We start from the raw sequence: 55341 nt of genomic DNA, 5'->3' as shown, positions 1-55341 counted from the left end.
CGATGCCGCGCCCGCTGCCGAAGCCGAAGCCCCGGCCTCGCGATTCACCGACAAGGCCTCGCAGGATGCCGAAGGCGCGCTGCGCGAGCTTGAGGTAGTGGCCAGGCTGACCGAACAGCAGCGCATCGAGCGCCGCCTTGCCGCCGCCGCCGAAGTCGGCGAACTGAGCGCGGCGGAAAACGCACAGTGGTCCACCCAGTCCACCCTGGTGATCCGGATGAACCGGGCCGACGGCATCGACACCGGCCTGGTCAACGAGGCTTGCGCCGTGCTCCTGCAGTACGAAGAGCTGCGCTACAGCCGCCTGCAGCTCGAGCCCCCGGCCGGTACGACCGGCCAGGTCCGCTGGCGGCAGTGCCAGTAGGCGCTACCAGTGCACGCCGCGCATCAGCGCGGCGAAGGCCACCTGCTCGTTGGTCGGTTTCTCGTCCCTGAGCGTCTTGCGGTCGCCCTTGGCCGCGGCCGAGTCCGGGAACATCTCGAACGCCGTGTTCATGATCACCTCGTAGGCCTTCGGCGCCACGGCGTTGAGCGTGGCGGCGAAGATGCCCATTCGGGTGGCGACGCGGCTGGGCCGCTCGATGATCGCCTTGACCACCAGGTCGGCGGCCTCCTCGGGGGTAAGCGTCGGCACCGACTCGTACATCTTGGTCGGGGCGATCATCGGCGTTTTCACCAGCGGCATGTTGACCGTGGTGAAGGCGATGTTCTTGCCGCTGAACTCGGCCTGGGCGCAGCGGCTGAAGGCGTCAAGCGCGGCCTTGGAGGCCACGTAGGCCGAAAAGCGCGGTGAACTGGCCAGCACGCCGATCGAACTGATGTTGATCACCTGGCCCCTGCGGCGCTGGGTCATGGCGGGCAGGAAACCCATGATCAGGCGCAGGCAGCCGAAGTAGTTCAGCTGCATCGTGCGCTCGTAGTCATGGAAACGGTCGTAGCTGAGCTCGACCGAACGGCGGATGGACCGTCCGGCGTTGTTGACCAGGATGTCCACCGCCTTGTGTTCGGCCAGCACCGTGGCCACCAGCTTGTCGCAGCTGCCCAGGTCGGTCAGGTCGCAGGTGTAGGCCCAGCACTTGCCGCCGCCGGCGAGGATTTCGTCGCGGGTACTGAACAGCTCCTCTTCGCCGCGCGCGACGATGATGACCTTCGCGCCAGCTTCGGCGACCTTGATCGCCGTGGCCTTGCCGATGCCCGAGGAACCGCCGGTGATCAGCACCACCTTGCCCGAGACGTGGCCACGAAGGGTGCGGTCGACGAACAGGTCGGGGTCGAGGTGGCGCTCCCAGTAGTCCCAGATGCGCCAGGCGTACGAATCGAGGTCCGGCACCGTGATCTTGCTGCCCTTGAGGGCGCGCTCGACGACACGGGTGTCGAACTTGGTCGGATAGGTGATGAAGGACAGGGTCGCCGGCGGCAGCTTCAGGTCGCGCAGCAGCATGGCCGTGAAGCGCTTGACCGGCGGCAGGTTGGTGACCGCGTTGCGCACCGCGCCCGGCACCACGGCCAGCATGCGGGCGTCCAGGCGCATGGTCATCTCCGGCGCGTGCGCGGCGCGGCAGAAGGTGTTCATCAGCTCGCCGAACCGCTTGGGCTCGGGGTCCACGAGGTGGAAGCACTGGCCGTCCAGCCCGCGCTTGTGGGCGATGTGGTCCATGGCGTCGGCGACGAAGTCCACCGGCACCACGTTGATGCGACCACCCTCGATGCCCAGGGTCGGCACCCACTGCGGCAGCGCCTGGCGCATCTTCTTGACCAGCGTGAACAGGTAGTAGGGGCCGTCGATCTTGTCCATCTCGCCGGTCTTCGAATGGCCGATGACCATCGAGGGACGGTAGATGCGGAACGGCACCTTGCATTCCTTGCGCACGATGCCTTCGGACTCGTGCTTGGTGCGCAGGTAGGGATCGCGAAGACCCTCGGCCTCTTCGAACATGTCCTCGCGGAAAACGCCCGGGTACAGGCCGGCGGCCGCGATCGAACTGGTGTGGTGGAAGCAGCCGGCCTTGATGGCCGCCGCCAGTTCGATGGCATGGCGGGTGCCGTCGATGTTGGCCACCTGCTGGGAGGCTGCGTCGGCGGACAGGTCGTAGATGGCGGCCAGGTGGAAGAAGTGCTTCACCTTGCCCGACAGCGCCTTCACCTTGGCCGGCGCCAGGCCCAGCCTGGGCTTGGACAGGTCGCCGGTGACCATGACGATGCGCTTGCGGTCCCAGCCCATCGAGGTAGCGATCGCCTCGAGCTTCTTCTCCGAACCCTTGCGGACCAGCACGTGGATCGTGCCCTTGCGCTTGAGCAGGTTGCTGACCAGGTAGCGCCCGATGAAACCGGTGGCGCCCGTTACGAAATAAGACATGTCCTCTCCCCTGCCCTTGACCCCGGGACCGGCCCGAAGCGGCCGGCGATAGGGCTAAGTTGCCAGAGCCCGGCGCGGGCGGCAAACCCCGCGTTGAACTTCCTCGGGGGCCGTGTTATCACCGGGGCTTCGATCGTGGGGATCCAAGACGATGGCCGACCTGAAATCCGACTTCCAAAAAGCCGCCAAGGACGTGATGGACCTGGCCGAAAGGCCCGACAACGACACCATGCTGCGCCTCTACGGGCTGTACAAGCAGGGGTCGGAGGGCGACGTCAGCGGGCCCAAGCCCGGTTTCTTCGATTTTGTCGGCACCGCCAAGTACGAGGCCTGGGAAAAGCTGGCCGGCATGAACCAGGAGGAAGCCATGAAGAAGTACGTGGCCCTCGTGAAGACGCTCCGCGGCTGACGCCGCCCGATGGCCAGGCAGACCCGCCAGCGCATCCTCGATGCCTCGCTCGCCATGTTCAACGAACAGGGCGAGCCCAACGTCACGACCAACCACATCGCCGACGAGCTGGAAATCAGCCCGGGCAACCTCTACTACCACTTCCGCAACAAGGACGACATCATCGAGCAGCTGTTCGCGCGCTATGAAGAGCGCATGGACACGGCCCTGGTGGCGCCCGAGGGCCGGCTGCGGGACCTGGAGGACATCTGGCTGCAGCTGCACCTGGTGTTCGAGGCGATCTGGGACTACCGCTTCCTCTACCGCGACCTGGTCGACATCCTCAGCCGCAACCGGCGCCTGCGCCTGCGCTTCGCCCGCATCCTCAAGCGGGCGGCCGACAACGCCACGTCGGGCATGCGCGGCCTGGTCCAGGCCGGGGTGATGCGGGCCTCGGCAGCCGAAGTCGAGGCCACGGCCACCAATATCCTGGTGCTGGCCACGTTCTGGCTCAACTACGCCTCGGTCCGCGGGGACAAGGACGAAAACGAGGCCATCCGGCGCGGCATCGTCCAGGTGATGATGCTGCTCTCGCCCCTGCTGCGCGACGCCGAGCGCCTGCACCTGAACACCCTGACCCAGGCCTACCTGCGCTGATCCGGGTCGGGATTCGCCCCCAAACGCTTGTATTGCAAGCCGTTTTGGACTGGGCTATACTCCCGCTTCTTTATCGCCCCAACCCCTTTAAGGAACTGCCATGAAAGTGCTCTCGTCCCTGAAGTCGGCGAAGACCCGCCATCGCGACTGCAAGGTCGTGCGCCGTCGCGGCAAGGTCTTTGTCATCTGCAAGTCCAACCCGCGTTTCAAGGCCCGCCAGCGCTAAGCGCGGCCGCCAGGTTGGAAACGAAGACGCCGGCGAAAGCCGGCGTTTTTGTTTCCCGGCCCGGCCCCTGGGGGGGCGGATGGCGCGTTCAGGCCGGTTTTGCGATGATCCCGACCCTACCCGTCATCCCGACGAACCCGCGGAGGTGCTCCATGAAGGTCCATCCCCTGTCCCTGGCCTTTGCCCTGGCCACCGGCCTGCTGCTGCAGGCGTCCCCGGCGTCCGCCGACACCCTGCTGGTCGATCGCATCCAGGCCGAGTCCGCCGCCCTGCCCGCCCGCGGCCAGTCCATGTCTCAGGTCGAGGCGGCCTACGGCGCCCCGCAGCGCAAGCATGCCCCGGTCGCCGGCCCGAATTCGCGCAAGCACAACCCGCCGATCACCCGCTGGGACTACGCCGGTTTTTCGGTCTACTTCGAGTACAACCACGTCGTCGACGCGGTGGCCGCCAAGAGCCGGCCCGAAGAGATCGGTCCCAAGCCCATCCAGTAAAGCCGAATGTCACAACTCCTTCGCTTCCCGGCGGAATGGGAACCCCAGTCCGCCGTCCTTCTTGCGTGGCCGCACGAAGGCACCGACTGGGCCGAGCGCCTGGCCCAGGTCGAACAGACCTACGTCGGCCTCGTGGCCGCCATCACGCGCTTCCAGCCGGCGCTGGTCTGCGTGGCCGGCCCGGCCCTGCGCGAGCGCGCTGCCGCCCAGCTGGGCTCCGCCGGCGTCGATCTGAACCAGGTGCGTTTTTTCGAGGTCGACTACGACGACACCTGGCTGCGTGATTCCGGCCCGATCACTCTTCGCGAAGGGCCGGGGTTCCGGCTGCTCGACTTCCACTTCACCGCCTGGGGCGGCAAGTTCGAAGCCGGCCGCGACGACCAGCTGGTGGCCAGGCTGCACGCCGCGGGCCTGTTCCGCGACGCCAGCCACCGCCGCGTGGATTTCGCCCTGGAGGGCGGTGGCATCGAAACCGACGGCCGCGGCAGCCTGCTCAGCACCTGGCGCTGCCTGCACGAGCGCCACCCAGGCAAGTCGCGCGCGGAGATCACCGCACTGCTTGAGGGCGAGCTGGTGCAGTCGCGCACGCTCTGGCTGGACCATGGCTACCTCGAGGGCGACGACACCGACGCCCACATCGACACCCTGGCGCGTTTCGCGGCGCCTGATGCCATCGTCTACCAGGCCTGCGACGACGCCGACGACAGCCACTACGCCGAACTGCAGGCCATGGCCGCGGAGCTGGCCGACCTGCGCACCGCCGACGGCCAGCCCTACCGCCTGTTCCCGCTGCCCTGGGCCCGGCCGGTGCTCGACGATGGTCGCCGCCTGGCGGCTTCCTACGCCAATTTCCTGATCATCAACGACGCCGTGCTGATGCCGGCCTACGGCGACAGCGCCGACGAAGCCGCTGCCAAGGTCCTGGCCGAAGCCTTCCCGGGCCGCGAGATCGTGCCGGTGAACTGCCGGCCGCTGATCTGGCAGAACGGCAGCCTGCACTGCGTCACCATGCAACTTCCCGAAGGCCTGCTGGCATGAAAAACAATTCCCTGCGTGTTGCCCTGGTCCAGGACCGCGACCACGGCAGCGTCGAGGCCAACCTGGCCAACATCGAGGCCCGCGTCGCCGAGGCCGCGGCCGCCGGCGCGAAGCTGGTGCTGTTGCAGGAACTGCACAACGGTGCCTACTTCTGCCAGCACGAAGCCACGTCCGAATTCGACCGCGCCGAAGCGATTCCCGGCCCCAGCACCGACCGCCTGGGCGCGCTGGCGAAAAAGCACGCCGTGGTGCTGGTGTCCTCGCTGTTCGAGCGGCGGGCCGCCGGCCTGTACCACAACACCGCGGTGGTCTTCGAGACCGACGGCTCGATCGCCGGCAAGTACCGCAAGATGCACATCCCCGACGACCCGGGTTTTTACGAGAAGTTCTATTTCACGCCGGGCGACCTGGGCTTCGAACCTATCAACACCTCGGTCGGCCGCCTGGGCGTGCTGGTGTGCTGGGACCAGTGGTACCCGGAGGCGGCGCGCCTGATGGCGCTGGCCGGCGCCGACCTGCTGCTCTACCCCACCGCCATCGGCTGGGACCCGGACGACGAGCCGGGCGAGAAGGACCGCCAGCGCGGCGCCTGGATCCTGAGCCACCGCGGCCACGCGGTGGCCAACGGCCTGCCGGTGCTCAGCTGCAACCGCGTCGGCCACGAGCCTTCGCCGATCGGCACTTCCGGCATCCGCTTCTGGGGCTCGAGCCACGTGCTGGGCCCGCAGGGTGAATACCTGGCCGAAGCCGGCACCGACGCCCCGGAAGTGCTGGTGACCGATGTCGACCTGGCCCGCAGCGAGGACGTGCGTCGCATCTGGCCCTTCCTGCGCGACCGCCGCATCGACGCCTACGGCGACCTGCTCAAGCGGTACCGGGATTGAACGCCGCCAACGGCACCGTCCCGGACGGCCTGCAGGACCAGCCCCATGCCATCGTCGAGCGCGACGGCGTGCGCTACACGCTGCTGGGCACCGCGCACGTGTCGCAGGCCAGCATCGACGCGGTGGAAGCCGCGCTTGCCAGCGGCCGCTACGACACCATCGCGGTTGAACTCGACGCCCAGCGCCACCGCGCCCTGACCGATCCCGACGCGCTGTCGAAGCTCGACCTTTTCCAGATACTGCGCGAGGGCAAGACCGGCCTGGTCGCCGCCAACCTGGCCCTGGCCGCCTACCAGCGGCGCCTGGCCGAACAACTCAATGTCGAACCGGGCGCCGAGCTCAAGGCCGCCGCCGTCGGCGCGCAGGCACGCGGCCTGCGCCTGGCCCTGGTCGACCGCGACGTCGGCATCACCCTGCGCCGCGCCTTCGGCGCGCTGGGCTTCTGGGGCCGGACCAAGCTCATTGCCGGCCTGGGCGCGAGCCTGCTGGCCGACGAGTCGGTGGAAGAGGATGAAATCGAACGCCTGAAGAAGGGCGACTTCCTGGAAGCAAGCTTCGGCGAGTTCGCCGCCGGCAGCCCGCCGCTGTACCGGGCCATCATCGCCGAGCGCGACCAGTTCATGGCCAACCGCCTGCGCCAGGTCGGCGACGAAGGTGGCCGCGAGGTGCTGGCGGTGGTCGGCGCCGGCCACCTCAAGGGCCTGGCCGAACACCTGCGTGGCAACAACGATGCGCCGCAGCCGGCGCTGGACGCATTGAACGAACTGCCGAGCCGCAGCGACATCCCGTGGTTCACGATCGTGCTGGCGGTGTTCCTGCTGGGCGGCTTCGCCTGGGGCTTCTGGCAGGGCGGCGCCGAGCTGGGCGGTGAACTGGTGCTGCAGTGGGCCCTGATCACCGCCGCCGGCGGTGCGCTCGGCTGCCTGGCGGCCGGCGGGCATCCGCTGAGCATCCTGGCCGCGGCCGTTTCATCGCCGTTGACGCCGCTGCACCCGGCCCTGGCCTCGGGCACGGTCAGCGCCCTCGTGGAAGCCTGGGTGCGCAAGCCGACCTATGCCGACTTCCTGCGCCTGCGCGACGACACCGGCCACATCAGCGGCTGGTGGAAGAACCGCGTCGCCCGCGTGCTGGTCAACTTCTTCCTGACCAGCCTGGGCACCGCCGTCGCCGTGTGGATAGGCGGTGCCACCCTGCTCAGCCAGCTGGCCTGAGTCCGGTCAGCCGCTGACCACCGCCCCGCCCAGCGGCGCCTTGGCGCGGGCCTGGGCGATGCGGCGGGAGACGGCCAGGCTCATGTCGTCCAGGATCGCGTAGATGGTCGGCAGGAACAGCAGGCTCACCAGCGTGGAGAAGGCCAGGCCACCGGCGATCGCGCGCGCCATCGGGTAATACGGCGGGCCGCTGCCGGCCATCTGGGTGGTGCTCAGCGCGATCGGCACCATACCCAGGATCGCCGTGCCCATGGTCATCAGGATCGGCCGCAGGCGGTCTCGACTGCCCTGCACCAGGGCCGTAGTCCGGTCCATGCCCTTCCGGCGCAGCGTATTGATGTGCTCGACCATCACGATGCCGTTGTTCACCACCACGCCCATCAGCACCAATATGCCGATCGAGGCCATGATCGTGAACACCGTGCCGGTGATCCAGAACAGCCAGAACACCCCGAAGATCGAGAACACGATGCTGCTCATGATCGCCGCCGGGAACAGCAGCGACTCGAACACCGCCGCCATCACCACATAGATCATCAGCAGGGCGATGAGGGTGTTGAAGGCCATCTGCGCACCGGCTTCGTCGTTCTGCCGGAAGATGCCGTCGAAGCTCCAGTGGTAGCCCGGCGGCAGGCTCAGCCCGCCCAGCACCTCTTCCATGGCCTTGCGGGCATCGGGCGCGGTCACGCCCTCGCCCAGGTTGGACTGGATGTTGAGCGTGGTGCGGCGGTTCTGCCGGAAGACCTGGGTCGCGGCTTCCTGGGTGTCGACCCGCACCAGGGCCAGCAGCGGGATCGCCGTGCCATCGGGGGCGCGCAGCGTGAAGCCGGCCAGGTCCTGGACGCCGAACTGTTCGGAGCCGTCGAAACGCACCCACACGGGAACCTCGGACTCGCCGCGCCGGAACTCGCGCAGCGGCGTTCCGCGCAGCGCGGTGCCGACGTAGCGGGCAACTTCCTCGGCGCTGAAACCATAGGTGAGGGCCTTGTCGCGGTCGACGCTGATCGCCAGCTCCGAGTTTTCGTCGCCGGTATCCACGCGCACGTCGCGCAGTTCGGTGCGCCGGTCGAGCAGGGGCACGATTTCCTCGGCCAGCCGCTTGAGCTGTTCGGACGAGTCACCGATCAGCGACACCTGCACCGTGTCGCTGTTGCCACCCCCGCCCTGCCGTCCGCCCTGTTCGAAGCCGACGGTGGCGCGAGCCGACTTGGGCATGTCCTTGCGGATCTGATCCATGATCTCGAGCGGGTCGCGCAGGCCGCCGCCTTCGTTGCGCAGCGTGACCTTGGTGCCGGCCCAGCCCTGTTCGCTGTACCAGGAGTAGATCTGCTCGATCTGCAGTTCCTCACGGTTCTGGTCGAGGAAACGTTCGACCCGCAGCACTTCCTCGGAAATCTGCGGCAGCGAGTAGGCGCCGTTCCAGCGGTAGAACATGTCCAGCTCGCGGCCCGGCTCCTGGTAGAAGAAGTCGGTCTTGGTCTGGGTCATCGGCACCACGCTGACGGCCACGATGAGCAGGATGCCGCCGACGCTGGTCCAGCGATGGCGCAGCGTCCAGTCCAGGAAATCGGCATAGCGGTCCTGCATGCGCGCAATCAGGCCAGTGCGGGCCGTGGCCGCGGGCGGCGTCTTCATGCGCGCCGACAGCATCGGGATCAGGCTGATCGCCACCAGCCACGAGGCCAGCAGCGACACCGTGATCGTGACCGCGATCTGCACCATGAAGATGCTGATCTGGTTGGTTTCGCCAAACAGGTTGGGCACGAACACGATGCAGTGGCACAGGGTGCCGGCCGACAGTGCGATGGCCACGTGCTTGGTGCCGATGATCGAGGCGTAGCGCGGGTTGCCCGGGTGCTTTTCGCGCTCTTGGTAGATGCTCTCCACCACCACCACGGCGTTGTCCACCAGCATGCCGACCGCCAGCAGCAGGCCCATCATCGTCAGCACGTTCAGGGTCACGCCCAGGAAGTGCATGAAACCCAGGGTCATGATGAAGCAGATCGGGATCGCCAGGCTGACCATCAGCGTCGACGGCCAGTGCCGCAGGAAGAAGAACAGCACCGCCACCGACAGCACCAGGCCGATGATGCCGGCCTCGGTGAGTTCGAGCAGCGAACCGGTGACGTTGTCGCCCTGGTTGTCGATCAGGATCATGCGCACGCCCTTGAAATCGGACTCCCGGCCGATCTGCTCGATCTCGGCCATGACCGTGCGCGAAACCTCCACCAGGTTGGCGTTGCGTTCCTTGAAGACGTCGATGCCGACCGCCGGGCGCCCCTCAAGGCGGCGGCCGTAATTCATGCGCTGGGGCTTGAGCCGCACGTCGGCGACCTGTTCCAGGCGCAGGCCGTTGGCGCCGACCACCAGTTCGCGCAGCTCCTGGATGTCGCGAAGCTCGCCCACCGGTTGCACGCGCAGGCGGCGAGCGCCGTCCTCGATGGTGCCGGCCGAGACCGAGAAGTTCACGCCCTGCAGGGTCATGGCCAGTTCGTTGAGGCTCAGGCCATGCGCCGCCAGGCGGTCGGGGTCGATCGCCACCTCGACTTCGCTGGGCGTGGCACCGGAGATATCGACGCGGGCGACGCCCGGCATGCGCTCGAGCCGGCGCTTGAGCTTGAGGTCGATCAGGTCGTATTCGTTGGTGAGGTCGCGTTCGCTGGCCAGGCGCACCCGCAGCACGGGTTCGTCGCTGGTCGAGAACTTCATCACCCGGTAGCGCTGGAAGTCGTCCGGCAGTTCGTCGCGGATGGCGTCAATGCGCTCGCGCGCCTCCGAGGCCAGCACTTCGACGTCGCGGTCCCAGTCGGAGAACTCGATCCAGACGCTGCCGCCATCGGCCCGGCTCATCGAGTTGAGGTTCTTGATGCCCTGCAGGGTGGACAGGGCCTCTTCGACCGGGCGCACCAGGCTCTGCTCGACCTCGTCAGGGGTCGAGCCCGGGTACGGCAGCTCGACCGCGATGAAGGGCGCATTGAGATCGGGGAACTGTTCCAGCGGCAGGCGGAAGGCGGCGATCAGGCCGATGACCACCATGGACACGAAGAACATGATCGCCGACACCGGCCGGCGCAGGCTGAGTTCGGCGATGGTCATGCGCGCGCACCTTCCGGTTCGCCGCCATCTTCCTCGATGACGATGGGCTTGGCGCGGGCGACGTAACTTTCGTCGCTGCGGCGGTCAAGCAGGTTGTAGACCACCGGAATCACCACCAGGGTCAGCAGCGTCGACACCGCCAGGCCACCGATGACCGTCATGGCCATCGGCGCGCGCACCTCGGCGCCCTCACCGGTGGCCAGGGCCATCGGCAGGAAGCCCAGCAGGGCCGTCAGCGACGTCATCGCGATCGGGCGCAGGCGCGAGGAGGCGCCCTGCAGGATGGCGTCGTGCTTGGGCACGCCGGCGATGCGCAGCTGGTTGACCTTGTCGATCAGGATGATGGCGTTCTTCACCACGATACCCACCAGCAGGATCAGGCCGATGAAGACCACCACCGACAGCGTCGCGCCGGTGATGAACAGCGCCAGCACCGCGCCCACCATGGCCAGCGGGATGGTGAACATGATCACGAAGGGATGCAGCAGCGACTCGAACTGCGACGCCATGACCAGGTAGACTAGGAAGATCGCCAGGCCGAAGGCAAAGACCAGCGAGGCCACCGACGCGGCGAGCTCTTCACCCTGGCCACCGATGCGCATGCCGACGCCGGTGCCCAGCGGGTTTTCCGCCACCAGGCGTTCGACTTCGGCCACGGCGGAGCCCAGGTCGCCGTAGGCCAGGCCCGAGGACACCACGGCGACGCGGCCCTGGTTGGCATGGCGGATCTCGCCGGGACCCGTGGTCTGGATGACCTCGGCCACGGCGTCCAGGGTCACCGGCACGGTGGCCTCCGGATTGACGATCAGCTTGCGGATGTCGTCCACCGAGGCGCGGTCGTCCTCGCGGGAACGCACCAGCACGTCGATCTTGCGGTCGTTGAAGCTGTAGCGGGTCGCCACTTCACCGCGCACCTTGCGCACGACCTGGTCGGCGACCTGGCGCGTGGTCAGGCCCAGCGCCGCGGCCCGCTGCTGGTCGAAGCGGATCTGGATCTCGGGATAGCCCTCGGCCACCGACGACTTGATGTCCACGAAGCGGTCGGAGCCTTCCATCAGCGCCACCAGGCGCTGGCCGGCCTGCTCCAGGTCGCCCAGGTCGGCGCCGTGCAGCTCGATTTCCAGCGGCGTGGAGAAGCTGAAGATCTCCGGCCGGCCGAAGCTGACTTCGGCGCCCGGGAATCGCTGCTCCATCGTCCGGCGCAGGCTGTCGGTCGCCGCCGCTTCGGTGGCTTCGTCGTAACCCTCGCCCAGCACCACGGTCAGGGTGCCGATGTTTTCACCCGATTCGGTGGGGCTGGCATCGAGTCGCGTGCCGCTGCCGCTGACGCCGTAGAGCGCGCGCACGCCAGGCTCGCCGGCATGCTGCTGCTGCACCGTGCGCATCAGCGCATCGGTGTCGCGCAGCTGCGTGCCGGCGGGCAGCTTGACGGTCATCTCGAAGCGGTCCTGCGCCAGCTGCGGGATCATGTCCAGGCCCAGGGTCGGCACCAGGGCCAGGGCCAGCACGAAGGCCAGCGCGGCGGAGGCAAGCACCCGGCCCGGGCGGGCCAGGGCCGCCGGCAGCAGCCGCGCGTAACGACGTTCGGCCCAGTCGTAGGGCTTCATCACGTAGCCGCCGACCCACGACAGCACGCGACCCAGGGGCACGATGACGGCGCGGAACAGCGTCGTCACCAGCCAGGAGATGGCGAACACCAGGATCCCGATCAGGGACCCCAGGCCATAGCGAACCCGGTGGCCCATGCGCAGCAACGCGCTGTTGGGCTCGGCCTGGGACACCGGCGCCTCGTCCGGGAAACCCAGCGGCGCCTTCGCCTTGAGCGAGGACAGCATCGGGATCAGGGTCAGCGAAACGACCAGCGACATCAGGATGGCGATCGAGATGGTCAGCGCCTGGTCCTTGAACAACTGCCCAGCCACGCCTTCGACGAATACCAGCGGCAGGAACACCGCGACGTTGGTCAGCGTCGACGCCACGACGGCCATGCTGACTTCCTTGGTGCCGGCCACCGCCGCCTCGACGATTCCCAGCCCGCGCTCGCGGGCCTTGGCGATGGATTCGAGCACCACGATCGAGTCATCCACCACCAGGCCAGTGGCCAGGGCGAGACCACCCAGGGACATCACGTTCAGGCTGAGGCTGAACTGGTCCATGAAAAAGAACGTGGCGATCAGGGAAATCGGCAGCGACAGCGAAATGACGAAGGTGCTCCAGCCATCGCGCAGGAAGAAGAAGATCAGAAGGATTGCCAAACCGCCGCCGAACAGGGCGTCGAAGCGCACGTCGGCAAGGGCCTGGCGGATGAAGACGGCCTGGTCGTCGACCACCGTCAGCTCGATGCCGGCCGGCAGCTCGCGGCGCAGCCGCTCGAGGTTGGCGTGCACCGCGTCCGCGACGCTGACGGTGTTGGCGTCACCTTCCTTGTAGATCGCCAGCTCGACGGCTTCGTTGCCCGCCAGCCGGATGATCGATTCGCGTTCCTTGAACCCCTGGGTCACCGTGGCGACGTCGCCAAGGCGGATCGCCTGGCCGCCACCGGCGACGTTGGCGCCGCCGGTGGCGGCGCTCTGTGCCGACGCGGACGCGGCCAGGGCCTCGGCCGAACCGGTCATTGCGGCAACACGCGCCGCGGCCGCGGCGGCTTCCTGGGCCGCGGAATTGCCGCCGCCGGCGGTGCGCGCCGTGACCAGCATGTCGCGGATCTGTTCGATGTCGGCGAACTGGTTGACCGTGCGCACCAGGTAGCGCTGGGTGCCGTCCTCGATGCGGCCGCCGGAAATATTGACGTTCTCGGCGCCGAGGCGGTCGATGATGGTGCCGATGCCCAGGTTGAGCTGCGCCAGCTTCTGCTGGTCGATCTCGACTTGGACTTCGTCCTCCAGGCCACCGCCGGCCTTGACCGCGGCCACGCCTTCAACGGGCTCGAGCTGTTTCTTGAGTTCTTCGTCGGCATAGCGGCGCAGCCGCACCAGCGAGGCATCGCTGGTCTGCTGGGCGGCGTCGGACAGCACCAGGCGCATCACCGGCTCGGTGGACGGGTTGAATCGCAGCAGCACCGGCTGCTCGGCCTCAAGCGGCAGGTTGAGCGTTTCGAGCTTGTCGCGCACCTCCAGGCCGGCGCGATCCATGTCGGTACCCCAGGCGAACTCGAGCACCACGTCACTCTGGCCGGTGCGCGACACCGACTTGAGCTTGCGCAGGCCCTTGACCACGCCCACGGCCTCTTCGACCGGTTCGCTGATCAGGGTTTCGATCTCGGCCGGTGCCGCACCCGTGTATTCGGTGCGCACGGTCAGGGTGGGATAGCTCAGGTCCGGCAGCAGGTTGACCGGCAGCGCGCCGAGGCCAATCAGGCCGAACAGGACGAAGGTCAGCGTCACCATGAACACGGTGACGCGACGGCGGACGGAGAACTCGGCGAGGCTCATGTCAGCGGCCGGCCTTGGCCGCGTCGGCGACCTGGGCCGCGTCGAGGCTGGCGGCGGTCGGCGGATTCAGCACTTCGACGGCGGCGCCGTCGCGCAGGGCGACCTTGCCGGCGGTGACCACCTGGTCGCCTTCGACCAGGCCCTTGCGAACCTCGGCCAGTTCGCCGCTCAGGTGGCCGAGCTCGATCGGCACGCGCACGGCCTTGCTGTCACGCACGGCGAACACCGCGGTCTCACCGGCATCCTGCAGCAGCGCCGAGCGCGGCACGGTCAGCGCGTCGCTGCGCTGGTCGTACACGACCTCGATGCGGCCGAACATGCCCGGGCGCAGGCCTTCGCCGCCCGGGAAGGCGGTGACCACGCGGAAGGTGCCGCTGCCGGCGTCCACCACCGGGCTGACGCGGTCGATCACGCCTTCGAAGACGTCGCCGGGCATGGCGTCGGCGGTCATGCGCACCGTCAGGCCTTCCTGCATCGTCGCCAGGTCACGCTCGGGCACGTTGAGCACCGCTTCCAGGCGCGAGGTGTCGACGATCCGGAACAGGCTGGAATTGAGCTGGATCAGGTTGCCGGGCTTGACCGCGCGGGCGGCGATGACGCCGTCGATGGGCGCGACGATATTGGTGTACGACAGCTCCAGCTGGGCCAGCTGGTAGGCCGCGCGCGCGGCCTCGAGGTCGTAGCGGATCTGGTCGCTGGCTTCGGCGCTGACGAGCTTGGATTCAAGCAGTTCCTGCGAGCGGCGGTAGTTGTTCTCGAGCTTGCGCACGGTGGCGCGGGCGCGCTCCATTTCCAGGCGCGGGCGCTCGGGGTCGATGCGGGCCAGCACCTGGCCGGCCTTCACCTGGTCGCCCTCTTCGGCCAGCAGCTGCAGCAGCACGCCCGAGGTCTTGGCGACGACCTGGGCCTCGCCCGGCGCTTCCAGGTTGGCGGTGCCGGTGAAGCTGGCTGCTATCGGGCGCTTGGCGACCGCCGCCACTTCGACCGGCACGGCATCGACCTTCTTTTCGTCGGTCTTGCCCTTTTCGGCTTGGGCGGTGGTTTCGGCCTCGCTGGCCTCGCCTTCGGCCGGCGGTTCGGCCCCGCCACAGCCCGCAAGCACCAGGGAGATCGCCAGGGCCAGCGCGGCGAGGGAATGGGTCGGCGTCACGGTACGGGAAGTCTTCATGGGGGCGGCTTCTGGCTGGGGTGTTGTAGTTGAATAGAACAGTACAGGACGGGCCCGGAGACCCGCACATGCCGGAAGTCAGGATGCCGACCGGTGAAGAAGGGTTGCGGCGGCGTCGGCCCTACCCCTCGTCTCGGGAAGGATGCTCCGGCTATACTTTCGGTTTACGCCGCACCATCCGACCCTTCAGAGCCGGAACAAACACTGATGAAGCGAATCCTGTTGCCCGCCGCCAGCCTGGCGCTTGCCCTCGCCGCCCTGCCCGCCGCCGCCAGCGGCGATGCCGAGAACGGCAAGTCGCTGTTCTATACCTGCACCGGCTGCCACGGCATCGAAGACTACAAAAACGCCTACCCGACCTACCGCGTCCCGAAGGTCGGCGGCCAGAACGAGGCCTACCTCGTCGCCGCCCTCGCCGCGTACAAGAAGGGCGAGCGCAAGCACCCGACCATGCGGGCCCAGGCCGAGTCCTTCTCCGACCAGGAGATCGCGGACATCGCTGCCTACCTGTCCAGTGTGAAGACCGAGAAGTGAGGGCCTCGCATATGAATTCCATCCGTACCCTCGCCGCCCTGTCCCTGCTGGCCCTGGCATGCCCGGCCGTCGCCGCCGGCCCGACCGGCAACGTCGCCGCCGGCCAGGAAAAGTCCAAGACCTGCGCCGCCTGCCACGGCCCGACCGGCAACGAGTCGCTGGACCCGACCTACCCGAAGCTGGCCGGCCAGTACCCCGAGTACCTGGCCAAGGCGCTGCACGACTATCGTTCGGGCGATCGCCAGAACGCGATCATGGCCGGCATGGCCGCCGCCCTCACCGACGAGGACATCGACGACCTGTCGGCGTTCTACGCGGCGCAGGAAGGCGACCTGCAGGACCTGAGCGACGTCGACCAGCGCTAGACGCGAGGCTGTCGCCGCAAACCGGAAGGCCCCGCAACGCGGGGCCTTTTGTTTGGGGGCCCTAGCCGGGGGGCATGGTGTCCCTGGCCGGCGGCTTGCGGCACTCGATGTCATAGAGGGCGCGCGTACGCCGCCACGCGGCATGGCTTTGCGGGTCGACGATCTGCTCCCACCACAGGGCACACTGGCGCTGTTCTTCCGGGCTGAGCGTCGCGGGGTCGTCTCCGGGGTTGATCACGGCGTCGTTGTCGTTGGCATTGACGATGCCACAGCTGCCGCCGGCGGCGAGCAGGACCACCACGCAGCGCACCTTGGATCCGGGACTGCCCGGGATCGGGATGTCCACCTGCATCGCGGAAGCCTCGACCGCCTTTTCCAGCAATTCGGTGAGCAGGTCGTTGCTGGGACGCCAGGCGGCGTCGAAGCGAGTGGGTTCGTATTCGAGCACCTTGCGACGCTTCATGAACTTCTCGGCCTCCTCCAGGCCCGGCTGGCGGAAGCCGAAGCGGCGGTCGTCACCGCCCGACTCGGCGACCTGTTCGCGCACCTCATCGGGCAAGGCCAGGGAGCCGTCCGGGTTGTACAGCGACAGCGAGCCGCGACTTGGCGTGGGTTCGACCGCCTGGAGCGCCGGAGAGCCCGAGCGTGTCTGCGGCGCCCACACGTCCGCCGCCTGCTGCGCGGGGGATGGCGGCGGCGGCGGGGACTCGCCGGCAGCCGTCGCTTCGTCGATCTCGATCGGTTCGAGCGTGATCGGGTCGATGACGATCCGGGTCTTCTTTTTCTTGTCGGGATCCAGCGGCTCGAAATCCACCGTCGGCCGGGTGCGCTCGATGTCGGTGGTGTCGAGCACCGGCGCCAACGCGACGCCGGGCGTCGGCCTGGGCAGGTCGGTGCGTGGCGTGGGTTCGATGCTCGGCGCCTGGGCCTGGACGCGCGCCAGCTCGGGCGGCGGCGGCGCGTCCTCGATCGCGATGTCCACGGTGACCGGCGATGGCCGCGGCACCGGCGAATCAAAGACCGGCTCGGGCACCTCCACGGCATCGAGCACCGGGCGGTCGAGGGCTGGCAGTTCCACTTCGATTTCGGGCTCGGGCTCCGGCTCGGGTTCCGGGACAGGCTCGGGTTCCGGCTCGGGTTCCGGCTCCGGCTCCGGCTCCGGCTCCGGCTCCGGCTCAGGTTCTGGCTCAGGTTCTGGAACAGGCTCGGGCTCGGGCTCCGGCTCGGGCTCCGGTTCGGGCTCCGGCTCCGGCTCGGGCTCCGGCTTGGGTTCGGGTTCGGGTTCCGGCTCGGGTTCCGGCTCTGGTTCCGGAACAGGCTCAGGCACGGGTTCCGGTTCCGGTTCCGGTTCCGGCAAGGGCTCGGGCTCCGGCTCGGAAATGGGCTCCAGGAACACCAGCGTGGTTTCACGCGGCGGCGGCGGCAGCGGATCCACCCATCGGCCCGAGTCCAGGACCCAGAACGCCAGCAGGTGGCCACCGGTGATGATCAGCCACAGGCCGATGCGCAGGCGCATCGGTATCGGATCGGCGTCGGGGATCGGACGCCAGGGGTGGTCGGCATCGACCAGGACCTGCGCGGGATCGGGAGTCTCGATGTCTTCGGTCACGGTCCACGCGCAGGGAAAAGGCCCGGAGAGACTAACGACCTACCATGAGAAAAAACGGTTAAGCCGGAAGACGGTCCGACCCCGCGTTCAGCCCCGGGCTATGTAGGGCGCGCTGCCGGTGCTGTGATCGGTGGCGTCGCGCACGGCGGTGACTTCGGGGAACCGGGCCACCATCTGTTTCTCGATGCCCTGCTTGAGCGTCACGTCGGCCATGCCGCAACCATGGCAGCCGCCGCCGAACCTGAGGTAAACCACGCCATCGGCGTCGATCGAATCCAGCGCCACCCGGCCCTTGTGCGAAGCCAGCTGCGGATTGATCTCGGACTCGATCAGCCAGCGCACGCGTTCGACCAGGCTGGCGTCGGTGCCCGGGGTTTCACCCTTGATGCGCGGCGCGCGGATGTTGAGCTGGCCGCCGGTGGCCGTGCTGGCGTAATCGATTTCCGCCGAGTCCAGGTAGGGCACGCTGGCGCCGTCGACGAACAGGGTGAAACCCTCGCACTCGATCGCCCACTCGTCGCCGAGCAGGTCGCCGTTGTCGCAGAACTCCAGGCGCGCATCGGCACGCGGCGTTCCCGGCTCGACCGCGGACAGGCGGATGCCGACGGCATCCCCTCCCTGGGTTTCGAGCAGGCGGCGGAAATAGGTCTGGGCGTTGTCGGACAGGTTGATCATGCCGTGCATTCTAGCCCCGGGGCCTATACTTGGCTGCTCCCGCACCGGAACGCTGTCATGACCACGATCAATGAACTCGCCGATCGCCGCTGCCAGCCGCTCAAAGGCCCGCAGCACCTGCTCGACGCCCCGTCCGTGTCCGCGCGCCTGTCCGCCCTGCCCGGCTGGACCCTGGCCGACGAGGGCCAGGCCATCACCCGGACCTTCAAGTTCCCCGACTATTACCGGACCATGGCCTTCGTGAACGCCCTGGCCTACGTCGCCCACGCTGAAGACCACCATCCGGACCTGGGCGTTCATTACGACCGTGCCGTGGTGCGTTATTCCACCCACGACGTCGGTGGGCTGAGCGAAAACGACTTCACCTGCGCCGCCAAGGCCGAGCTGCTGGCCGGCGAATAAACGGCGAATAAACGACGGCAGCCTGCTCAGGCCAGGCGGTCGAGCACCGCCACCAGGTCGTCCGAGAGAGGCGCGTTCAGCAGGTAGGGCTTGGCACCCTTCTCCAGCGCGAATTCGATCGATGCCGCGTGGAGGAACAGCCGGCGCAGGCCGGCCTGTTCGGCCAGGCGCTTGTTGGCCTCGCGGTCGCCGTATTTTTCGTCGCCCGCCACCGGGTGGCCCAGGTGGGCGGCGTGAACGCGGATCTGGTGGGTGCGGCCGGTCTCGATGCGCACCTCGCAGAAGCTGTGGCCGCCACGGCGCTCGAGCACCTTCACGTGGCTGACCGACGGTTTGCCGGACGGATCGACCCGCACCATGCGTTCGCCGCCCTGCAGCACCGACTTCTGCAGCGGGGCATCCACGGTCAGGGTACCGTTGGGCACGCGGCCGACCAGCAGCGCCAGGTAGCGCTTGGACGGGCCCTCGTCGTCCTCGCCGGCACGCATCAGTGCCTGCAGTTCCAGCAGGGCCGAACGCTTCTTGGCCAGCACCAGCACGCCGGAGGTGTCGCGGTCGAGCCGGTGCACCAGTTCCAGGGGCTCACCCGGGCGCATGGCCCGCAGCGCCTCGATGACACCGAAGCTGATGCCGCTGCCGCCGTGCGTGGCGATGCCGCTGGGCTTGTTGATGGCCAGCAGGGCCTTGTCCTCGAAGACGATGCTGGCCGCCAGGCGCTCGAGCATGCCCTTGGGTGGTACCCGGACCTCGCCCGGCTCGGCCAGGCGCACGGGCGGGATGCGCACTTCATCGCCCCCTGACAGGCGGCTGTCGGCCTTGGCCCGCTTGCCGTTGATCCGCACCTGGCCGCTGCGCACGAGCTTGTAGACCAGGCTCCGGGGCGCGCCCTTGAGCTGCAGCAGCAGGAAATTGTCCAGCCGCTGGCCGTCCCGGTCTTCCGGGACCCGGACCAGTCTCACGCCGGTCGAGACGTCTTGGTTTGCCGCCATGGGGGTTGCACCTATACAATCACTGGGCGAGATAACGTCCTGATTTCGCAGGGGCTCCCCGGCCAAAAGCCGACCCCTGAGAATCCCGAGGAACCGCTACCACACCCCACGGGGGTGACCATGTTAGCCGGTGCCGAAGGCGGACGGATATTGCCGCAGGCTCGCGAGCCTGCGAACACCGGACACCGCGAGGCGGGGTCCGGGCCCTAAGACCGAACAAACAAAACAAGCGCTCCCGTGGGTACGCCCAAGGTTTGTAGCGCTGGAAGTTCCTGCCAGGCCCGGGTGCGCAATGCGCCCCAGGCCCGAAACATCGGGCGCGGACCCCGGCGTTCCTCGCGGTACGAGCGCGTGAGGAATCCACCATGAAGCGTATGCTGATCAATGCCACGCAGGCCGAAGAACTGCGCGTGGCGATCGTCGATGGCCAGAACCTGTACGACATCGACATCGAGCAGCCCTCGAAGGAACAAAAGAAGTCCAACATCTACAAGGGCCGCATCGTCCGGCTCGAACCCTCGCTTGAAGCCGCCTTCGTCGAATACGGCGGCGAGCGCCACGGCTTCCTGCCGCTCAAGGAAATCTCCCGCGACTACTTCGTCCCCGGCGTCGACCCGAACAAGGCCGGCCTGAAGGAATTCCTGCGCGAAGGCCAGGAAGTCGTGGTGCAGGTCGAGAAGGAAGAACGCGGCAACAAGGGCGCCGCCCTGACCACGTTCATCTCCCTGGCCGGCCGCTACATGGTGCTGATGCCCAACTCGCCCACCGCCGGCGGCGTCTCGCGCCGGGTCGAGGGCGACGACCGCGCCGCCCTGAAGGAAGCGATGGACGCGCTGACCATTCCCGAGGAAATGGGCGTGATCATCCGCACCGCCGGCGTCGGCCGCGCCGCCGACGAGCTGCAGTGGGACCTCGATTACCTGCTGCAGGTATGGAAGTCGATCACCGACGCCGCGCTGTCCAAGCCGGCCCCGTTCCTGATCTACCAGGAATCGCGCCTGATCATCCGGGCCCTGCGCGACTACCTGCGCGCCGACGTCGGCGAGATCCTGGTCGATACCCAGGAGATGTTCGACGAGGCCCGCGACTTCATGCAGTCGGTGATGCCGCAGAACCTGCGCAAGCTCAAGTTCTACGAAGACCCCACCCCGCTGTTCAACCGCTACCAGATCGAGTCGCAGATCGAAGGCGCCTACGAGCGCCAGGTGCGCCTGCCCTCGGGCGGTTCCATCGTGGTCGACCAGACCGAAGCCCTGACCGCGATCGACGTCAACTCGGCGCGCGCCACCAAGGGCGGCGACATCGAGGAGACCGCGTTCAACACCAACCTCGAGGCCGCCGACGAAGTGGCCCGCCAGATGCGCCTGCGCGACCTGGGCGGCCTGGTGGTGATCGACTTCATCGACATGGCGTCGGGCAAACACCAGCGCCAGGTCGAAGAGCGCCTGCAGGTGGCCCTGAAGCAGGACCGCGCCCGCGTCCAGATCGGCCGCATCTCGCGCTTTGGCCTGCTTGAAATGAGCCGCCAGCGCCTGCGCCCGAGCCTGGGCGAGTCGAGCCAGGTGGTCTGCCCGCGCTGCGAAGGCCATGGCCGCATGCGCAGCGTCGAATCGCTGTCGCTGTCGATCCTGCGCCTGGCCGAAGAACACGCCATGAAGGAAAACACCGGGCAGGTGCTGGTGCAGGCTCCGCCGGAAATCGCCAACTACCTGCTCAACGAAAAGCGCCGCGCCCTGGTCGAGATCGAGACCCGGCACGACGCGCCCGTGGTGGTGGTGGCCGACGACCAGCTCGAGACCCCGCATTTCAACATCAGCCGCCTGCGCGACAACGAGCTTGGCGAGGACAGCGCCCGTCCCAGCTACCACCGCACCACGCCGCGCAAGCTGGCGGTGCATGCGCTGACCAAGTCGCACATCAACGTTCCCGACATGCCGGCCGTGACCGCCGTGCGCCCGCCGAACCCGGCGCCGGTGCGCGAGGAAGCGCCGGAGCCCGTGGCGGTGGCGCTGCCGGCGGCCATTCAGGCCCCGGTGGCCAAGCGCGGCTTCTTCGCGCGCCTGGCGGCGCTGTTCACCGGTGACGAATCCCCGGCGACCGAAGAAAACAAGAAGCCCCGCCGCAATGATCGCGGTGATCGTGGTGAGCGCAGCGATCGTCCCGACCGCAGTGAGCGTGGTGAGCGTGGTGGCCGCCGCGAACGCGGCGGTCGTCGTGACCGCATCGAGCGCGACCGCGGTGGCAAGACCGCGCAGCAGCCGGCCAAGACCAGGACGCCCAAGGCCGAGCGCAGCGAAGACCAGAAGCGCCAGGACGAAGCAAAACGCGCCGAGGCCCAGCAGCGTCGGGAAGAGAACCAGAAGCGGGAAGCCGAGCGTCGCGAACAGCAGCGCCTGGAAAACCTCAAGCGCGAAGAAGAGCGCCGCGAAGCGCGCCAGGCCGCCATCGCCGCTGGTGGCGTGGCCGCCGGTCTGGATGACGGCGACGATGCCGATGCCGCCAAGGCCGAAGCGCTGTTGAACCAGGACGACGGCAAGGAAGGCAACGGCGAAGACGCTGCGAATGCCAGCGAGGGCAGCAGCCGCCGCCGCCGCGGCCGTCGTGGTGGCCGTCGCCGTCGTCGTGCGGATACCGGTACCGAAGCCAATGGCAACGAAGAGTCGGGCAACGACGATGAAGAGTCCGGCGAATCCGGCGGCCAGCCCCAATCGGGCAAGCCGTCCGAAGCTTCGGCCCCGGCGGTTACCGCCGCGGAGTCCGATTTCGACGACATCGCCCCGCCCGCCCCGGCCGTCGTGCCGGTGGTAGCCGCCTCCGCGGCCGCCGTGGTGTCGGTGGACATGCCGGCGCCGGGTGAGGCGGTTCCGCCGCCGGCCAGCGAAGCGCCCAAGCCGGACACCACGAACGCCGAGCCGGTGGCCAGGCCGACCGCGGAAACCCCGCCGGCCCCGCAGCCGGCCGTGCAGGCGGTTGCCATCGAGACCAAGCCCGAGCCGGTAGCGGTCGAACCCGTCGCCTCCGAGCCGGCCGCCGTGGAAGCCAAGCCCGAGGTCGCGGAAGCCGCCGCGCCCGCGCCGGTCGCCGAAGCGCCGCGGGCGGCGCCGCCGCCGGTGCAGCAGAGCCTGATCCCGGATCCCGAGCCGGTGAATCCCTACCTGCGCACGCAGCCGGCGCAGTTCGACGCGCCGCCGGCGCCACAGGAAAAGAAGCCGGCCGAAGAACCGGCGCCGGTGACCAAGCCTCTGGCCGAAGCCACGGCCGAACCTGAGGTGGACGCCGAGGTCACGCCGGAAGCCGAGCCGGAGCTGGCGCAGGCTCCGTCGGCCCCGGACTGGTCGCTGGCCGACCCGGACGCGTCCAGGTCCTCGCCGAGCGACAAGACCGGCTGAGCCCAGGCTCAACCCGGCATGCAAACAAGAAGGGCGCCCCAGGGCGCCCTTCTTGTTGCTGGCCCCGGCCTCAGGCCGTCAGCGCGGACGCCGGGTCGGAAATGCCGTGCTGCCCGGCCAGCCGGGCAAGCGATATCGCATCGCGGATGCCCAGCTTTTCGAACAAGCGGTACTTGTGCGTGGCCACGGTCTTGCCGCTGAGGCTGAGGCGGCGGCCGATCTCTTCCATGCGCAGGCCCTGGCAAAGCAGGCGCGCGACCTGCAGTTCGCGCGGCGACAACTGGTCGAAGGGCGATGACTGCCCGCCGAATCCGTCGAGCGCCATGCGCTGGGCGACGTCGCTGGCCAGGTAGCGCCGGCCGCGGAAGACGTCGCCGACGGCCCGCACCAGTTCCTGCGGGTCGCAGCCCTTGCCCAGGTAACCCGAGGCACCGGCCTCGATGAGGCGGCGCGGCATCGGCCCGTCCTCCTGGATCGAGACGATGATCACGCGCGTGCCGATGTCGGCGCGCACGATGCGTTCGGTGACGTCCAGGCCACTGATGCCCGGCAGGTGCAGGTCGCACAGCACCACGTCGGGCTGCAGCCGGCGGACCTGCGGCAGCGCCTCTTCGCCGGTGGCGGCTTCGCCGATGATCTCGGCCGCGCCGCTCTGCTCGAGGATGAGTCGGTAGCCCGTGCGCACCAGCGCGTGGTCGTCGACGATGAAGACTCGGATCATGGTTGCTCCCTCCCCAGGGTTCGATGCCCACGCTAGGCGAGGCGGCGCGGGCACCGCTAGGGCAACTTGCCGCCTGTTCGCTAGGTTATTTCCTACGCGGCGACAAAGGCGCGAACCTGGTTATCGCTGCCTGACAAGTTGCGCCCCGGATCACCGCCCGGCCGGCACGGCGCCGAAAATACCTACCCCCGCCCACGTCACGTGCCGACAGACCACGCGCGCCACGGCGGGGACACTGGCCTTCCTTCCGCACGACCCACCGGCATGATCCCTTCGCGCCTCGTCCATCGCCTCGGCCTGCTGGCCCTTTCCCTGCTGCTCCCGGCCTTGCTGGTGGGCCTGATGGCCGCCTGGTTCCTGGCGCTCACCACGCTCAGCCACCACGACCGCAGCCTGGTCTGGGTGCAAGGTGCGCCGGCGCAGCTGGCCGCACTCCGCGAGGCGGTGCTGGAACACCCTGTTTTTCCGGAAGGCGACTTCGCCCCGGGAGGTTACGCGGACCACCGCCCCGCCGATTGCGCGGCCTACGACGTGGCCGTCGGCTTCTCGCGGCTACGCGAGTACGAACTCTCCGCCGCCAAGGCCACGCTGGACCAGCTCGTACGTAGCGCGGGCGTGCGGGTCTGCGAAGCCCACGTCTACCTCTTCAATGACCTGCCCAGTCCGCTCGACCCCACGGCCTGGAACGACTCCCTGGTGACCCTGCTGCTGGCCCTGCTCCTGCCCACCGGCAGCCTGCTCATCGCCTACTGGGGCTTTGGCCTGGCCCTCGCCCTGCCCTCGCCCTGGCACCTGCCCCGACCCTTGCTGCGAACCCTGGGCGTCGGCGTCGCCGGCGCTATCGGCGGTCTGGCAGCCATTGAAGTTTTCGGACGCCTGCTGCACCTGGCCTGGCCGGGCACGTCAGTCGGCAACGACGCGATTTCGGGCCTGGGGCCGGATCCGCTCTCGCTGACGGTCATCCTGCTCGTCGGTGTGTACACGCCCTTCCTCGAGGAAATGGCCTTCCGCGCCTGGCTGATCCCGGTCGCCGAGCGCGCCATCGGCCTGTGGCCGGCCTGCGCCCTGTCGATGTTCGCCTTCGCCGCCATCCACCTGCCCTCAGCCGGGCCGGAGCTGCTCGGCACGCTAATGCTGGGCGCGGTCTTCGCCGCCGTCTATGCGCTTACCCGCTCCCTGCCCGCCTGCCTGATCGCCCACGGCGGCTACAACGTGCTGGCGCTGGGCCTGCACGTCGCTACGGTGGGTTGATGGGGCGTATCGCCTTCAGCGAAATGGCGGAAGAGGTGGGATTCGAACCCACGGACGGTTTGACCCGTCGCCGGTTTTCAAGAGCGAAATATCTCAACAATCAACAACTTGCGACAACCCTCGCCCGCTGAGAAATCAAGGACTTCCGCAATAGACAACATTGGCCGTTAATGTGGGTTTGGGGCGGCGTTGTCCCAGATTTGTCCCAAATTGCGCGGAGAGAGTAATGAAAGGCGAGAACTGGGAGTGCCCGCACTGCGGCCGAGCAGTGACGATTACTGATGAAAGAAGTTCCTTAAGCGTGCATGACGTGAACATTTCCAACAGTGAAAGCGGCATGAGACTGTTTTCCCAGTTCTATATCTGCCCCAACCCGAAATGCACTAAGCCCACTCTCGACGTGTCGCTCTACAGACTCGCTATACCTGGGGTCCGATCCGCAAGTGTGATTCTCAAGAAGAGATTGATGCCAGACGGGACACACAAAATCTTTCCGGATTACATACCTTCTCCTCTCAGAGAGGACTACGCGGAAGCCTGCCGTATTCGTGAGCTGAGCCCTAAAGCTTCGGCGACTTTATCCCAAAGGTGTTTGCAGGGTGCAATTCGAGACTTCTGGAAAGTAACGCCAGGCCGCCTAGTAGATGAAATTGCGCAGATCGAGGATCGAGTGGATCCGGATGTATGGGATGCAATTCAATCTGTTCGAAAAATCGGGAACATCGGCGCCCACATGGAAAATGACATCAACGTGATTGTCGATGTCGATCCAGGCGAAGCTCAATTGCTCACCGAACTGGTGGAAACCCTTCTTCAGGAGTGGTACGTGACTCGAGCTCAACGTGCTGCTCGCTTGTCGACTATCAAGGCAACTGCCGCTGAAAAGGAACTAGCCAGGAAGCCTCCAGCGCAGGTCGACGCCAAGGAGTAACAGTCGGTGGGGGCCATTAAATAGCGCGCCAGAACGCTCGATCTGCGCGGTTCTCGGCGGGCGAGTCGGTGCTGATACCCCCAAATCTACCCCCCAGGCACCGGTGGTGGTCCGTCTCCCAGAAAGCAGTCCTTGTACCTCGCAGCTATTCCGTGAAGGTCGGGAGTCTTCTCGGCTGGGAGATTGCACAAATCGACGATCTGAGCTGCAGCGTTCAGGGAAAATGCGTTGCTCAACTTGACCAATTCAAACTGTGCTGGACGATAGGCGCCCCTCAGGGCCATTTGGACGGCTCGAGCACCGTTGTGCGTGAAGGAGTGATGGGAGTCGCCCAGCATGTCGACGAGGGCCTTCACCACCTCCGAGAAGGGCTCCAAGCCCTTTTCAGATATCTCGCGCATTGCTTTGGTGAGGCCAGGAGGCTCTTTGGTCTCCCGAATGTCGCCATCCTTGAGATTGAAGAACTCGGCTAACCACTCATCATCGGGAACAAGGCACACCCAAACCTGCCGGATGAACGCTTCCATCTGAGGACGTAGAAGAGCAAAGCTCGCGCAGGGATTGTCCAACAGCATTAGCGCACGCAGCCCGCGGCCATGCTCAAGAGACGCCGTGGCCCAGCCTACTGCTGCTTGATAGCGGAGGCCCTCTGGGACTGGAACTCCGCTCGTGGCATTCCTTAGGTCGTTGTCGAATCGCGACGAGCGGTCAATGAGTTCGATGAGTTCATCGGCTTCTGCCATTGCCTTGGCCCCGTACTTGGCTTCGCCAATCTTTGCAATTTTCTAGCTGAGCTTTCTCGCAGAACGATCTAGCTCACGTCGAAGCCGGAGGTGCTGGCAAGATCATCTCTCACTTCTGGGGAGTTTTCTTGGCGGCACTCTTGGTCGGTGATGTAGCGCCGCTGTCGATGGATTTCGCCGCCAGTCGCTTGTTCAGCTCTTCGATCTTCTCGGCAGAGAAATTGAAAAATTCCATCAATATTTCGTCTCGTTTATTGCGCGGCTGAAATTCAATATGAACGTCTTCGGGGCCAAGAGTTGTGCTTGGAAGTGTTACTGGCCCGTATGGAGCTCGGGAGGAAATTGAAGCCAGCATCTCGCGGACGCCTGAATAGAGCAGCCGCGCCACATTTACCGCAAGCATGTTTGGTGACCAGCCGCTCATGTAGCATGCTTTGCACGCCTCAATATCAATTTCGAACCCTGTGAACGCCTCAAGCTCAAAGGTGTAGTGCTTTGATCTTTTCGTTTGCTTGGCATTGATAATGGCAAAGTGCCTTCCGTCAATAGAGAACCCAACAGACGCATGCACTTTAGGTATGAGTGGCTCGTCGATCTCGGGCGGCTCTACCCCAGGAGTGGCTCGCACCGATACAACGGGATACTCAAGTCCATCAATTTTTAGAGGGCTAGCTTTCATGCCGGTTCACCAAGAGATCGATTTAGCATTCTGTCTTTTGCGCTGAAACGAGCAGGTCTAGCCCATTGCTTGAAGTGACGGTGCCGTGGGGTGCTCTTAATTTCTGAATAAAGACGGGCATGCTCCGCGAGTGCGTGAGAGTTGCCTTTTCGGCTCTCGAAGAGGCAAAAGCTGACATCCTCGTCCATTTCGTTTGGCACAAGATCGAAAGTTGTCCCATTTGAACTGATCGAAATGGTTAGGTCCCAGCCGACTGCTGAAACGTGTCGATAAAGCGTCGACATAAGAAAGTCGCCACGCCCCTCGAACTTAGAAATTGCGGCTTGGCTCTTACCTAGACGAGCTGCCATCTCTGATTGAGTAACGCCGGCGCGCTCTCGAAGCGCTGCGAGCGGCAAGAGCGCCTTTGCATTTGCTTTTATCTCTGCTAGATCGCCCTTTCCGATGTCGGATCGGAGGGCGAGAACTTGCTCAAATGTTAGAGTTGTCATTGCTTCTTCCCCTTCTTCTTGGGAGACCCAGTTTTTTTTGGGGTATCCCTTTTGATCTGCGATTCGATTTCAGATTGATGCTCGGAAAAGAGTCGGTCTGCGATCGGGATAAAGCGGTCGTAAAACTCGGTCCATCCGATCTTTGCCTTGTCGCCTGCGGCCAATAGGATTGCTCGACGCTTCAGGTCGAACGCAAACAAAATGCGGAAATTCTGGGAGCCATTTACGATCCGAAGCTCCTTCATGTTTGAATGCGTGGAGGTAACTATCGGCTTAACAAGTGGCGTTCCCAATTGCGGGCCTTGAGCCTTGAGCGCCTCAATAGCTGACATGACCCGCTTGAAGGAATCCTTGTCCAGGTCCTTGAGCCACTGGGCTACATCATCTGAGAAAAGGACTGTCCAGGGCGGCATCATATAACCTTGGTGTTATTATATGTGGGGCGAGGGGGTGGGATGTCAACCGCTCGTCAACCCTACTTCACCTTACATCTAGGCGCAGCATCTGAGGACGGCCTTAGGACGGGCTGGCGCGGCTGATATTGCGCCTTCCTGCTCCGACGCCCGATTGGCCGGCTGTGACGGGGGCAGTGGCCTCTAACCCTGCGCTGGCCCGCTGGGATCTGACGCTCCGGGTCCCATGAGGCAGGGTAGCTTGACCCGGCCGCTACAACATTCATCGACCGTCCACGGTGGATCGTGGCCCCCTGGCGCACTCTGGACAGGGCTGGGCCGGGAAGCGCAAGGCGAAGGTAAAGCCACGGCGTCGGCGCTAAGGCTAGCTCCGAATTAGCGTGGCGCAGCTTGCGCGCTTGCTGGATCGCCAGCCAGTCGAGCGGCGATCTCTACGAAGTTGGCGGACCCAGCATCTGGGTCGTGCACGGCGATCAGCCGTAGCTGCTGCTCCTATTTGGCTTCGATGAGCAAGCCCTGCGGCTTAGTGCTGGCTGCAGGGATCAGAAGGTCCGGAAAGGTGACGCGGTGCTCCTGGAATGTCGAAAACTGTTTTTCTAACCTGACTGTGCAAAAAGGAGGCTGGGCGCGCGTGCCAGCGATTGCGTCCTTTCTACTTTCCCCCCACCCCCCGCCGCCTGGGCGCTCACAGGGGCGCATTAGGGTCGGTGGGCGCGGGCGCTGCATCAGCGGCGTCCTGCCAGACGTGTGCGCGAGGTGGTGGCCTCCTTCTCGGCCTTCATCACGCGCCGGCATCTCTGTGAGCAGAGCTTGGCTTTGCCGGCCTTTCGCGGCATCAGCCGATGGCACGTGCCGCATCGGTGGGAGTTGTGTTCGTTCCTTGCCATGTAGTGGTCTCTGATGGTGTCCCGGTCGGGACAGGCTGTCCCGCTGTTGGTGTCCCACAGGGACAGGTGTCCCAAACCCTGTCCCGGGACCCCCCTTTAAGGGGGTGTCCCACCGGGACAGTTGGGGTTTGGGAGGGATTCACCGGCCGGCATGTGGGACAGTTTCCTGAGAACGCGCGCGACGGCGGACTTGGATCGGTTGGTCTGGCCTGCGATCTGGCGGCAGCTGTATCCGCTCGCGTGAAGGTGGAGGATCAGCTCGTCGCCTTCCTTCTCCTTGATTGCACCGGCGTCGTCGGCGATCGCGCGGCTGGATTCGGGAATCTGCTTGGGGCCATCGGGGTTGCTGTTCGGCACGGCGATCTCCACGTCGGCCCATCGCAGCGCCAAGGGATCGGGCAAGCGCCAATCCTTCGACTTGCTGGCCTTGAGCTGGAAGCTGCTCTCGCCCGGTTTGATCAGGAACTCGCTGTCGAGGGCGGCGTACAGGGCACTCGATCCGCGCGCGCGGTCTGCCGTGGCATGCCCGGTGTGGTGAAGCACCAGGACCGTGCACCCCCACTCCTGCCTCATCCAATCCAGGGCGCCGATCAGCGCGCCCATGTCCTGGGCGCTGTTCTCGTCGGCGCCGGCCATGGCGCGCGCCAGCGTGTCGATCACCACGAGCTGGGGTTCGCACCCGGCCTGGTAGAACAGGTGTTCGCCGGCTTCCGTCATTGCGTCGATCACCCCGGCGGCGGATGCGTCGTCGGTCAGCACCGGCAGACCATCCGCGATCATCAGCGGCACACGCGTAATCGGGCATCTGTGAAACGACTCCCAGGCCGCGATGCGCTTCCTGAGCCCCTGCCTGCCTTCCCCGGCCAGATAGAAGACCGTCCCCTGCTGTACGTCGCGGCCGTACCAGGGTGTGCCCGTAGCCACCCGACAGGCCCAGTCCACGGCAAGGAAGCTTTTGCCGGCGCCAGAAGGCGCGACTAGGGCGGCCAGCGTGTCGCGGACCAGCCAGCCATCGATCAGCCAAGAGGTGGCGCTCAAGGCGATCTCGTCCGCTCGGGCGAACGTGACCAGGCGCCGCGGGGCGTTCACGGGGCAGGCGTACCACCGGACGCCTCAGATTCCAGGGCCTGTTTGATCTTCAGGCAGTGCCGACGCACCCCATCGAGCTCCATGGCCAGGCGCTCGGCGCCCCGCGGGGTCGGGTGGGCGCGCAGGTCGATCAGTTGGGCTAGCACGCTATCTGCGATCTCAGGGACCGGCTGCAGCAGATCCCGGGAGCTGGTCTGGAAGACGTTTCGGCGCGCGGCGATCTCGGCGGGAGTCACGCGTGCACCTCGCCGAGTAGCGCTTCGGTGTCGACGATCGTTTCGTCCATGATGGCCAGGAACTTTGCCGCCCGGTCACGTTCGGCCTTAAAGTCCTCGAGCTCTTTGCGGATAAAGGCGGGTTCTCCCCTTACTGCCTTCTCGATGAGCCAGCGGCGCGCGGTGCCCGGGACGTGCTGCCAGCCCTTCACAACGCACCACCTGGCCCGCTGACCTTGGAATCAAGCCACGCGTCGAATCGATCCTCATCAATCCAAACGGTGCGGCCTATGCGCACGATTGCGCCCATGGCCGCGAGCCCGTTGGAATCAGCCTGGAAAACCCACCACCGGCACTGCGGTTCGGTGTATCCCCGCTCCCGGCTTAGCTGGGCAACGCGCCTCAGCTTTCTCATGACATGACCTCCGTCTCGGTTGACGGGGCCAATGTGGCGCTATGGGCTCATTGCGGGGAGGGCCGGGTTAGGCTGTGGACTGCAGCCAACTACGCCCCCATGCGACGCTTCAGATTCCGTTCGTCCGTAGGGGCTTGGATGCCGCACCATTCGGCGATGTCCCGTGCTACCGCCCGGGAACGGGCAATCCCGAGACCCGCATGGGTTCGCAATGCGGCTGCGACATCCTTCAGGAAGCGGTCTCGGTTCTCCTTGCCCTTCGGGCCGGTGCGCCCCTGCGGGACCTGCTCAGCCGCCTTGGCGAGCATCACCGAAAGTCGGAGCAGCCAGGGATCGATCTGGTCGCGCCAGACGGCAAGAAAGGGCGCCCGGATATCTTTGTTCCATGGCGAGTTCCACCAGATGTCTTCGATGTAGGCGTCAAGTTCGGCGTCCATGCCCGAAACTCGTTCTCTCAATGCCGCGATCATCTCGCGGGTGGAGCTTGCCTGGGCGATACGCTCCGATGGCTGAAGTTGCGCGGCCGCCGCTTGCGCGTTGAAACGGTATCGGCCGAGTGCCAGAACAACCGCACCCGCCACCTCTTGCGAGTAATCTTTCAGGCCCGCAATCGCCCGGTCCGGCAGGCGACCATCGACCATCCCTGACCGCGACTCGTGAGCCCTAATTTCGCGGGGCGACAATGGGCGAAGCTTTGATGACTTGGACGCGCCCGAAGACGCGCCATTGCCCGTGGCTTTCTTCTTGACCACCGGTTCAACCCTCGGTGTCGTGCGCGTTCAGCGCTTTCAGGCCTTCGTCCGCAATTTCACCCAAGGCAACGGCGGTCCAGCGAACATCATCGTCTGTAAGCACTTCCTGGGTGGTGGAAATCAAGCCAGTGAGCGCGCGGATCTTCTTGAGGGCAATTTCGGCCTGTTCGACCTGCAGAGAGTTGGGTCTAGTATTCGCAATTGCCATGATCGTTCTCGTTTGGAACGGTTGTGGAAGGCCGCGCGGGCGCCGTAATCGCCCGGGTCGGCCGCTTTCAGCCGAGGAATTTCTCGGCCATTCGGTCAACGGCAGCGGTCGTGTGCTGCTCGCTTAGGTGGCTGTAGCGCTTCACCATCGCCAGGGTCTTGTGGCCCAGGATGGCGGCAATGTCCATCAGGGAAGCCCCCGACATCGCTAGGTAGCTGGCCGCGCTGTGGCGCAGGTCGTGGAAGCGGAAATCGGCCAGGCCCGCCTCTGCCCTCGCCTCCCGCCACGGCTTGTCGATCTGGTCCTTGGACAGGGGAAACACCGGGCCTACCGGCAGGCGCCCTTTGCGCCACTCCCGCAGGACGTCGACCGCGGTCTGCGCCAGGGGCACGGTGCGGTTCTCGCCATTCTTGGTGTCCACGAAGCGCACGGTGCGACGCTCGAGGTTCACATTCGCCCACTCCAGCGAGGCAAGCTCCCCCTTCCGCGCGCCGGTGGCCAGCGCCAGGCGCACCAGTGGGCCCAAGGCGTCGAGTTCGGACTTGTCACAGGACTGCAGCAGCCGGACGCGCTCGGCGTCGCTCAGGAACCGCTCGCGGCCTTTGGAGTCCTCCAGGCGGGAGACGTTCGCCACCGGGTTCTTGTTGAGCCAGCCGTATTCCTTCGACGCCACGCGCAGGACCGCGCTGAGTGCCGTCAGGTGCCGGTTTACCGTGGCGCCGCTGATCGGTCGCTTCGCCTTGTTCGTGCGCTTGGCGAGCTCGTCGCGGGTCTCAGCGACTACCGCCGGCGTCAGGCCGGCTAGCGCGCGATGGCCCAGCAACTCGCGCCAGACGCCCAGCAGCCTGGCTTGCTCCGATGCGTTCTTCCGGTGCTTGGACCGCGGCAGGGTCACTTCGAGGTAGCGGTCGATCGCGTCGGCAACGGTGCGCTTGCGGGCCTCGCTCGATGCCAGCTGCTCGCCGGCGAAGACTTTGGCCTCTTGCTCGGTGGCCCATTCCTGGGCGGCCTTCTTCGTCTCGAAGGACTTGGTGAGCTGCGGCTGGCCCAGGCGGCGCACGCGCACCCGCCAGGTGGTGCCGCCCTTGCCTGATCGCTTTTCGATGGTGGCCATTCGTTGTCCCAAATTGTCCCAATGCGGGGCCATTTGGGCACAGGCTTAGGCCCGTTGCAAGCCTGAACGCCTTGTATATGGCGGAAGAGGTGGGATTCGAACCCACGGACGGTTTGACCCGTCGCCGGTTTTCAAGACCGGTGCCTTAAACCGCTCGGCCACTCTTCCGTAAAAAACCTCGTGCGTTCGCGGCTACTCCGCCGCGGCGCCCGTCAGCAGGGTACGCCGCCGGGCGTGCCGCACTTGAGCTTGCTGTCCTGGATCTTCGCCGGCAAGTGCTCGGCCAGGAAATCGATGAACACGCGCACCGCCGGCAGCAGGCCGCGGCGCGAAGGATATATGGCGTGGCAGATGCCCTGGGGCAGGCTCCACTGGGGCAGCACCACTTCCAGCTCGCCCTGGCGGATGGCTTCGGCGCAGCTGAGTTCGGGCAGCAGCACCACGCCCAGGCCGTCCCGCGCGGCAGCCAGCAGCAGCGGAAAGTCCTGTGCCATCAGCGCCGGCGTCAGGTCCACGCGCTGCACCTGGCCTTCGGGGCCGTGCAGGGTCCAGCGCTGGCGGGCGTCGTCGTCGCTCATGCTCAGCGTCGTGTGGCCGGCCAGGTCGGCCGGCGCCTGCGGGCGACCGATGCGGTCGAGGTAGCGCGGGCTGGCCACCAGCAGTTCGCGCAGCTGGCCGAAGCTGCGGGCCACCATCTCGCCGTCCTCGGTGAGCTGCGAACGCACCCGCAGCGCCACGTCGAAGCCTTCCTGGATAACGTCCACGCGGCGGTTGCTGACGTGCAGCTGGACGCGCACCTGCGGGTGGGTCTTCATGAAGGTGGGCAGCAGCGGCGCCAGCAGCTCCTGGGCCAGGGCCACCGGGCAACTGACCTTGATCGTGCCGCGCGGGGCCGCCGACACGCGGTCGACTGCTTCGCGCGCCGCCTGGGCCTCGGCCAGCATGGTCTGGGCATGGCGGTAGACGCTCTGGCCGACCTCGGTGACCGCGAACTTGCGGGTCGAACGCTGCAGCAGGCGCACGCCCAGCTCGTTTTCCAGCTGGGCGATGCGGCGGCTCAGGCGCGACTTGGGCACGCCCAGGGCACGTTCGGCGGCGGCGAAACCGCCGTGTTCGACCACCATTGCGTAGAACTGCAGGTCGTTGAGGTCGGGGTGGTTCATCCAATGCGCTCCAGGTTGCCCATGTAGGGCCGCAGCGCGGCGGGGACTTCGATGCTGCCGTCGGCCTGCTGGTAGTTTTCCATCACCGCGATCAGGGCGCGGCCGACGGCCACGCCGGAACCATTGAGCGTGTGCACCGGCTCGGGCTTGCCCGTTGCCGGGTTGCGCCAGCGCGCCTGCATGCGACGGGCCTGGAAATCGCCGCAGTTCGAGCAGCTGCTGATCTCGCGGTAGGTGTCCTGGCTGGGCAGCCAGACTTCCAGGTCGTAGGTCTTGATGGCCGAAAAGCCCATGTCGCCGGTGCACAGCAGCACCTTGCGGTAAGGCAGGCCCAGCTTCTGCAGCACGGTTTCGGCGCAGCCGGTCATGCGTTCGTGCTCGGCGGCCGACTCCTCCGGACGCGCGATCGTCACCAGTTCGACCTTCTCGAACTGGTGCTGGCGGATCATGCCGCGGGTGTCGCGGCCGTGGCTGCCGGCCTCGGCGCGGAAGCACATCGAGTGCGCGGTCATGCGCAGCGGCAGCGCGCCGTCCTCGACGATGCTGTCGCGCACGATGTTGGTCAGCGGCACTTCGCTGGTGGGGATCAGGTAGCGGCGGTCGTCGCCGAGGTCGGTGGCGAACAGGTCGTCCTCGAACTTGGGCAGCTGGCCAGTGCCACGCAGGCTGTCGGCGTTGACGATCAGCGGCACGTTGGTTTCCTGGTAGCCGTGTTCGCCGGCGTGCAGGTCCAGCATGAACTGCGCCAGGGCCCGGTGCAGGCGCGCCAGCGGGCCGCGCAGCACGGTGAACCGGGCGCCGCTGAGCCTGGCGGCGGTATCACCATCGAGCCAGCCGTCGCGGGCACCGAGCTCGACGTGGTCCTTCACCGCGAAATCGAAGCTGCGCGGCGTGCCCCAGCGCAGCACCTCCTGGTTGTCCTTCTCGTCGGCGCCGGCCGGCACGCTGGCGTCGGGAAGGTTGGGAATGGCCAGGGCGATGGCCTCGAGTTCGGCCCGCAGTTCGTCCAGGCGGACCTCGGAGGCCTTGAGTTCGTCGGCGATGCCGGCGACCTCGGCCATCAGCGGCGCCACGTCCTCGCCCTTGGCCTTGGCCTGGCCGATGGCCTTGGAGCGGGTGTTGCGCAGGTTCTGCAGCTCCTGGGTGCGGCCCTGGATGGCCTTGCGCTCGGCCTCGAGCCGCTCGAAGCCGGCCACGTCGAGGTCGAAGCCCCGGGTCTGCTTCAGGCGCGCGGCGGTATCGGCGAGGTGGCCACGCAGCAGGGTCGGGTCGAGCATGGGGTCATTCCATAAATGAAACAGGCCGGCGCATTATCGCGCCGCGCCGGACACCCGTGCAACGAAAATCATGGCGATTCCGGCGCCAGGGGCGCATGCTGTCGCCCGCCGGGCCGCGCATCCGCGTGGCGGCGTCACGGAGCACGACCATGGCCAAGGGCCTGAACCAGAAAAAGAACGAAAAGAAGAAGCCGGAGAAAACCCCGAAGGAAAAGCGCGCGGAGAAGGACCTGAAGAAGGCCGCCCGCAAGTCATGACCGAGCCGGTCCGCCTGGCGCGCCGCGTGGTCGAGATCACCGGCTGCACGCGCAGCGAGGCCGAACGTTACGTGCAGGGTGGCTGGGTGACCGTGGACGGCGTCGTGGTCGAGGCGCCGCAGCATCCGGTCACCGTCGAAAACGTGGCCCTGCTGCCCGACGCCCGCCCCGACCCGGCCGAGCCGGCGACGATGCTGCTGCACAAGCCGGCCGGCTACGACCCGGCTGCGGGTACGAACCCGGCCGAGGCCCTGCTGGTGCCCGCCAATCGCTGGGCCGACGACCCGTCGGGCTGGCGCCTGCTGCAGCGGCATTTCCCTCGCCTGCAGCCGGCGATGCCCCTGCCGGTGGAGGCCAGCGGGCTGATGGTCTTCAGCCAGGATGGCCGGGTGCTGCAGAAGCTCAAGCAGGATGGCGAGCGCATCGAGCAGGAGTTCAACGTCGAGGTCGAAGGCGAGTTGGCGCCGTATGGCTGGAAACGCCTCACCGGCGGCACGACCTTCCAGGGCTGGCCGGTGGCGCCGTTCCGGGTCAGCTGGCAGAGCGAACAGCGCCTGCGTTTTGCCATCAAGGGCGTGCGCCCGGGCCTGCTCGAGCACCTGTGCGCGGAAGTGGGCCTGAAGGCGACGGCCGTGCATCGCCTGCGCATCGGCCGCGTCGGCCTGTCGAAGATGCCGGTCGGGCAGTGGCGCTACCTGCCGGTGCTCGAACGCTTCTGAGCCGGACTCAGACCGGGCGCAACCAGGTGGCCAGGCGTGCGCCGGCCCAGACCAGGGCCAGGCCGCCGACCAGGGTCATCGCCAGGTAAGCCAGCATCACCCCGGGTTTGGCGGTGCGCGCATACAGCAGGCATTCGAGCATCAGCGCCGAATACGTGGTCAGGCCACCGAGCACGCCCACCACCAGGAAGGCGCGCGCGTACAGCGCGCCCGGGCCGCGGCCTTCCAGCCAGACCAACAGGAATCCCGCCGCCAGGCTACCCAGCAGGTTGACCGCCAGCGTGCCCCAGGGCAGGCCGTCGCCGATCTGTCGCAGCAGCCAGGCGCCGATGAGATGGCGGCCACCGGCGCCGAGTGCGCCACCGGCCATCACCAGCCAGAGCAGGGTCCAGTTCATGGGCCAAGGTTAATTCAAACCAGGGCACGGAAACTTGTAGGCTTTGCGTTTGCGCCCCACTGCCCGGACCCTCATGCGCCTGATCACCAGCTTGCTCCTGCTCACCACTTTGCCCGCTCTCGCGGCACCACCGCTGACCACGGTCGCCGAAGAATCGGGTTTCACCCGCACCGGCCGCTACTCGGAAGTCGTCGACCTGTGCGACGCCTTCGCCGCCCGCTACCCGGCGTCGGTGCGCTGCTTCGACTTCGGCACGACGCCGCAGGGCCAGCCGATGAAGGCGCTGGTGGCGTCCACCTCGGGCGCACTCGATCCGCTGGCCGCGCGCCGCCAGGGCCTGCCGGTGGTGCTGGTGCAGGGCGGTATCCACGCCGGCGAAATCGACGGCAAGGACGCCGGCTTCCTGGCCCTGCGCGAACTGCTTGAGGGCGAGGCGGCGCCGGGTGCGCTGGACAAGCAGGTGCTGCTGTTCGTGCCGGTCTTCAACGTCGACGGCCACGAACGCTTCAGCGCCTGGAACCGCCCCAACCAGCGCGGCCCGGTGGAAATGGGCTGGCGCACGACGGCGCAGAACCTCAATCTCAACCGCGACTACCTCAAGGCCGACGCGCCGGAGATGCAGGCCATGCTGGCCCTGGTGAACACCTGGGACCCGCTGGCGGTGGTGGACCTGCACGCCACCAACGGCGCCCAGTTCGAACACGACATCGCGGTCATGGTCGAACCCCTGTACGCCGGCGACCCGGCCCTGCGGGCCATCGGCCGGCAGTGGCGCGACGCCGTCATCGCCGACCTGGCCGACCAGGGCTCGCTGCCGCTGCCGTTCTACCCGTCCTTCGTGGTGTACGACGACCCCGCCTCGGGTTTCACCGACTCGGTGGCGCCGCCGCGGTTCTCGACCGGCTACTTCTGGATGCGCAACCGCCTGGGCATGCTGGTGGAAACCCACTCCTGGCGCACCTACCCCGAACGCGTGCGCAGCACCCGCAACACCGTGGTGTCGGTGATCGAGCAGATCGCCGAACACGGCCAGGCCTGGCAGCGCGCCGCGCGCGCCGCCGACGTGGCCGCGAGCCAGCCCGATCCCACGCCGGCACCGCTGAGCTTCGCAGCCAGCGACAAGGTGCGCACGATCGACTTCCGCGGCTACGCCTACACCCGCGAACCCTCGGACGTATCGGGCGCGCTGATGACCCGCTACGACGAATCCACGCCGCAGCTGTGGCGGATTCCCCTGCGCGACGACATACAGCCGGCGATCACCGTGCCGCGGCCCGGTGCCGGTTACCTGGTGCCGGCCGAACACGCCGCGCAGGTGGCGGCCAAGCTGCGCCTGCACGACCTCGCCTTCCATGAACTGCCTGCGCTGGGCGAGACCGACGTGCAATCGTTCCGGGCCAGCAGCAAGGCCTTCGGCGCCACGCCGGTCGAAGGCCACCAGCGGCTCACCGTCACCGGCGAATGGGCGGACGAACGCATCGCGCTGGGCAAGGGCGCGCTGTTCGTGCCGATCCGCCAGCCGCGTTCGCGCGTGGTGATGGCCCTGCTCGAGCCGCTGGCCCCCGATTCGCTGCTGGCCTGGGGCCGTTTCAACAACCACTTCGAAGCCAAGGAATACATGGAGGCCTACGTGGCCGAGGCCGTCGCGCGGGAGATGCTCGCCGGGGATCCGGCGCTTCGCGAAGCCTTCGAAAAGCGCCTTGCCGAGGACGCCGATTTCGCCGCCAGCCCGTCGGCGCGACTGGACTTCTTCTACCGCCGGCATGCGTCCTATGACCAGGCGCTGGACCGCTACCCGGTGCTGCGCGTGGACAGCGACCCGCGCTAAGCCGGCTCAGCCCTTGCGGGCCGCCTCGCGGGCGGCGCGCAGGCGGTCGAGCTTTTCCTTGAGCTTGATTTCCAGGCCACGCTCGACGGGTTCGTAATACACCCGCTCGCCCATGGCTTCCGGGAACGCGGTCTGGCCCAGGGCGATGCCCTCGGGCGCGTCGTGGTCGTACTGGTAGCCGCTGCCATAGCCAAGCGACTTCATCAGCTTGGTCGGCGCATTGCGCAGGTGCAGGGGAACGTCCAGGGTGCCGGTGTCGCGCACGTCGGCCTGCGCCGCCTTGAAGGCCACGTAGCCGGCGTTGGACTTGGCGGTGCTGGCCAGGTAGATCACCGCCTGCGCCAGCGCCAGGTCGCCCTCGGGGCTGCCCAGGCGCTCGTAGGTGTCCCAGGCTTCCACGCAGATCTGCAGGCCGCGCGGGTCGGCCAGGCCGATGTCCTCGACCGCCATGCGGGTGATGCGCCGTGCCAGGTAGGCCGGGTCGCAGCCGCCGTCGAGCATGCGCGCGAACCAGTACAGCGCCGCGTCCGGGTTCGAACTGCGCACCGATTTGTGCAGGGCCGATATCTGGTCGTAGAAAAGTTCGCCGCCCTTGTCGAATCGCCGGGTGCGGTCGGCCAGCACCTGGGCCAGCGTGGTTTCGGAAATGCGGCCGCCTTCGTCGGCGGCCAGTTCGGCGGCGATCTCCAGCAGGGTCAGCGCCCGGCGAACGTCGCCGTCTGCGGCGCCGGCGATGTCGCGCAGGCGCGCTTCGTCCACCTCGATGCCCTGCCCGCCCAGGCCGCGTGTTTCGTCGTCCAGGGCGCGGCGCAGGGCGGCGACGATATCGTCCACCGACACCGCCTCGAGCACGTGCACGCGGCAGCGCGAGAGCAGCGCCGAATTGAGTTCGAAGCTGGGGTTTTCCGTGGTGGCACCGACGAACAGGATGCTGCCGCGTTCGATGTGCGGCAGGAAGGCGTCCTGCTGGGTCTTGTTGAAGCGGTGGACCTCGTCGACGAACAGCACGGTGCGCCTGCCCTCGCCGAACCGGGCCTCGGCCGCCGCCAGTACTTCGCGCACCTGCGGCAGGCCCGAAAGCACCGCCGAGATCGCCACGAACTCTGCCTCCGCGTAACGCGCCAGCAGCAGGGCCAGCGTGGTCTTGCCGCAGCCCGGCGGACCCCAGAGGATCATCGAATGCACGCGGCCCGATTCCACCGCGCGGCGCAGCGCCGAACCCGGCGCCAGCAGCCGGCGCTGGCCGACCATGTCGTCCAGGCTGGCCGGGCGCATGCGCTCGGCCAGGGGCTTGAGGCCCTCGGGTGCTGCGAACAGCGGGGCGGACGGGGAGGCTTTTCGGCTCACGGCCCCAGTTTAGCCCCGTTGCTTCAGTCAGCCAGCGGCATCACTTCGGCGGCCCGGGCCATTTCGCCCACCACTTCGGTGCCCGGCGGCGGGGTGAAGGCGAACGTCGTGGCGTCGAAGGCCGGGTTGCGCTGCCAGTCCTTGAAGCGCACCTCGGTGCGCTGGCCCAGGCCGTCGCTCATTTCCATCACCACCAGGCCATTGGCGTCGAAACCCAGGCGCGCGCTTTCGAACGGGGATTCCTCGGGCTTGCGCGGGGTCAGGGCCAGCCAGGACATGCCGTCCGACTGCACGCCTTCGGCCACTTCGAACTGGCGGTCGAGCTCGGTCGGATCCACCAGCACCGACAGCGGGCTGCCCTGCTCCTCGTGGCTCTGGATGCGTACCGTCACCTGCTCCAGGTCCGGGTCGTGGATCCAGACGTGGGTGCCGTCGGCGACGATCACCTGCGGGAAGGGCTGCACCACCTCCCAGCGGAACTGCCGCGGCGCGCGCAGCTTGAGCTTGCCGCTGGACGACTCCAGCAGTTCGCCATCGGGCGCGTGCACGCGCTGCTCGAAGTCCGCCGCCATGCCCGTCATGCCGGCACCGAAGGCGTCGAGCTGGTCGCGCGCACCGGCATGGGCCAGGGGCGCGGCAAGGGTAAGCAGCAGAAGTACGAACAGACGCATCGGGATAGCCTCGGTGTGCTTTGGTGGCCAGTGTGTCGCGGCTTGCCTGAACGGCGCGTGCGGCGCTTGAACGGCGGCTTAAAACCGCCCGGCCGGGAGCCGGTTCAGCGCGGTGGCGGCGGTGCGATCACCTGGCGGTCGCCGTTGTGCTCGGGCGGGGTGACGATGCCGGCCGCTTCCATGGCCTCGATCAGGCGGGCCGCGCGGTTGTAGCCGATCTTCAGGCGCCGCTGCACGCCCGAGATGGACGCACGCCGGGTTTCGGTGACGACCCTCACCGCCTCGTCGTAGAGCGGGTCGGATTCGTCGCCGGCGGCGCCGGACTCGGGCAGGCCGGTCGGGCCGATCACCACGCCGTCGCCCATCGACTGCACCTCCTCCAGCACGCCCTCGATGTAGTCCGGGCCCTTGCTGTTCTGGCGCAGGTGCGCGACCACGCGGTGCACTTCCTCGTCGCTGACGAAGGCGCCGTGCACGCGCTCGGGCATGGCGGTGCCCGGCGGCAGGTAGAGCATGTCGCCGTTGCCCAGCAGCGTTTCGGCGCCGGACTGGTCGAGGATCGTGCGCGAGTCGATCTTGGAGCTGACCTGGAAGGCGATGCGGGTCGGGATGTTGGCCTTGATCAGGCCGGTGATCACGTCCACCGAGGGACGCTGCGTGGCCAGGATCAGGTGGATGCCGGCGGCGCGGGCCTTCTGCGCCAGGCGGGCGATCAGCTCTTCGACCTTCTTGCCGACGATCATCATCATGTCGGCGAATTCGTCGATGAACACGACGATGTAGGGCAGCGCCTCGAGCGGGCGCGGCACTTCGTCCAGGTCCGGGTTGGGCCGGAACAGCGGGTCCATCAGCGGCTGGCCGGCGTCCTGGGCGTCCTTGACCTTGCGGTTGAAGCCGGCCAGGTTGCGTACGCCGACCGCGCTCATGAGCTTGTAGCGGCGCTCCATCTCGGCCACGCACCAGCGCAGGCCGTTGGCGGCCTCCTTCATGTCGGTGACCACCGGCGCCAGCAGGTGCGGGATGTTCTGGTAGACCGACAGTTCCAGCATCTTCGGGTCGATCATCAGCATGCGCACGTCCTTGGCGCTGGCCTTGTAAAGAAGGCTCAGCACCATGGCGTTGACGCCCACCGACTTGCCCGAGCCGGTGGTGCCGGCGACCAGGAGGTGCGGCATGCGGGCCAGGTCGACCACCACCGGCCGGCCGGCGATGTCCTTGCCCAGCGCCATCGCCAGCGGCGAGGCCAGCTTGTCGTATTCCTTCGAGCGCAGGATCTCGCTGAGGTAGATCATCTCGCGGTGGCTGTTGGGGATTTCCAGGCCCACCACCGACTTGCCCGGGATGACGTCCACCACGCGCACCGACTTCACGCTCAGGCCGCGGGCGATGTCCTTGTCGAGCGAACTGATCTGGCTGCCCTTCACGCCCGGCGCCGGCTCCATCTCGAAGCGGGTGATCACCGGGCCCGGGTAGGCGCCGACGACCTGCACTTCGACGCGGAAGTCCTTGAGCTTGAACTCGATCTGCCGCGACAGGGTTTCCAGGGTTTCTTCCGAATATCCCTTGGGCTGTTCCTTGGGGTCGTCGAGCAGCGACAGCGGCGGCAGGCCCTCGCCGCCGCCGACGTTGAACAGCGGGATCTGCTGTTCGCGCTGGGCGCGCTCGGATTTTTCGATGACCGGCTTTGCCGGCGGCTCGATGCGCACCGGTTCGCGCTTGGCGCGTTTGGCCGAATCGACCTTGCGCACTTCCTCGCGCTCCTCGCGCAGGACACGGGCGCGCTGCCATTCGGCGGCCTGGCGGGTGCGCTTGCCCAGGCGTTCGTACAGGGCCAGGACCTTGCCGCCGATCCAGTCCATCAGGGCGAACCAGCTCAGGCCGGTGGCCAGGGTGACCGACATCAGCACCACCGAGATCAGGAACAGGTTGCCGCCCATGCCGCCGAACACCCGGCGCATCGAGGTGCCGACCAGCTGGCCCAGGATGCCGCCGGACCCTTCGGGCAGGTCGGGCGCGGCGCCGCCGAGGATGTGGGCCAGGCCGCAGGCCGAGACCAGGAAGCCGACGATGCCGACCAGGCGCAGCGCGGGGCCAAAATCGACCCGGCCGTCGCCGTCGGAATCGAGCCCGAAAAGTGCGATCCAGGCGATGCCACCGAGCACCAGCGGCACCGTGTAGGCGACGTAGCCGAAGAACCAGAAGGCCAGGTCGGCCAGGTGGGCCCCCACCAGGCCGCCGACGTTGTGCAGCGGGCCGGCCACCGAACCGGTGCGGGAAAGACCCGGGTCGTCGGTGTGGTAACTGAGCAGGCTCGCCAGCAGATACAGCAGCAGCGGCGAGAGAGCGACCAGCGCGAGTTCGCGCCAGAGTTTCTGGCGACGGTCCATGCCGGCGTTGGTGCTTCGATCTGGAGTGCGCGCCACCGAGAGAAAATGCCTCAGAAGGTCGTTATAGCTGGCTGTTTATACAGCAGTTTGCGTTATCACGCCCACTGCCCCCCGGGCGAGCCCCGGAACACTGAGGCCCCGGTGTTCGCCTTGATTTGCCTGGCCGTGGCCTACAAGCTACGTGGCCGTCGCGACAACTCCCCACGAACCTGAAGAATCATACATGACCGCCCCCAAACACTGCCGCCTGCTCATCCTCGGTTCCGGCCCGGCCGGCTATTCCGCCGCCGTCTATGGCGCCCGCGCCAACCTCAAGCCGGTGCTGGTGACGGGCCTGCAACAGGGTGGCCAGCTGATGACCACCACCGAAGTGGACAACTGGCCGGGCGATGCCCATGGCCTGATGGGCCCGGACCTGATGACGCGCATGCAGGCGCACGCGGAGCGGTTCGAGACCGAGATCGTATTCGACCAGATCCACACCGCCGACCTGTCGCGCCGGCCCTTCCGCCTGGTCGGCGACAGCGGTGAATACACCTGCGACGCGCTGGTGATCGCCACCGGCGCCAGCGCCAAGTACCTGGGCCTGCCCAGCGAACAGGCCTTCATGGGCAAGGGCGTGTCGGCCTGCGCCACCTGCGACGGCTTTTTCTTCCGCGACCAGGACGTGGCCGTGATCGGCGGCGGCAATACGGCCGTCGAGGAGGCGCTGTACCTGTCCAACATCGCCCGCAAGGTCTACCTGGTGCACCGCCGCGACAAGCTGCGCTCGGAAAAGATCCTGCAGGACAAGCTTTTCGCCAAGGCCCAGGCCGGCAAGGTCGAGATCATCTGGGACCACACCGTGGACGAAGTGCTGGGCGACGCCTCGGGCGTCACCGGCATGCGCATCCGTTCGACCAAGGACGACGTGGCCCGCGAGATCGCCGTGCAGGGCTTTTTCGTCGCCATCGGCCACACCCCGAACACCTCGCTGTTCGAGGGCCAGCTGGACATGCGCAACGGCTACCTGACGATCAAGTCGGGCCTGGACGGCAACGCCACCGCCACGTCGGTGCCGGGCGTGTTCGCCGCCGGCGACGTGGCCGACCAGGTCTATCGCCAGGCGATCACGTCCGCCGGCTTCGGCTGCATGGCGGCGCTGGACGCGGAAAAGTTCCTCGACAAGGAATGACAACCCGGCCTGCAGGAGCGCCCGAAGGCGCTCCTGCAAACTAACCATGCCCCCCGAACTCCGGCTCCACGACCGGCTCGACGACATCCCTGCCGAAGCCTGGGATGCCCTGCATGATGGCGCCAACCCCTTCATCAGCCACGGCTTCCTGGCGGGACTGGAGCGGCACGGATGCCTGCGTCCGGCCTGGGGCTGGACCCCGCGGCACGCCAGCCTCTGGCGCGACGGCGAACTGGTCGCGGCCGCGCCGGCCTACCTGAAGTCGAACTCGCACGGCGAGTTCGTTTTCGACCAGGCATGGGCCCAGGCCCACCATCGCTTGGGGCGGGAGTACTACCCCAAGTGGCTGGTCGCGGTGCCCTACTCCCCGGTCACCGGCCCGCGGCTGCTGGCCCGCGACCCCGACGACCTTCCCGTGCTCGCCGGCGCGATGCGCGACCAGTCGCTGCGCGACGGCCTGTCGTCCCTGCACGTGAATTTCCATCCGGAGACCGAGTCGCCCGCCTTCGGCGACGGCTGGCTGCGGCGTGATGATGTCCAGTACCACTGGCGCAACCGCGACTGGCCCGACTTCGAGGCCTTCCTGGCCGACCTGCAGCCGCGCAAGCGCAAGAACATCCGCCAGGAAAGGACCCGCGTCGCCCGCGACGGATTCCGGTTTCGCTGCGTGCATGGCGACGAGGCCAGCGAAGCCGACCTCGAGGCGATGTACTACTTCTACTGCCGCACCTTCGCCGACTACGGCAACCACCCGGCCCTGTCCCTGGCCTTCTTCCAGCACCTGGCCCAGGCCATGCCGCGGCAGCTGGTGCTGGTGCTGGCCGAGCGCCACGGGGAAATCGCCGCCGGCGCACTGTGCCTGCGCGGTGGCGACACGCTTTACGGGCGTTACTGGGGTGCCGTCGAGGCCTCGCCAGGCCTGCACTTCGAGGCCTGTTATTACCAGGGCATCGACTATTGCCTGCGCGAGGGCCTGCGGGTCTTCGAGCCCGGTGCCCAGGGCGAACACAAGGTCGCACGCGGTTTCCTCCCCGTCCTGACCCGCAGCCACCACTACGTGGCCGAAACCGCCTTTGGCGCGGCACTGGCGGACTGGTGCGGACAGGAGCGCCGCGCCGTCGCGGCCCATCGGGACGTGGTGCTGCGGCATCATCCCTACCGTGAGCTTCCTGCCGATCCCCCGCCTGCATCCTGAGCGCCCCGCGGATTTTCCGCCGGGGTCGATGGCGCTTGAGGAGCCCAACGGCCTGCTGGCCTGGGGCGGCGACCTTTCGCCCGAACGCCTGCGCGCGGCCTATCGCCAGGGCATCTTCCCCTGGTTCAGCGAAGGCCAGCCGCCGCTCTGGTGGTGCCCGGATCCGCGCGCTGTTTTCGAAACCACGGGCATCCGCCTGCCGGGGCGCTTTCGCCGACAGCTGCGAAAGAGTCCCTGGACCGTGCGGGCCGACACCTGTTTCGACGCCGTCGTCGCGGCCTGCGCACACGCACCCCGCCCCGGCCAGGACGGCACCTGGATCCTTCCGGCCATGCGCGAGGCCTATGGCCGGCTGCACCGGCTCGGGCACGCCCACAGCATCGAGGTCTTCGAGGGCGAGCGCCTGGTCGGTGGCCTCTATGGCGTCGCCTCGGGCGAGATGTTCAGCGCCGAAAGCATGTTCAGCGGCCAATCCGGCGGATCCAAGGTGGCGCTGGCAGCGCTGGGGCACTGGCTGGCCGGCTGGGGCTGGCCCCTGGTCGATGCCCAGATAAGCAACCCGCACCTGATGTCGCTCGGGGCCCGGGAAATTCCGCGGGCAAGCTACCTGGCGCGCCTGGGCGAGCTGGCGGAGCGTCCGGGCCGTCCCGGAAACTGGTCCGGACTGCCGCCGCTGCCGGCAGCATCACTGGCAGGCGTCAGCGGCGGTTAACCAAATTTTTGCAAGTGGGGCAAGGAGATGGCAGAATCACCGGCTTCCAAGCGCGGTTCCCCCGCCCAGCGAAACAGAGAATGTCCAAAGACGATTGCATTGAATTCGAAGGTACGGTTCTCGAGACCCTCCCGAACACCATGTTCCGGGTCAAGCTCGAGAACGGCCACGTGATCACGGCCCACATTTCCGGCCGCATGCGCAAGAACTACATCCGCATCCTGACCGGCGACAAGGTCAAGGTCGAGATGACCCCTTACGACCTGACCAAGGGTCGCATCACCTACCGCATGAAATAATCAGACGGTAGCGGGGAGCAGCTTCTCGGGCTCGGCCTGGGAATCGACCACCAGCTCCCCGTCGCGTACGTCCACGGACACGCGACCGCCGTTGGCCAGCTTGCCGAACAGCAGCTCGTCCGCCAACGGCCTCTTGATCCTGTCCTGAAGCAGACGCGCCATCGGGCGCGCGCCCATCTGCGGGTCGAAACCGTGCTGGGCCAGCCACTGCCGCGCTTCCGGCGTCGCCGAAAGGCTGACGTGCTTTTCGTGCAGCTGGGCTTCGAGCTCGATCAGGAACTTGTCCACCACGCGCAGGATGTGGTCCAGCCCCAGCGAGCCGAACTGGATGATCCCATCCAGGCGGTTGCGGAACTCGGGCGTGAACGCCTTGCGGATGACTTCCATCGCGTCGGTGGTGTGGTTCTGTTCGACGAAGCCCATCGTGCGGCGAGACGCCTGGGCGGCACCGGCATTGGTGGTCATCACCAGCACCACGTTGCGGAAGTTGGCCTCGCGGCCATTGGTGTCGGTCAGCACGCCGCGGTCCATGACCTGCAGCAGGATGTTGAACACGTCCGGGTGCGCCTTCTCGATTTCGTCGAGCAGCAGCACGCAGTGCGGGGTCTTGACGATCTTTTCGGTGAGCAGGCCACCCTGGTCGAAGCCGACGTAACCCGGGGGCGCGCCGATCAGGCGGCTCACCGAGTGGCCTTCCATGTATTCGGACATGTCGAAACGCACCAGCTCGATGCCCAGCTGCATCGCCAGCTGCCTGGTCACCTCGGTCTTGCCGACACCGGTCGGGCCGGCGAACAGGAAGTTGCCGATCGGCTTCTCCGGGCTGGCGAGGCCAGAGCGGGCCAGCTTGATCGCCGACACCAGGGTCTCGATGGCCGGGTCCTGGCCGAAGATGACCATCTTGAGGTTGCGCTCGAGGTTTTCCAGCACGTCCTTGTCCGATGCGCTGACCTGCTTGGTCGGGATGCGCGCCATCTTGGCCACGATCAGCTCGATTTCCTCGACATCCACGATCTTCTTTCGCAGCTCGTCGGTGAGCAGGCGCTGGCGTGCACCGGCCTCGTCGATCACGTCGATGGCCTTGTCGGGCAGCAGGCGGTCGTTGATGTGCTTGACCGAGAGGTCGACCGCCGCCTGCAGGGCGTCGGACGCGTATTCGACGTCGTGGTGCTGTTCGAAACGGGTCTTCAGGCCGTGCAGGATCGCCACGGTTTCGGCCACGGTGGGCTCGACCACGTCGATCTTCTGGAAACGGCGGGCCAGTGCGCGGTCCTTCTCGAAGACGCCGCGGTATTCCTGGAACGTGGTCGAACCGATGCAGCGGAGCTCACCGCTCTGGAGCACCGGCTTGATCAGGTTGGAGGCGTCCATCGTGCCGCCCGACGCCGAACCGGCGCCGATGATGGTGTGGATCTCGTCCACGAACAGGATGGCGCCCGGTTCCTTCTTGATCTGCTGGATCACCGCCTTCAGGCGCTTCTCGAAGTCGCCGCGGTACTTGGTGCCGGCCACCAGCGCGCCCAGGTCGAGCGAGTAGATGGTGGCGTCCTTGAGCACCTCGGGCACCTTGCCCTCGACGATGCGCCAGGCCAGGCCCTCGGCCAGCGCGGTCTTGCCGACGCCGGCTTCGCCGACGTAGAGCGGGTTGTTCTTGCGGCGCCGGCAAAGCACCTGGATGGTGCGTTCGACCTCTTCCTCGCGGCCGATCAGCGGGTCGATCTTGCCCTCGCTGGCCAGCTGGTTGAGGTTGGCCGCGAATTCCTCGAGCGGATTGCCCTTGGTCTCTGCGCCTTCCTCGCCCTCGGGCTTGGCTTCGGGCGCGGGCTTGTCTTCGCTGGCTTCGCCGATCTTGGCGATGCCGTGGGAAAGGTAATTGACCACGTCCAGGCGGGTGATTTCCTGCTGGTTGAGGAAATACACCGCGTGCGAGTCCTTCTCGCCGAAGATCGCGACCAGCACGTTGGCGCCGGTGACTTCCTTCTTGCCCGAGGACTGCACGTGGTAGACCGCGCGCTGCAGCACGCGCTGGAAACCCAGGGTCGGCTGCGTGTCGCGCGGATCGTCGGTGGGAAGCACCGGTACGGTGTCGGCGATGATCTGGCGAAGCCCGGTGGCCAGGCGCGGCTGGTCGGCCCCGCAGGCCTTGAGCACGCCGGCGGCGGACGGGTTGTCCAACAGCGCCAGCAACAGGTGCTCGACCGTCATGAACTCATGGCGGGCTTCGCGGGCCTGCTTGTAACACTGGCCGATGGTGTACTCGAGGTCCTTGCTGAACATGCTCTACTCCGGAACGTTTGCTCCGATATGGGGCCAGCCTAGGCTTTTTCCATGGTGCACAAAAGGGGGTGCTGGTGCTCCCGGGAGAACTCGTTGACTTGCGTTACCTTCGATTCAGCCACTTCGCGCGTGTAGACGCCGCAAACGCCCTTGCCCCGGGTGTGGACGTGCAGCATCACCTGGGTGGCCTGTTCGCGGTTGAGGGCGAAGAAAACCTGCAGGACCTCGACCACGAAGTCCATGGGCGTGAAGTCATCGTTGAGCAGGACAACCTGGTACAGCGGCGGGCGGACGACCTCGGGCTTGGCGGTCTCTACCGCCACGCCGTGGTCGTGTTCGCGTTCGGGTGGGCGATTCTGGGGCATGGGGCAAGTATAAGATGGACGGGCCGGATCCCGCCGGCAACCGACCCGGAGCGCCTACATGCCTATTCGCCTCGCCCTTCTCGCCCTTGCCCTTCTGGCCACCCCCGCCCTTGCCGCGAACCATGACGCCGTCGTGAAAGCCCAGCTCGAATCCAAGGGAACGCCCTTCACGATCGATGAAGACGGCGACTTCCGGATCACCGTGCGCGTGAACGACGACCGCACGCAGCTGGTCTGGGTCCGGTCCGCGGTCGAATCCACCGACCATTTCAAGGTCCGCGAGATCTGGTCGCCGGGCTACCGCGCCCCGTCCGGCGATTTCACCCCCGCCATCGCCAACGACCTGCTCGAGCGCAGCAACAACCTCAAGCTCGGCGCCTGGGTGAAGCAGGAAGACGTGGCCATGCTGGTGATCAAGATCCCGGCCAGCGCCAGCGCCGACGCGCTTGACGAGGCGATCGACCTGGCCGCCGCCTCGGCCGATGCCGTCGAGCGCGAACTGCTGGGTTCCGACGAGCTTTGAACTACCGCAGCGGCCGCTTCTGGCAACCCGACGTCACCGTCGCCACGGTGGTCGTGCGCGACGGTCGCCTGCTGGTGGTCGAGGAACAGGTGCAGGGGGCGCTGGTCCTGAACCAGCCCGCCGGCCACCTCGAACCCGACGAGAGCCTGCTCGAGGCCGCCCGCCGCGAAACCCTGGAAGAAACCGGCTGGGAGGTCGAACTGACCGCCTTCATCGGCGCCTACCAGTGGGCGTCGCCGGCCGACGGCAAACACTTCCTGCGCATGGCCTTCGCCGCCGAACCGCTTCGCCACGACCCCGACCTGCCGCTGGACGAAGGCATCGTGCGGGCGCTGTGGCTGACGCCGGGCGAACTGGCGGCCGAGTCGGCGCGCCACCGCAGCCCGCTGGTCTGGAAGGTCGCCGAAGACTTCCTGGCCGGGCGGCGGCTGCCCCTGAATGCACTGAACCACGTCGGATGAGCACCGCCCGGGTCATCGTCGGCCTGTCCGGCGGCGTCGATTCATCGGTGGCCGCGCTGCTGCTCAAACGCCAGGGCGAGTCGCTGGCCGGACTGTTCATGCAGAACTGGGACGACGACGCCCAGGAAGGTGCCAGTACCGCGGGAGGCGGGAAGCCGGGAGCGGACGACAAGGGCAACTGCCGGGCCGAAGACGACCGCCGGGACGCCCTGCGCATCGCCGGCCTGCTGGGCATCCCCTTCCACAGCCGCAACTTCGCCGCCCAGTACTGGGCCGATGTTTTCCAGCACTTCCTGGACGAATACCGGGCCGGGCGCACGCCCAACCCGGACGTCCTGTGCAACCGGGAAATCAAGTTCAAGACCTTCCTCGACGAAGCCCGCGCCCTGGGCGCCGAAGCCATCGCCACCGGCCACTACGCCCGGGTCGAACAGCGCGACGGCCACTGGGCCTTGCTGCGCGGCGTCGACACCGGCAAGGACCAGAGCTATTTCCTGCACCAGCTGGGACAGGAGCAACTGGCGGCCACGCTGTTCCCGATCGGCCACCTGCCCAAGGCCGAGGTCCGCCGGCTGGCCGCCGAAGCCGGGCTGCCGACGGCGGCGAAGAAGGACTCCACCGGCATCTGCTTCATCGGCGAGCGCGACTTCCGGGAGTTCCTGGGCCGCTACCTGCCGGCCCGCCCGGGCGAAATCCGCGACCCCGACGGCGTGGTCGTCGGCGAGCACGCCGGCTGCTGGTACTACACCCTTGGCCAGCGCGAAGGCCTGCACATCGGCGGCGTTCGCGGCCGTCCGGCCGCGCCCTGGTTCGTCGTGGGCAAGGACGTGGCCAACAACGTGCTGGTCGTGGACCAGGGCGGCGACAGCCCCTACCTGCTCTCGACCCGCCTGCGTTCGGAGCCGGCGCACTGGGTCGCGGGTGCGCCCCCGGCGACCCGCTTCGACTGCACCGCCAAGACCCGTTACCGCCAGGACGACCAGGCCTGCCGCGTGGAGGTGGACGCGGACGGTACGCTTTCCGTAGCCTTCGCGTCCCCGCAGCGCGCGGTCACGCCCGGCCAGTCCGTGGTCTTCTACCGCGACGATGAATGCCTGGGTGGCGCCGTGATCGCCGCCACCGACGCCCCCCTGGAAAGGAAAACCGCCCCACCATGAAGGATCGCGCCCTCGCCCTCGCCGGCCTGCTGCAGGCCGTGCAGCTGGTGCAGCAGATGGCCCAGACCGGCCAGGCCCAGTCGGAACCGCTGGCGGCCAGCATCGACAGCCTGTTCCGCTTCGACGCCGAAACACCCGAAGCCGTCTTTGACGGCGCACACAAGCTCAGGCCCGGGCTTGAGCGCCTTGCCGGCCAGCTCGACGGCGGCGCCGGCCGTGACGCGGCCCTGACCCGCATGGCCATGACCGTGCTGCACCTGGAGCGCAAGTTCATCAAGCACCATCGGGCGCCGGGCGCCGTGCACGATGGCCTGGAGGAGATCGCCCGCCAGCGCGAGCACTTCGGACCGTCCCACCCCACCGTGCTGGCGAGGCTGGGCGAGCTGTACGCCAACGAGGTCTCGCCGGTCGGGCCGCGCGTGCTGGTGCAGGGCAACCCGGTTTACCTGGGCCAGCCCGACGTGGTCGGCGAGGTACGCGCCACCCTGCTGGCGGCACTGCGTGCCGCCGTGCTCTGGCGCCAGCTGGGCGGCAGCTACTGGGACTTCCTGGTCGGCCGTCGCGCCCTGGCGCAGGCCACCCGTGAATGGCTCGACGCCACGGCCTGAGGCCGGCGCGGCGCGGCGGCGGCCCGGACGGGAGGGTACGGACTAAGGCATAATACGGGGCTAACCAGCCCCCGGAGCCTGTCCATGAGCGACTCCTTCGCCACCCGCGACCAATTGGCCGTCAACGGCAAGTCCTACACCTTCTACAGCCTCGAAAAACTGGGCCAGCGCTTCGACCTCAAGCGCCTGCCCTACTCGATGAAGATCCTGCTCGAAAACCTCCTGCGCTGCGAAGACGGCGGCATGACGGTGGGCAAGGACCACATCGAGGCCGTGGCCACCTGGGACGCGAAGAAGGAGCCGGACACCGAGATCGCCTTCATGCCGGCGCGCGTGGTGCTGCAGGATTTCACCGGCGTGCCCTGCGTGGTCGACCTGGCCGCGATGCGCGACGCCGTGGTCAAGCTCGGCGGCAACGCCGACCAGATCAACCCGCTCATTCCCTCCGAACTGGTCATCGACCACTCGGTGCAGGTCGACGTCTTCGGCAAGCCCGAGGCACTGGACCTCAACGGCAAGATCGAATTCCAGCGCAACCAGGAGCGTTACAGCTTCCTGCGCTGGGGCCAGAAGGCCTTCGACAACTTCAAGGTCGTGCCGCCCAACACCGGCATCGTGCACCAGGTCAACCTCGAGCACCTGGCGCGCGTGGTCATGACCGGCGAGAAGGACGGCGAACTGGTCGCCTACCCGGATACCGTGTTCGGCACCGACTCGCACACCACCATGATCAACGGCATCGGCGTGCTGGGCTGGGGCGTGGGCGGCATCGAGGCCGAGGCCGCGATGCTGGGCCAGCCGAGCTCGATGCTGATCCCGCAGGTCGTGGGCTTCAAGCTCACCGGCAAGCTGCCCGAGGGCGCCACCGCCACCGACCTGGTGCTCACCGTCACCCAGATGCTGCGCAGCCTGGGCGTGGTCGGCAAGTTCGTCGAGTTCTATGGCGAAGGCCTGGACCACCTGCCCCTGGCCGACCGCGCCACGATCGCCAACATGGCCCCGGAATACGGCGCCACCTGCGGCATCTTCCCGGTCGACGAAGAATCCCTCACCTACCTGCGCCTGTCCGGTCGCGACGAAGAGCAGGTCGCGCTGGTCAAGGCCTACGCACAGGCCCAGGGCCTGTGGCGCACCCCGGGCCAGCCGGAAGCCGAATACAGCGCCACCCTGCACCTGGACATGGCTGAAGTGAAGCCATCGCTGGCCGGTCCCAAGCGCCCGCAGGACCGCGTGCTGCTGACCGACCTCAAGCGCAACTTCGAGCAAAACCTGGCCGGCCTGACCGCCAAGCGCAAGCCGACCAACGGAGAAGTGGCGCGCATGGACGCCGAAGGCGGCCACCAGCCGCAGGCCGACCACCTGGCCGTCCGGCCGGTGTCGAAGCTGCGCATCCAGGACCAGGACGTCGAGATCACCGACGGTTCGGTGGTCATTGCCGCCATCACCTCCTGCACCAATACCTCCAACCCGGCCGTGATGCTGGGCGCCGGCCTGCTGGCGCGCAACGCCGCCGCCAAGGGCCTCAAGGCCGCGCCGTGGGTCAAGACCTCGCTCGGCCCGGGTTCGCTGGTGGTCACCGATTACCTCAAGAAGGCCGGCCTGCTCGACGATCTCGAGAAGCTTGGTTTCTACGTCGTCGGCTACGGCTGCACCACCTGCATCGGCAACTCCGGCCCGCTGCCCGAGGAAGTGTCCGAGGCCATCGCCCGGAACGACCTGGTGGCCACGTCGGTGCTGTCTGGCAACCGCAACTTCGAGGGCCGCGTGCACTCGGAAGTGAAGATGAACTACCTGGCCTCGCCGCCGCTGGTGGTGGCCTACGCCATCGCCGGCACGGTCGACATCGACCTGAGCACCGAGCCGCTGGGCACGGGCAGCGACGGCAAGCCGGTGTACCTCAAGGACATCTGGCCCAGCAACAAGGAAATCGGCGACTTCATCGCGCGCACGGTCGGCCCGGAGATGTTCAAGGCCAACTACGCCAACGTCTTCGCCGGCGACAGCCGCTGGAACCAGATCCAGTCCCCGGACGGCGCCAAGTTCGCCTGGGACGAGGCTTCCACCTACATCAAGAACCCGCCCTACTTCGACGACATGAAGATGGATGTCGGCCCGATCACCGACATCCACGGCGCGCGCGTGATGGGCCTGTTCGGCGATTCGATCACCACCGACCACATCAGCCCGGCCGGCAACATCAAGGCCAGCTCGCCGGCCGGCAAGTTCCTGCAGGGTCGCGGCGTGCAGCCGGCCGACTTCAACAGCTACGGCTCGCGCCGCGGCAACGACGACGTGATGGTGCGCGGCACCTTCGCCAACATCCGCATCAAGAACCTGATGCTGGGCGGCGAAGAAGGCGGCAATACGATCCACTATCCGTCGGGCGAGAAGATGCCGATCTACGACGCGGCCATGAAGTACAAGGCCGATGGCGTGCCGCTGGTCGTATTCGCAGGCAAGGAATACGGCACCGGTTCGTCGCGCGACTGGGCGGCCAAGGGCACGAACCTGCTGGGCGTTAGGGCAGTGATCGCGGAAACCTTCGAGCGCATCCACCGCTCGAACCTGGTCGGCATGGGCGTGCTGCCCTGCCAGTTCCTGGACGACCAGAACGCGCAGAGCCTGGGCCTGAAGGGCGACGAGGTGGTCGAGATCATCGGCCTGGACGATGGCAAGGCCCGCCAGGCCACCGTGGTGGCCAAGCGCCCGGACGGCACCGAGATCCGTTTCCAGGTGCAGGTGCTGCTGCTGACCCCGAAGGAAGTCGAATACTTCCGCCACGGCGGCATCCTGCACTTCGTGCTGCGCCAGCTGGCGGCCCGCAAAGCCGGCTGATCCGGCGCTCCCGACGGAGCGCCTTCAGGCGTGAAGCAACGGCCCGCGCAAGCGGGCCGTTCTTTTTTGGCCCTCCGGCCTTCGTCGGTCGCTACCTTGCGGCTGGGCCACCCCCTTCCCGGGAAGCCAGGCGGCGGGTTCCACCACGAGAATTATTCCCAATCCGCGGAGATCAGCTTCCACTCGCCGCCTTCCAGGCGCCAGCCGGTTTTCACCTGGTAGACCTCGGCACGTTCAGGCATCCAGCCGGTGCCGCCCCGGGCCGCCGCGGTGAAATTCACCCGGGCCCGGTCCTGCCCGACCAGCTCCACCTCCAACGGCCCCAGGCTCACCCCGACCTGCCGGTTGCGCAGCCAGAGCAGCGCCAGGTAACGCCGGAAGCGGTCGCGGTCCATGCCCTCCGGGCCGGCGAAATCGGCCGCGAAATTTTCCACCAGCGCGTCGCTGTCACGCGCTTCGGCCGCCGCTTCCATGGCCGCGATCGTTTCGCGCAGGGCCTGTTCCGGCGGCGTCCGGGCGCAACCCGCGGCCACCACGATCAGCGCCAGGGCCAGGCAGGTGAAGACCGCGCGAAACCATACGCCGCGCGCCTTGCCTGGCTTCGGGCGGTATGCTCCAATCGAGCGAATACTCCAATTCCGTTCATGTGCGCGCAGCGCCCGGCGGGGAGTATCGGCATCGGGTATCAAGGGGAAATGCATGGGTTTCGAACGTCCTTGGCTGGCCAATTATCCGAAGGGCATCGGTCCTGAGGTCGACCTCGAAAAGTACGCCTCCATCGTTTCGGTGCTGGAGGAGACGTGCCGTCTTTACCGCGACAACCCGGCCTTCGCCAACCTGGGCAAGAAACTCACCTACGCCGAGGTCGATG

53 protein-coding genes and 1 tRNA gene (2 of these 54 only partly in view) are annotated in these 55341 nt (G+C 67.2%); 26 read left to right on the top strand and 28 right to left on the bottom strand.

The window, feature by feature from the left end:
• Positions 1–364 carry the end of a restriction endonuclease gene (locus ACYVJH_RS02920; RefSeq protein WP_460453155.1) on the top strand. It extends 692 nt beyond the left edge of the window, so 364 of the gene's 1056 nt are visible here — the last part of the coding sequence; its start codon lies beyond the left edge, outside the window; its stop codon occupies positions 362–364.
• 3 nt (positions 365–367) lie between these two features.
• On the opposite strand, the gene ACYVJH_RS02915 is transcribed toward ACYVJH_RS02920, so the two are convergent.
• Positions 368–2356, bottom strand: a complete 1989-nt coding sequence (locus tag ACYVJH_RS02915; protein WP_460453154.1) for an SDR family oxidoreductase — start codon at positions 2354–2356, stop codon at positions 368–370.
• Positions 2357–2507: 151 nt separating this feature from the next.
• Between ACYVJH_RS02915 and ACYVJH_RS02910 the strand changes: the two genes are divergently transcribed.
• From ACYVJH_RS02910 to ACYVJH_RS02880, 7 genes are all read left to right on the top strand, one after another.
• Entirely contained in the window at positions 2508–2765 is a 258-nt protein-coding gene (locus ACYVJH_RS02910) for an acyl-CoA-binding protein (RefSeq protein ID WP_460453153.1), read from the top strand.
• Between the two features lie 9 nt (positions 2766–2774).
• On the top strand, positions 2775–3401 hold the full coding sequence (locus tag ACYVJH_RS02905) for a TetR/AcrR family transcriptional regulator (protein WP_034220376.1): 627 nt from the start codon (positions 2775–2777) through the stop codon (positions 3399–3401).
• 100 nt (positions 3402–3501) lie between these two features.
• Positions 3502–3627: a type B 50S ribosomal protein L36 gene (gene ykgO, locus ACYVJH_RS02900; protein ID WP_005913193.1), complete on the top strand. Its 126-nt coding sequence runs from the start codon at positions 3502–3504 to the stop codon at positions 3625–3627.
• A 152-nt stretch (positions 3628–3779) separates the two neighbouring features.
• Complete coding sequence (locus ACYVJH_RS02895; RefSeq protein ID WP_460453152.1) at positions 3780–4118, top strand: hypothetical protein; 339 nt, start codon at positions 3780–3782, stop codon at positions 4116–4118.
• A gap of 6 nt (positions 4119–4124) precedes the next feature.
• Positions 4125–5156 (top strand): agmatine deiminase family protein, encoded by a 1032-nt coding sequence (locus tag ACYVJH_RS02890; protein WP_460453151.1) that lies wholly within the window; start codon positions 4125–4127, stop codon positions 5154–5156.
• Entirely contained in the window at positions 5153–6040 is an 888-nt protein-coding gene (locus ACYVJH_RS02885; protein ID WP_460453150.1) for a carbon-nitrogen hydrolase, read from the top strand. The genes ACYVJH_RS02890 and ACYVJH_RS02885 overlap by 4 nt, the downstream gene beginning before the upstream one ends.
• Positions 6037–7251 (top strand): TraB/GumN family protein, encoded by a 1215-nt coding sequence (locus tag ACYVJH_RS02880; protein ID WP_460453149.1) that lies wholly within the window; start codon positions 6037–6039, stop codon positions 7249–7251. The genes ACYVJH_RS02885 and ACYVJH_RS02880 overlap by 4 nt, the downstream gene beginning before the upstream one ends.
• Before the next feature lie 6 nt (positions 7252–7257).
• On the opposite strand, the gene ACYVJH_RS02875 is transcribed toward ACYVJH_RS02880, so the two are convergent.
• From ACYVJH_RS02875 to ACYVJH_RS02865, 3 genes are read right to left on the bottom strand one after another with little or no spacing between them, the layout of a single operon-like run.
• Complete coding sequence (locus ACYVJH_RS02875) at positions 7258–10347, bottom strand: efflux RND transporter permease subunit (RefSeq protein WP_460453148.1); 3090 nt, start codon at positions 10345–10347, stop codon at positions 7258–7260.
• Positions 10344–13778 carry an efflux RND transporter permease subunit gene (locus ACYVJH_RS02870; protein WP_460453147.1) on the bottom strand — a complete coding sequence of 1145 codons (3435 nt, stop codon included), beginning with the start codon at positions 13776–13778 and terminating at the stop codon, positions 10344–10346. The genes ACYVJH_RS02875 and ACYVJH_RS02870 overlap by 4 nt, the downstream gene beginning before the upstream one ends.
• 1 nt (position 13779) lies before the next feature.
• Positions 13780–14946, bottom strand: coding sequence for an efflux RND transporter periplasmic adaptor subunit (locus tag ACYVJH_RS02865; protein WP_460453146.1), 1167 nt, complete (start codon positions 14944–14946; stop codon positions 13780–13782).
• A 207-nt stretch (positions 14947–15153) separates the two neighbouring features.
• Between ACYVJH_RS02865 and ACYVJH_RS02860 the strand changes: the two genes are divergently transcribed.
• The gene (locus tag ACYVJH_RS02860; RefSeq protein ID WP_460453145.1) at positions 15154–15480 is read left to right on the top strand and encodes a c-type cytochrome; all 327 of its coding nucleotides are present in this window, start codon (positions 15154–15156) and stop codon (positions 15478–15480) included.
• 11 nt (positions 15481–15491) lie between these two features.
• Complete coding sequence (locus ACYVJH_RS02855; protein ID WP_460453144.1) at positions 15492–15845, top strand: c-type cytochrome; 354 nt, start codon at positions 15492–15494, stop codon at positions 15843–15845.
• 61 nt (positions 15846–15906) lie between these two features.
• Here ACYVJH_RS02855 and ACYVJH_RS02850 read toward each other — a convergent pair whose 3' ends face one another.
• Positions 15907–17454 (bottom strand): hypothetical protein, encoded by a 1548-nt coding sequence (locus ACYVJH_RS02850; RefSeq protein ID WP_460453143.1) that lies wholly within the window; start codon positions 17452–17454, stop codon positions 15907–15909.
• A gap of 87 nt (positions 17455–17541) precedes the next feature.
• Positions 17542–18129, bottom strand: coding sequence for an NfuA family Fe-S biogenesis protein (locus ACYVJH_RS02845; RefSeq protein ID WP_460453142.1), 588 nt, complete (start codon positions 18127–18129; stop codon positions 17542–17544).
• Between the two features lie 57 nt (positions 18130–18186).
• Between ACYVJH_RS02845 and ACYVJH_RS02840 the strand changes: the two genes are divergently transcribed.
• Positions 18187–18531, top strand: coding sequence for a 4a-hydroxytetrahydrobiopterin dehydratase (locus ACYVJH_RS02840; protein WP_460453141.1), 345 nt, complete (start codon positions 18187–18189; stop codon positions 18529–18531).
• 26 nt (positions 18532–18557) lie between these two features.
• Here the strand turns inward: ACYVJH_RS02840 and ACYVJH_RS02835 are convergent, their stop codons facing one another.
• Complete coding sequence (locus tag ACYVJH_RS02835) at positions 18558–19520, bottom strand: RluA family pseudouridine synthase (protein WP_460453140.1); 963 nt, start codon at positions 19518–19520, stop codon at positions 18558–18560.
• A gap of 365 nt (positions 19521–19885) precedes the next feature.
• Between ACYVJH_RS02835 and ACYVJH_RS02830 the strand changes: the two genes are divergently transcribed.
• The gene (locus ACYVJH_RS02830) at positions 19886–22909 is read left to right on the top strand and encodes an Rne/Rng family ribonuclease (protein ID WP_460453139.1); all 3024 of its coding nucleotides are present in this window, start codon (positions 19886–19888) and stop codon (positions 22907–22909) included.
• A 70-nt stretch (positions 22910–22979) separates the two neighbouring features.
• On the opposite strand, the gene ACYVJH_RS02825 is transcribed toward ACYVJH_RS02830, so the two are convergent.
• Positions 22980–23630, bottom strand: a complete 651-nt coding sequence (locus ACYVJH_RS02825; RefSeq protein ID WP_460453138.1) for a response regulator — start codon at positions 23628–23630, stop codon at positions 22980–22982.
• 264 nt (positions 23631–23894) lie between these two features.
• Here ACYVJH_RS02825 and ACYVJH_RS02820 point away from each other — a divergent pair, with 264 nt between their 5' ends.
• The gene (locus tag ACYVJH_RS02820) at positions 23895–24881 is read left to right on the top strand and encodes a lysostaphin resistance A-like protein (RefSeq protein WP_460453137.1); all 987 of its coding nucleotides are present in this window, start codon (positions 23895–23897) and stop codon (positions 24879–24881) included.
• Positions 24882–25107: 226 nt separating this feature from the next.
• Entirely contained in the window at positions 25108–25812 is a 705-nt protein-coding gene (locus tag ACYVJH_RS02815; RefSeq protein WP_460453136.1) for a DUF4145 domain-containing protein, read from the top strand.
• Positions 25813–25898: 86 nt separating this feature from the next.
• Here the strand turns inward: ACYVJH_RS02815 and ACYVJH_RS02810 are convergent, their stop codons facing one another.
• The 13 genes from ACYVJH_RS02810 to serS form a co-directional block, all read right to left on the bottom strand.
• Positions 25899–26555, bottom strand: coding sequence for a DUF6988 family protein (locus ACYVJH_RS02810; protein ID WP_460453135.1), 657 nt, complete (start codon positions 26553–26555; stop codon positions 25899–25901).
• A gap of 109 nt (positions 26556–26664) precedes the next feature.
• On the bottom strand, positions 26665–27234 hold the full coding sequence (locus tag ACYVJH_RS02805) for a hypothetical protein (protein WP_460453134.1): 570 nt from the start codon (positions 27232–27234) through the stop codon (positions 26665–26667).
• Entirely contained in the window at positions 27231–27725 is a 495-nt protein-coding gene (locus ACYVJH_RS02800; RefSeq protein ID WP_460453133.1) for a helix-turn-helix domain-containing protein, read from the bottom strand. The genes ACYVJH_RS02805 and ACYVJH_RS02800 overlap by 4 nt, the downstream gene beginning before the upstream one ends.
• Positions 27722–28141 carry a type II toxin-antitoxin system RelE/ParE family toxin gene (locus ACYVJH_RS02795; RefSeq protein ID WP_460453132.1) on the bottom strand — a complete coding sequence of 140 codons (420 nt, stop codon included), beginning with the start codon at positions 28139–28141 and terminating at the stop codon, positions 27722–27724. The genes ACYVJH_RS02800 and ACYVJH_RS02795 overlap by 4 nt, the downstream gene beginning before the upstream one ends.
• 980 nt (positions 28142–29121) lie before the next feature.
• A complete protein-coding gene (locus ACYVJH_RS02790; protein WP_460453131.1) occupies positions 29122–30114 on the bottom strand; it encodes an AAA family ATPase in 993 nt (330 codons plus the stop codon).
• Positions 30111–30260, bottom strand: coding sequence for a hypothetical protein (locus ACYVJH_RS02785; protein WP_460453130.1), 150 nt, complete (start codon positions 30258–30260; stop codon positions 30111–30113). Before ACYVJH_RS02785 ends, ACYVJH_RS02790 begins: the two co-directional genes overlap by 4 nt.
• A gap of 86 nt (positions 30261–30346) precedes the next feature.
• On the bottom strand, positions 30347–30541 hold the full coding sequence (locus ACYVJH_RS02780) for a hypothetical protein (RefSeq protein WP_460453129.1): 195 nt from the start codon (positions 30539–30541) through the stop codon (positions 30347–30349).
• Positions 30542–30833: 292 nt separating this feature from the next.
• The gene (locus ACYVJH_RS02775) at positions 30834–31385 is read right to left on the bottom strand and encodes a hypothetical protein (RefSeq protein WP_460453128.1); all 552 of its coding nucleotides are present in this window, start codon (positions 31383–31385) and stop codon (positions 30834–30836) included.
• 115 nt (positions 31386–31500) lie between these two features.
• The gene (locus tag ACYVJH_RS02770) at positions 31501–31704 is read right to left on the bottom strand and encodes a hypothetical protein (RefSeq protein WP_460453127.1); all 204 of its coding nucleotides are present in this window, start codon (positions 31702–31704) and stop codon (positions 31501–31503) included.
• Between the two features lie 67 nt (positions 31705–31771).
• A complete protein-coding gene (locus ACYVJH_RS02765; RefSeq protein WP_460453126.1) occupies positions 31772–32818 on the bottom strand; it encodes a tyrosine-type recombinase/integrase in 1047 nt (348 codons plus the stop codon).
• A 78-nt stretch (positions 32819–32896) separates the two neighbouring features.
• Positions 32897–32986, bottom strand: a tRNA-Ser gene (locus ACYVJH_RS02760).
• Positions 32987–33030: 44 nt separating this feature from the next.
• Positions 33031–33981 (bottom strand): LysR family transcriptional regulator, encoded by a 951-nt coding sequence (locus ACYVJH_RS02755; RefSeq protein WP_460453125.1) that lies wholly within the window; start codon positions 33979–33981, stop codon positions 33031–33033.
• The gene (gene serS, locus ACYVJH_RS02750) at positions 33978–35258 is read right to left on the bottom strand and encodes a serine--tRNA ligase (protein WP_460453124.1); all 1281 of its coding nucleotides are present in this window, start codon (positions 35256–35258) and stop codon (positions 33978–33980) included. The genes ACYVJH_RS02755 and serS overlap by 4 nt, the downstream gene beginning before the upstream one ends.
• Positions 35259–35511: 253 nt before the next feature.
• On the opposite strand from serS, the gene ACYVJH_RS02745 reads away from it, so the two are divergent.
• The gene (locus ACYVJH_RS02745) at positions 35512–36234 is read left to right on the top strand and encodes an RNA pseudouridine synthase (RefSeq protein ID WP_460453123.1); all 723 of its coding nucleotides are present in this window, start codon (positions 35512–35514) and stop codon (positions 36232–36234) included.
• Between the two features lie 7 nt (positions 36235–36241).
• Here ACYVJH_RS02745 and crcB read toward each other — a convergent pair whose 3' ends face one another.
• Positions 36242–36631, bottom strand: coding sequence for a fluoride efflux transporter CrcB (crcB, locus tag ACYVJH_RS02740; RefSeq protein WP_460453122.1), 390 nt, complete (start codon positions 36629–36631; stop codon positions 36242–36244).
• A 73-nt stretch (positions 36632–36704) separates the two neighbouring features.
• On the opposite strand from crcB, the gene ACYVJH_RS02735 reads away from it, so the two are divergent.
• Positions 36705–38459: a M14 family metallopeptidase gene (locus ACYVJH_RS02735; protein ID WP_460453121.1), complete on the top strand. Its 1755-nt coding sequence runs from the start codon at positions 36705–36707 to the stop codon at positions 38457–38459.
• A 6-nt stretch (positions 38460–38465) separates the two neighbouring features.
• Here ACYVJH_RS02735 and ACYVJH_RS02730 read toward each other — a convergent pair whose 3' ends face one another.
• The 3 genes from ACYVJH_RS02730 to ACYVJH_RS02720 form a co-directional block, all read right to left on the bottom strand.
• Positions 38466–39734: a replication-associated recombination protein A gene (locus ACYVJH_RS02730; protein ID WP_460454257.1), complete on the bottom strand. Its 1269-nt coding sequence runs from the start codon at positions 39732–39734 to the stop codon at positions 38466–38468.
• 95 nt (positions 39735–39829) lie between these two features.
• Positions 39830–40477, bottom strand: coding sequence for an outer membrane lipoprotein chaperone LolA (gene lolA / locus ACYVJH_RS02725; RefSeq protein WP_460453120.1), 648 nt, complete (start codon positions 40475–40477; stop codon positions 39830–39832).
• Between the two features lie 104 nt (positions 40478–40581).
• Positions 40582–42864 (bottom strand): DNA translocase FtsK, encoded by a 2283-nt coding sequence (locus ACYVJH_RS02720; RefSeq protein ID WP_460453119.1) that lies wholly within the window; start codon positions 42862–42864, stop codon positions 40582–40584.
• A 223-nt stretch (positions 42865–43087) separates the two neighbouring features.
• Between ACYVJH_RS02720 and trxB the strand changes: the two genes are divergently transcribed.
• The 4 genes from trxB to infA all read left to right on the top strand — a co-directional run bounded on the left by trxB (position 43088) and on the right by infA (position 46244).
• Positions 43088–44038, top strand: a complete 951-nt coding sequence (trxB, locus tag ACYVJH_RS02715) for a thioredoxin-disulfide reductase (protein WP_460453118.1) — start codon at positions 43088–43090, stop codon at positions 44036–44038.
• Positions 44039–44084: 46 nt separating this feature from the next.
• Complete coding sequence (locus ACYVJH_RS02710) at positions 44085–45233, top strand: GNAT family N-acetyltransferase (RefSeq protein ID WP_460453117.1); 1149 nt, start codon at positions 44085–44087, stop codon at positions 45231–45233.
• Positions 45234–45261: 28 nt separating this feature from the next.
• Positions 45262–45945 carry a leucyl/phenylalanyl-tRNA--protein transferase gene (gene aat / locus ACYVJH_RS02705; RefSeq protein ID WP_460453116.1) on the top strand — a complete coding sequence of 228 codons (684 nt, stop codon included), beginning with the start codon at positions 45262–45264 and terminating at the stop codon, positions 45943–45945.
• Positions 45946–46025: 80 nt separating this feature from the next.
• The gene (gene infA / locus ACYVJH_RS02700; RefSeq protein ID WP_034220409.1) at positions 46026–46244 is read left to right on the top strand and encodes a translation initiation factor IF-1; all 219 of its coding nucleotides are present in this window, start codon (positions 46026–46028) and stop codon (positions 46242–46244) included.
• Here the strand turns inward: infA and clpA are convergent, their stop codons facing one another.
• Both clpA and clpS read right to left on the bottom strand, forming a co-directional pair.
• Positions 46245–48521, bottom strand: coding sequence for an ATP-dependent Clp protease ATP-binding subunit ClpA (clpA, locus tag ACYVJH_RS02695; RefSeq protein WP_460453115.1), 2277 nt, complete (start codon positions 48519–48521; stop codon positions 46245–46247).
• A gap of 38 nt (positions 48522–48559) precedes the next feature.
• A complete protein-coding gene (gene clpS, locus ACYVJH_RS02690) occupies positions 48560–48886 on the bottom strand; it encodes an ATP-dependent Clp protease adapter ClpS (protein WP_460453114.1) in 327 nt (108 codons plus the stop codon).
• Between the two features lie 58 nt (positions 48887–48944).
• Here clpS and ACYVJH_RS02685 point away from each other — a divergent pair, with 58 nt between their 5' ends.
• From ACYVJH_RS02685 to acnA, 5 genes are all read left to right on the top strand, one after another.
• Positions 48945–49409 (top strand): hypothetical protein, encoded by a 465-nt coding sequence (locus ACYVJH_RS02685; RefSeq protein ID WP_460453113.1) that lies wholly within the window; start codon positions 48945–48947, stop codon positions 49407–49409.
• Positions 49406–49870, top strand: coding sequence for an NUDIX hydrolase (locus ACYVJH_RS02680; protein WP_460453112.1), 465 nt, complete (start codon positions 49406–49408; stop codon positions 49868–49870). Before ACYVJH_RS02685 ends, ACYVJH_RS02680 begins: the two co-directional genes overlap by 4 nt.
• On the top strand, positions 49867–51027 hold the full coding sequence (gene mnmA / locus ACYVJH_RS02675) for a tRNA 2-thiouridine(34) synthase MnmA (protein ID WP_460453111.1): 1161 nt from the start codon (positions 49867–49869) through the stop codon (positions 51025–51027). The genes ACYVJH_RS02680 and mnmA overlap by 4 nt, the downstream gene beginning before the upstream one ends.
• A complete protein-coding gene (hflD, locus tag ACYVJH_RS02670; RefSeq protein WP_460453110.1) occupies positions 51024–51635 on the top strand; it encodes a high frequency lysogenization protein HflD in 612 nt (203 codons plus the stop codon). Before mnmA ends, hflD begins: the two co-directional genes overlap by 4 nt.
• Before the next feature lie 84 nt (positions 51636–51719).
• Complete coding sequence (gene acnA / locus ACYVJH_RS02665; RefSeq protein WP_460453109.1) at positions 51720–54470, top strand: aconitate hydratase AcnA; 2751 nt, start codon at positions 51720–51722, stop codon at positions 54468–54470.
• Between the two features lie 152 nt (positions 54471–54622).
• Here acnA and ACYVJH_RS02660 read toward each other — a convergent pair whose 3' ends face one another.
• Positions 54623–55171 (bottom strand): nuclear transport factor 2 family protein, encoded by a 549-nt coding sequence (locus ACYVJH_RS02660; RefSeq protein WP_460453108.1) that lies wholly within the window; start codon positions 55169–55171, stop codon positions 54623–54625.
• On the opposite strand from ACYVJH_RS02660, the gene ACYVJH_RS02655 reads away from it, so the two are divergent.
• Positions 55170–55341, top strand: partial view of a long-chain fatty acid--CoA ligase gene (locus ACYVJH_RS02655; RefSeq protein ID WP_460453107.1) — the beginning only. The gene runs 1508 nt beyond the window's last position; the window shows 172 of its 1680 coding nt (coding positions 1–172); it begins with the start codon at positions 55170–55172; its stop codon lies off the right edge, out of view. The genes ACYVJH_RS02660 and ACYVJH_RS02655 overlap by 2 nt on opposite strands.

The organism is Arenimonas aestuarii (genome assembly GCF_054781715.1).
Note: the sequence above shows the minus strand (reverse complement) of the source record. Positions and strands in the feature narration are given on the sequence as shown.

What these genes read in the sequence shown, in the direction of transcription:
- ACYVJH_RS02685 (WP_460453113.1), top strand. Translation starts at nt 48,945, where the DNA reads ATGCCTATTCGCCTCGCCCTTCTCGCCCTTGCCCTTCTGGCCACCCCC.
- crcB (WP_460453122.1), bottom strand. Translation starts at nt 36,631, where the DNA reads ATGAACTGGACCCTGCTCTGGCTGGTGATGGCCGGTGGCGCACTCGGC.
- ACYVJH_RS02755 (WP_460453125.1), bottom strand. Translation starts at nt 33,981, where the DNA reads ATGAACCACCCCGACCTCAACGACCTGCAGTTCTACGCAATGGTGGTC.
- ACYVJH_RS02845 (WP_460453142.1), bottom strand. Translation starts at nt 18,129, where the DNA reads ATGATCAACCTGTCCGACAACGCCCAGACCTATTTCCGCCGCCTGCTC.
- ACYVJH_RS02795 (WP_460453132.1), bottom strand. Translation starts at nt 28,141, where the DNA reads ATGATGCCGCCCTGGACAGTCCTTTTCTCAGATGATGTAGCCCAGTGG.
- ACYVJH_RS02895 (WP_460453152.1), top strand. Translation starts at nt 3,780, where the DNA reads ATGAAGGTCCATCCCCTGTCCCTGGCCTTTGCCCTGGCCACCGGCCTG.
- aat (WP_460453116.1), top strand. Translation starts at nt 45,262, where the DNA reads ATGGCGCTTGAGGAGCCCAACGGCCTGCTGGCCTGGGGCGGCGACCTT.
- ACYVJH_RS02745 (WP_460453123.1), top strand. Translation starts at nt 35,512, where the DNA reads ATGACCGAGCCGGTCCGCCTGGCGCGCCGCGTGGTCGAGATCACCGGC.
- ACYVJH_RS02800 (WP_460453133.1), bottom strand. Translation starts at nt 27,725, where the DNA reads ATGACAACTCTAACATTTGAGCAAGTTCTCGCCCTCCGATCCGACATC.
- ACYVJH_RS02905 (WP_034220376.1), top strand. Translation starts at nt 2,775, where the DNA reads ATGGCCAGGCAGACCCGCCAGCGCATCCTCGATGCCTCGCTCGCCATG.
- ACYVJH_RS02805 (WP_460453134.1), bottom strand. Translation starts at nt 27,234, where the DNA reads ATGAAAGCTAGCCCTCTAAAAATTGATGGACTTGAGTATCCCGTTGTA.
- ACYVJH_RS02840 (WP_460453141.1), top strand. Translation starts at nt 18,187, where the DNA reads ATGACCACGATCAATGAACTCGCCGATCGCCGCTGCCAGCCGCTCAAA.
- ACYVJH_RS02770 (WP_460453127.1), bottom strand. Translation starts at nt 31,704, where the DNA reads ATGGCAATTGCGAATACTAGACCCAACTCTCTGCAGGTCGAACAGGCC.
- ACYVJH_RS02735 (WP_460453121.1), top strand. Translation starts at nt 36,705, where the DNA reads ATGCGCCTGATCACCAGCTTGCTCCTGCTCACCACTTTGCCCGCTCTC.
- ACYVJH_RS02870 (WP_460453147.1), bottom strand. Translation starts at nt 13,778, where the DNA reads ATGAGCCTCGCCGAGTTCTCCGTCCGCCGTCGCGTCACCGTGTTCATG.
- lolA (WP_460453120.1), bottom strand. Translation starts at nt 40,477, where the DNA reads ATGCGTCTGTTCGTACTTCTGCTGCTTACCCTTGCCGCGCCCCTGGCC.
- ACYVJH_RS02865 (WP_460453146.1), bottom strand. Translation starts at nt 14,946, where the DNA reads ATGAAGACTTCCCGTACCGTGACGCCGACCCATTCCCTCGCCGCGCTG.
- clpS (WP_460453114.1), bottom strand. Translation starts at nt 48,886, where the DNA reads ATGCCCCAGAATCGCCCACCCGAACGCGAACACGACCACGGCGTGGCG.
- infA (WP_034220409.1), top strand. Translation starts at nt 46,026, where the DNA reads ATGTCCAAAGACGATTGCATTGAATTCGAAGGTACGGTTCTCGAGACC.
- ACYVJH_RS02820 (WP_460453137.1), top strand. Translation starts at nt 23,895, where the DNA reads ATGATCCCTTCGCGCCTCGTCCATCGCCTCGGCCTGCTGGCCCTTTCC.
- ACYVJH_RS02885 (WP_460453150.1), top strand. Translation starts at nt 5,153, where the DNA reads ATGAAAAACAATTCCCTGCGTGTTGCCCTGGTCCAGGACCGCGACCAC.
- ACYVJH_RS02855 (WP_460453144.1), top strand. Translation starts at nt 15,492, where the DNA reads ATGAATTCCATCCGTACCCTCGCCGCCCTGTCCCTGCTGGCCCTGGCA.
- ACYVJH_RS02910 (WP_460453153.1), top strand. Translation starts at nt 2,508, where the DNA reads ATGGCCGACCTGAAATCCGACTTCCAAAAAGCCGCCAAGGACGTGATG.
- ACYVJH_RS02815 (WP_460453136.1), top strand. Translation starts at nt 25,108, where the DNA reads ATGAAAGGCGAGAACTGGGAGTGCCCGCACTGCGGCCGAGCAGTGACG.
- mnmA (WP_460453111.1), top strand. Translation starts at nt 49,867, where the DNA reads ATGAGCACCGCCCGGGTCATCGTCGGCCTGTCCGGCGGCGTCGATTCA.
- ACYVJH_RS02875 (WP_460453148.1), bottom strand. Translation starts at nt 10,347, where the DNA reads ATGACCATCGCCGAACTCAGCCTGCGCCGGCCGGTGTCGGCGATCATG.
- ykgO (WP_005913193.1), top strand. Translation starts at nt 3,502, where the DNA reads ATGAAAGTGCTCTCGTCCCTGAAGTCGGCGAAGACCCGCCATCGCGAC.
- ACYVJH_RS02810 (WP_460453135.1), bottom strand. Translation starts at nt 26,555, where the DNA reads ATGGCAGAAGCCGATGAACTCATCGAACTCATTGACCGCTCGTCGCGA.
- ACYVJH_RS02775 (WP_460453128.1), bottom strand. Translation starts at nt 31,385, where the DNA reads ATGGTCGATGGTCGCCTGCCGGACCGGGCGATTGCGGGCCTGAAAGAT.
- ACYVJH_RS02825 (WP_460453138.1), bottom strand. Translation starts at nt 23,630, where the DNA reads ATGATCCGAGTCTTCATCGTCGACGACCACGCGCTGGTGCGCACGGGC.
- ACYVJH_RS02890 (WP_460453151.1), top strand. Translation starts at nt 4,125, where the DNA reads ATGTCACAACTCCTTCGCTTCCCGGCGGAATGGGAACCCCAGTCCGCC.
- serS (WP_460453124.1), bottom strand. Translation starts at nt 35,258, where the DNA reads ATGCTCGACCCGACCCTGCTGCGTGGCCACCTCGCCGATACCGCCGCG.
- ACYVJH_RS02915 (WP_460453154.1), bottom strand. Translation starts at nt 2,356, where the DNA reads ATGTCTTATTTCGTAACGGGCGCCACCGGTTTCATCGGGCGCTACCTG.
- ACYVJH_RS02720 (WP_460453119.1), bottom strand. Translation starts at nt 42,864, where the DNA reads ATGGACCGTCGCCAGAAACTCTGGCGCGAACTCGCGCTGGTCGCTCTC.
- ACYVJH_RS02710 (WP_460453117.1), top strand. Translation starts at nt 44,085, where the DNA reads ATGCCCCCCGAACTCCGGCTCCACGACCGGCTCGACGACATCCCTGCC.
- ACYVJH_RS02830 (WP_460453139.1), top strand. Translation starts at nt 19,886, where the DNA reads ATGAAGCGTATGCTGATCAATGCCACGCAGGCCGAAGAACTGCGCGTG.
- hflD (WP_460453110.1), top strand. Translation starts at nt 51,024, where the DNA reads ATGAAGGATCGCGCCCTCGCCCTCGCCGGCCTGCTGCAGGCCGTGCAG.
- clpA (WP_460453115.1), bottom strand. Translation starts at nt 48,521, where the DNA reads ATGTTCAGCAAGGACCTCGAGTACACCATCGGCCAGTGTTACAAGCAG.
- ACYVJH_RS02860 (WP_460453145.1), top strand. Translation starts at nt 15,154, where the DNA reads ATGAAGCGAATCCTGTTGCCCGCCGCCAGCCTGGCGCTTGCCCTCGCC.
- ACYVJH_RS02660 (WP_460453108.1), bottom strand. Translation starts at nt 55,171, where the DNA reads ATGCATTTCCCCTTGATACCCGATGCCGATACTCCCCGCCGGGCGCTG.
- ACYVJH_RS02835 (WP_460453140.1), bottom strand. Translation starts at nt 19,520, where the DNA reads ATGGCGGCAAACCAAGACGTCTCGACCGGCGTGAGACTGGTCCGGGTC.
- ACYVJH_RS02765 (WP_460453126.1), bottom strand. Translation starts at nt 32,818, where the DNA reads ATGGCCACCATCGAAAAGCGATCAGGCAAGGGCGGCACCACCTGGCGG.
- trxB (WP_460453118.1), top strand. Translation starts at nt 43,088, where the DNA reads ATGACCGCCCCCAAACACTGCCGCCTGCTCATCCTCGGTTCCGGCCCG.
- acnA (WP_460453109.1), top strand. Translation starts at nt 51,720, where the DNA reads ATGAGCGACTCCTTCGCCACCCGCGACCAATTGGCCGTCAACGGCAAG.
- ACYVJH_RS02730 (WP_460454257.1), bottom strand. Translation starts at nt 39,734, where the DNA reads ATGCGCCCGGCCAGCCTGGACGACATGGTCGGCCAGCGCCGGCTGCTG.